General features: G+C 61.6%; 47 protein-coding genes, 1 tRNA gene and 1 pseudogene (1 of these 49 running past the window's edge). 17 read left to right on the plus strand and 32 right to left on the minus strand.

What is annotated here, in order from left to right:
- Positions 1-201: 201 nt before the first annotated feature.
- Positions 202-275, minus strand: a tRNA-Gly gene (locus tag GGR30_RS03590).
- Positions 276-767: 492 nt separating this feature from the next.
- Between GGR30_RS03590 and GGR30_RS03595 the strand changes: the two genes are divergently transcribed.
- The gene (locus GGR30_RS03595; protein WP_183482674.1) at positions 768-1,817 is read left to right on the plus strand and encodes a DUF475 domain-containing protein; all 1,050 of its coding nucleotides are present in this window, start codon (positions 768-770) and stop codon (positions 1,815-1,817) included.
- Positions 1,818-1,839: 22 nt separating this feature from the next.
- On the opposite strand, the gene GGR30_RS03600 is transcribed toward GGR30_RS03595, so the two are convergent.
- Entirely contained in the window at positions 1,840-5,343 is a 3,504-nt protein-coding gene (locus GGR30_RS03600; protein WP_183482676.1) for a PAS-domain containing protein, read from the minus strand.
- Positions 5,344-5,507: 164 nt separating this feature from the next.
- Here GGR30_RS03600 and GGR30_RS03605 point away from each other — a divergent pair, with 164 nt between their 5' ends.
- Positions 5,508-6,674 carry a pyridoxal phosphate-dependent aminotransferase gene (locus GGR30_RS03605; RefSeq protein WP_183482677.1) on the plus strand — a complete coding sequence of 389 codons (1,167 nt, stop codon included), beginning with the start codon at positions 5,508-5,510 and terminating at the stop codon, positions 6,672-6,674.
- A 232-nt stretch (positions 6,675-6,906) separates the two neighbouring features.
- Here the strand turns inward: GGR30_RS03605 and GGR30_RS03610 are convergent, their stop codons facing one another.
- Entirely contained in the window at positions 6,907-7,497 is a 591-nt protein-coding gene (locus GGR30_RS03610; RefSeq protein ID WP_183482679.1) for a TetR/AcrR family transcriptional regulator, read from the minus strand.
- A 159-nt stretch (positions 7,498-7,656) separates the two neighbouring features.
- Between GGR30_RS03610 and GGR30_RS03615 the strand changes: the two genes are divergently transcribed.
- Positions 7,657-8,832 (plus strand): HlyD family secretion protein, encoded by a 1,176-nt coding sequence (locus GGR30_RS03615; RefSeq protein ID WP_183482681.1) that lies wholly within the window; start codon positions 7,657-7,659, stop codon positions 8,830-8,832.
- Positions 8,825-10,369 (plus strand): DHA2 family efflux MFS transporter permease subunit, encoded by a 1,545-nt coding sequence (locus tag GGR30_RS03620; RefSeq protein ID WP_183482683.1) that lies wholly within the window; start codon positions 8,825-8,827, stop codon positions 10,367-10,369. The genes GGR30_RS03615 and GGR30_RS03620 overlap by 8 nt, the downstream gene beginning before the upstream one ends.
- Before the next feature lie 22 nt (positions 10,370-10,391).
- Here GGR30_RS03620 and galE read toward each other — a convergent pair whose 3' ends face one another.
- From galE to GGR30_RS03670, 10 genes are all read right to left on the minus strand, one after another.
- Entirely contained in the window at positions 10,392-11,384 is a 993-nt protein-coding gene (gene galE / locus GGR30_RS03625) for a UDP-glucose 4-epimerase GalE (RefSeq protein WP_183482685.1), read from the minus strand.
- A 50-nt stretch (positions 11,385-11,434) separates the two neighbouring features.
- Positions 11,435-14,458: a beta-galactosidase, LacZ type gene (gene lacZ, locus GGR30_RS03630; RefSeq protein ID WP_183482687.1), complete on the minus strand. Its 3,024-nt coding sequence runs from the start codon at positions 14,456-14,458 to the stop codon at positions 11,435-11,437.
- A 78-nt stretch (positions 14,459-14,536) separates the two neighbouring features.
- Positions 14,537-15,574, minus strand: coding sequence for a UDP-glucose--hexose-1-phosphate uridylyltransferase (locus tag GGR30_RS03635; RefSeq protein WP_183482689.1), 1,038 nt, complete (start codon positions 15,572-15,574; stop codon positions 14,537-14,539).
- A gap of 34 nt (positions 15,575-15,608) precedes the next feature.
- Positions 15,609-16,766 carry a galactokinase gene (locus tag GGR30_RS03640; protein WP_183482691.1) on the minus strand — a complete coding sequence of 386 codons (1,158 nt, stop codon included), beginning with the start codon at positions 16,764-16,766 and terminating at the stop codon, positions 15,609-15,611.
- A gap of 170 nt (positions 16,767-16,936) precedes the next feature.
- Entirely contained in the window at positions 16,937-18,196 is a 1,260-nt protein-coding gene (locus GGR30_RS03645) for an ABC transporter substrate-binding protein (protein ID WP_183482693.1), read from the minus strand.
- Between the two features lie 14 nt (positions 18,197-18,210).
- Positions 18,211-18,945, minus strand: coding sequence for a DUF624 domain-containing protein (locus GGR30_RS03650; protein ID WP_183482696.1), 735 nt, complete (start codon positions 18,943-18,945; stop codon positions 18,211-18,213).
- 36 nt (positions 18,946-18,981) lie between these two features.
- Positions 18,982-20,091 carry an ABC transporter ATP-binding protein gene (locus GGR30_RS03655; RefSeq protein WP_183482699.1) on the minus strand — a complete coding sequence of 370 codons (1,110 nt, stop codon included), beginning with the start codon at positions 20,089-20,091 and terminating at the stop codon, positions 18,982-18,984.
- Between the two features lie 30 nt (positions 20,092-20,121).
- Positions 20,122-21,297, minus strand: coding sequence for a glycoside hydrolase family 88 protein (locus tag GGR30_RS03660; protein WP_183482701.1), 1,176 nt, complete (start codon positions 21,295-21,297; stop codon positions 20,122-20,124).
- Between the two features lie 3 nt (positions 21,298-21,300).
- The gene (locus tag GGR30_RS03665) at positions 21,301-22,137 is read right to left on the minus strand and encodes a carbohydrate ABC transporter permease (RefSeq protein ID WP_183482703.1); all 837 of its coding nucleotides are present in this window, start codon (positions 22,135-22,137) and stop codon (positions 21,301-21,303) included.
- Between the two features lie 13 nt (positions 22,138-22,150).
- Positions 22,151-23,092, minus strand: a complete 942-nt coding sequence (locus GGR30_RS03670) for an ABC transporter permease subunit (protein WP_183482705.1) — start codon at positions 23,090-23,092, stop codon at positions 22,151-22,153.
- Between the two features lie 302 nt (positions 23,093-23,394).
- Here GGR30_RS03670 and GGR30_RS03675 point away from each other — a divergent pair, with 302 nt between their 5' ends.
- From GGR30_RS03675 to GGR30_RS03685, 3 genes are all read left to right on the plus strand, one after another.
- Positions 23,395-25,185, plus strand: a complete 1,791-nt coding sequence (locus GGR30_RS03675) for a heparinase II/III domain-containing protein (protein WP_183482707.1) — start codon at positions 23,395-23,397, stop codon at positions 25,183-25,185.
- A gap of 12 nt (positions 25,186-25,197) precedes the next feature.
- Positions 25,198-25,992 carry a DUF7402 domain-containing protein gene (locus GGR30_RS03680; protein ID WP_183482709.1) on the plus strand — a complete coding sequence of 265 codons (795 nt, stop codon included), beginning with the start codon at positions 25,198-25,200 and terminating at the stop codon, positions 25,990-25,992.
- Between the two features lie 182 nt (positions 25,993-26,174).
- Positions 26,175-26,936: a FadR/GntR family transcriptional regulator gene (locus GGR30_RS03685; RefSeq protein ID WP_183482711.1), complete on the plus strand. Its 762-nt coding sequence runs from the start codon at positions 26,175-26,177 to the stop codon at positions 26,934-26,936.
- 72 nt (positions 26,937-27,008) lie between these two features.
- Here the strand turns inward: GGR30_RS03685 and GGR30_RS03690 are convergent, their stop codons facing one another.
- Positions 27,009-28,889, minus strand: coding sequence for a DUF2264 domain-containing protein (locus GGR30_RS03690; protein ID WP_183482713.1), 1,881 nt, complete (start codon positions 28,887-28,889; stop codon positions 27,009-27,011).
- A 517-nt stretch (positions 28,890-29,406) separates the two neighbouring features.
- Here GGR30_RS03690 and sciP point away from each other — a divergent pair.
- Positions 29,407-29,682 (plus strand): CtrA inhibitor SciP, encoded by a 276-nt coding sequence (gene sciP / locus GGR30_RS03695; protein WP_138747586.1) that lies wholly within the window; start codon positions 29,407-29,409, stop codon positions 29,680-29,682.
- Positions 29,683-29,843: 161 nt separating this feature from the next.
- Here the strand turns inward: sciP and GGR30_RS03700 are convergent, their stop codons facing one another.
- Positions 29,844-30,194 (minus strand): flagellar export protein FliJ, encoded by a 351-nt coding sequence (locus tag GGR30_RS03700; RefSeq protein WP_183482715.1) that lies wholly within the window; start codon positions 30,192-30,194, stop codon positions 29,844-29,846.
- Between the two features lie 433 nt (positions 30,195-30,627).
- On the opposite strand from GGR30_RS03700, the gene ctrA reads away from it, so the two are divergent.
- A complete protein-coding gene (gene ctrA / locus GGR30_RS03705) occupies positions 30,628-31,329 on the plus strand; it encodes a response regulator transcription factor CtrA (RefSeq protein WP_138747588.1) in 702 nt (233 codons plus the stop codon).
- 70 nt (positions 31,330-31,399) lie between these two features.
- Here ctrA and GGR30_RS03710 read toward each other — a convergent pair whose 3' ends face one another.
- The 3 genes from GGR30_RS03710 to chpT form a co-directional block, all read right to left on the minus strand.
- Positions 31,400-32,794, minus strand: a complete 1,395-nt coding sequence (locus tag GGR30_RS03710; RefSeq protein ID WP_183482717.1) for a TolC family protein — start codon at positions 32,792-32,794, stop codon at positions 31,400-31,402.
- Positions 32,787-33,995, minus strand: coding sequence for an efflux RND transporter periplasmic adaptor subunit (locus GGR30_RS03715; protein ID WP_183482719.1), 1,209 nt, complete (start codon positions 33,993-33,995; stop codon positions 32,787-32,789). Before GGR30_RS03715 ends, GGR30_RS03710 begins: the two co-directional genes overlap by 8 nt.
- Positions 33,996-34,165: 170 nt before the next feature.
- Positions 34,166-34,807 (minus strand): histidine phosphotransferase ChpT, encoded by a 642-nt coding sequence (chpT, locus tag GGR30_RS03720; RefSeq protein ID WP_183482721.1) that lies wholly within the window; start codon positions 34,805-34,807, stop codon positions 34,166-34,168.
- 204 nt (positions 34,808-35,011) lie between these two features.
- Between chpT and GGR30_RS03725 the strand changes: the two genes are divergently transcribed.
- Together GGR30_RS03725 and GGR30_RS03730 are read left to right on the plus strand one after the other, a co-directional pair.
- Positions 35,012-35,632 (plus strand): DUF1134 domain-containing protein, encoded by a 621-nt coding sequence (locus tag GGR30_RS03725; protein ID WP_183482723.1) that lies wholly within the window; start codon positions 35,012-35,014, stop codon positions 35,630-35,632.
- Positions 35,633-35,645: 13 nt separating this feature from the next.
- A complete protein-coding gene (locus GGR30_RS03730) occupies positions 35,646-35,918 on the plus strand; it encodes a hypothetical protein (protein ID WP_183482725.1) in 273 nt (90 codons plus the stop codon).
- Between the two features lie 6 nt (positions 35,919-35,924).
- On the opposite strand, the gene GGR30_RS03735 is transcribed toward GGR30_RS03730, so the two are convergent.
- Both GGR30_RS03735 and GGR30_RS03740 read right to left on the minus strand, forming a co-directional pair.
- Positions 35,925-36,752, minus strand: a complete 828-nt coding sequence (locus GGR30_RS03735) for a TrmH family RNA methyltransferase (RefSeq protein WP_183482727.1) — start codon at positions 36,750-36,752, stop codon at positions 35,925-35,927.
- Positions 36,752-37,144 (minus strand): hypothetical protein, encoded by a 393-nt coding sequence (locus GGR30_RS03740; RefSeq protein WP_183482729.1) that lies wholly within the window; start codon positions 37,142-37,144, stop codon positions 36,752-36,754. The genes GGR30_RS03735 and GGR30_RS03740 overlap by 1 nt, the downstream gene beginning before the upstream one ends.
- 72 nt (positions 37,145-37,216) lie before the next feature.
- On the opposite strand from GGR30_RS03740, the gene GGR30_RS03745 reads away from it, so the two are divergent.
- From GGR30_RS03745 to recF, 3 genes are all read left to right on the plus strand, one after another.
- Entirely contained in the window at positions 37,217-38,239 is a 1,023-nt protein-coding gene (locus tag GGR30_RS03745) for an RluA family pseudouridine synthase (protein ID WP_183482731.1), read from the plus strand.
- 183 nt (positions 38,240-38,422) lie between these two features.
- Entirely contained in the window at positions 38,423-39,340 is a 918-nt protein-coding gene (gene rpoH, locus GGR30_RS03750) for an RNA polymerase sigma factor RpoH (RefSeq protein ID WP_183482733.1), read from the plus strand.
- Between the two features lie 197 nt (positions 39,341-39,537).
- A complete protein-coding gene (gene recF, locus GGR30_RS03755) occupies positions 39,538-40,662 on the plus strand; it encodes a DNA replication/repair protein RecF (protein WP_183482735.1) in 1,125 nt (374 codons plus the stop codon).
- An 8-nt stretch (positions 40,663-40,670) separates the two neighbouring features.
- On the opposite strand, the gene GGR30_RS03760 is transcribed toward recF, so the two are convergent.
- From GGR30_RS03760 to cyoA, 10 genes and pseudogenes are all read right to left on the minus strand, one after another.
- The gene (locus GGR30_RS03760; RefSeq protein WP_183482737.1) at positions 40,671-40,874 is read right to left on the minus strand and encodes a SlyX family protein; all 204 of its coding nucleotides are present in this window, start codon (positions 40,872-40,874) and stop codon (positions 40,671-40,673) included.
- A 142-nt stretch (positions 40,875-41,016) separates the two neighbouring features.
- Entirely contained in the window at positions 41,017-41,994 is a 978-nt protein-coding gene (nrdF, locus tag GGR30_RS03765; protein WP_183482739.1) for a class 1b ribonucleoside-diphosphate reductase subunit beta, read from the minus strand.
- Between the two features lie 17 nt (positions 41,995-42,011).
- A pseudogene (nrdE, locus tag GGR30_RS03770) lies at positions 42,012-44,120 on the minus strand (class 1b ribonucleoside-diphosphate reductase subunit alpha); the annotation flags it as partial.
- A 101-nt stretch (positions 44,121-44,221) separates the two neighbouring features.
- Positions 44,222-44,623, minus strand: a complete 402-nt coding sequence (nrdI, locus tag GGR30_RS03775; protein ID WP_183482741.1) for a class Ib ribonucleoside-diphosphate reductase assembly flavoprotein NrdI — start codon at positions 44,621-44,623, stop codon at positions 44,222-44,224.
- A gap of 125 nt (positions 44,624-44,748) precedes the next feature.
- Entirely contained in the window at positions 44,749-44,970 is a 222-nt protein-coding gene (nrdH, locus tag GGR30_RS03780; RefSeq protein WP_183482743.1) for a glutaredoxin-like protein NrdH, read from the minus strand.
- Positions 44,971-45,654: 684 nt separating this feature from the next.
- Positions 45,655-46,404 (minus strand): SURF1 family protein, encoded by a 750-nt coding sequence (locus GGR30_RS03785; protein WP_183482745.1) that lies wholly within the window; start codon positions 46,402-46,404, stop codon positions 45,655-45,657.
- A gap of 139 nt (positions 46,405-46,543) precedes the next feature.
- Positions 46,544-47,002 carry a cytochrome o ubiquinol oxidase subunit IV gene (gene cyoD, locus GGR30_RS03790; protein ID WP_183482747.1) on the minus strand — a complete coding sequence of 153 codons (459 nt, stop codon included), beginning with the start codon at positions 47,000-47,002 and terminating at the stop codon, positions 46,544-46,546.
- Entirely contained in the window at positions 46,999-47,607 is a 609-nt protein-coding gene (gene cyoC, locus GGR30_RS03795; RefSeq protein WP_183482749.1) for a cytochrome o ubiquinol oxidase subunit III, read from the minus strand. The genes cyoD and cyoC overlap by 4 nt, the downstream gene beginning before the upstream one ends.
- Positions 47,604-49,586 (minus strand): cytochrome o ubiquinol oxidase subunit I, encoded by a 1,983-nt coding sequence (gene cyoB / locus GGR30_RS03800; RefSeq protein ID WP_183482751.1) that lies wholly within the window; start codon positions 49,584-49,586, stop codon positions 47,604-47,606. The genes cyoC and cyoB overlap by 4 nt, the downstream gene beginning before the upstream one ends.
- Positions 49,586-50,692: a ubiquinol oxidase subunit II gene (gene cyoA / locus GGR30_RS03805; protein WP_343066463.1), complete on the minus strand. Its 1,107-nt coding sequence runs from the start codon at positions 50,690-50,692 to the stop codon at positions 49,586-49,588. Before cyoA ends, cyoB begins: the two co-directional genes overlap by 1 nt.
- A gap of 562 nt (positions 50,693-51,254) precedes the next feature.
- On the opposite strand from cyoA, the gene GGR30_RS03810 reads away from it, so the two are divergent.
- Positions 51,255-51,659: a hypothetical protein gene (locus tag GGR30_RS03810; RefSeq protein WP_183482753.1), complete on the plus strand. Its 405-nt coding sequence runs from the start codon at positions 51,255-51,257 to the stop codon at positions 51,657-51,659.
- 238 nt (positions 51,660-51,897) lie between these two features.
- Positions 51,898-53,523: a glucose-6-phosphate isomerase gene (gene pgi / locus GGR30_RS03815; RefSeq protein WP_183482755.1), complete on the plus strand. Its 1,626-nt coding sequence runs from the start codon at positions 51,898-51,900 to the stop codon at positions 53,521-53,523.
- A gap of 235 nt (positions 53,524-53,758) precedes the next feature.
- Here the strand turns inward: pgi and GGR30_RS03820 are convergent, their stop codons facing one another.
- Positions 53,759-55,705: an ICP22 family protein gene (locus tag GGR30_RS03820; protein WP_183482757.1), complete on the minus strand. Its 1,947-nt coding sequence runs from the start codon at positions 55,703-55,705 to the stop codon at positions 53,759-53,761.
- 51 nt (positions 55,706-55,756) lie between these two features.
- Positions 55,757-57,055, minus strand: coding sequence for an adenylosuccinate synthase (locus GGR30_RS03825; protein WP_183482759.1), 1,299 nt, complete (start codon positions 57,053-57,055; stop codon positions 55,757-55,759).
- Between the two features lie 218 nt (positions 57,056-57,273).
- Here GGR30_RS03825 and GGR30_RS03830 point away from each other — a divergent pair, with 218 nt between their 5' ends.
- Positions 57,274-57,671: the start of a DMT family transporter gene (locus tag GGR30_RS03830; RefSeq protein WP_183482761.1), read on the plus strand. It continues 493 nt past the right edge of the window; only the first 398 of its 891 coding nucleotides appear in the window; it begins with the start codon at positions 57,274-57,276; its stop codon lies off the right edge, out of view.

Here is a 57,671-nt window from a genome sequence, read left to right on the forward strand (position 1 = left end):
GAGGAACTTGACCACAACCGCAGATCCGAAACATACCTAGCAGGCGGGTCAATTCTAGGTGGAAACGCCGGGTCAGTTCTCAGTGGCAATCAACAGCCAGAAGAATCGCTGAAGCGAGAGTTAGCATACGGCTGCCAAAATCGGCCGAGTGAAACGCAGTGTAACGAGTGAAACGCTTCCAGAATAACTATTTGAAATCATTGGAGCGGGTAACGGGAATCGAACCCGTGCGTTCAGCTTGGGAAGCTGACAGGCTACCATTACATCATACCCGCGGATGGCCCGATGGCGATGAATACCACCGCCGCCGGCTTTCCGGCAAGCCGAAAAACGCGGCGGCGGGACAGGGCGCATCGGTCAGGATCCGCCTTATCGCCTCTTGGCTGCCGCGCCGACCGGGCGCCCTGCATCGGCGCATCGGCATGCCGACAAACAGGAAACCGCTTTTCCGCGCGAAGCACTGGGGGTTGACGGTTGGCGCCGCGTGGCTAAATCTGTGCCTGCCGATCGCAACCGGGCCGACCTGCAGGGCTGGCCATTGGCGCGTTTTCAGGGTGAAAGCTCTCACAAGACAGCCTGCGCGACGGCAAACCCGGTGCCGGGCCCCTCTGGCGAGAGTTTGACGGCGCTCTCGTGATGTCGGCACCGCCCGCAAATTAGCCGGCGGACATGTTCATCATGCTTCACATTTCCTGCGTCGGATCGCATGTGCAAGGCCCATGCGTATCCACCCGTTACCGTATTTCCGCGATGGCGGAGAGACGGTCATGATCTCCACCCTTTCCTATTTCAAATGGGCCTTCATCGTCACCGTCTTCGGGCTCCTGGGCAGCGCGGCCTATGGTTATTTCAGCTTTGGCCCGCGCGGCGCCGTGACCTTCCTGTTCATCACGGCCGTGCTTGCCGTTCTCGAAATCTCGCTTTCCTTTGACAATGCGGTCGTCAATGCCAACAAGCTGAAGGCGATGAGCCATGCCTGGCAGCGACGTTTCTTGACCTGGGGCATTCTGATCGCCGTCTTCGGCATGCGGCTCATCTTCCCGCTGGTCATCGTGGCGCTTGCCGCGAAGATCGGCCCGATCGATGCGGTTCACCTCGCCTTTGCCGAGCCGCGCGCCTATGCCGACATCATGCACCACGCACACCTGTCGATCGCCGCCTTTGGCGGCACCTTCCTTCTGATGGTCGGCCTCACCTATTTCTTCGATCGCGACAAGGACGTGCATTGGCTGCCCTGGCTGGAGGAGCCGATGGCGCGCTCGGCCTCCATCAAGGGCATCGAGATCGGCGTCGCGCTCATTCTGGTGCTGATCTTCTCCGGGCTTGTGGCGGAAGAGCGCTCGGAAGATTTCCTCTATCCCGCGCTTTACGGCCTGATCACCTTTCTCGGCGTCGAGATCCTCAGCGGTTTCCTTGATGCCAGCCAAGCGAAGGCGGCAAAGACCGCGGCTCAGGGCGGGCTCGGCGCCTTCGTCTATCTTGAGGTGCTGGACGCGAGCTTTTCCTTCGACGGCGTGGTCGGCGCCTTTGCACTCACCAAGAACCTTCTGGTGATCGCCATCGGTCTCGGCATCGGTGCCATGTATGTGCGCTCGCTGACGATCCTTCTCGTCGACCGGAAGACGCTGTCGCATTTCCGGTTTCTCGAACATGGCGCCTTCTATGCCATCCTGGTGCTGGCGGTTATCATGTTCGCCCAGACCCTTGTTCATATCCCGGAAGCCGTGACCGGCATGATCGGCGCAGGGCTGATCGGGCTCTCACTCTGGTCGTCGCTGCGTTGGCGCAAATCGGAGCGGATGAGACAGGCACACTGATCCTAAAGGAAAGCGGCGCCCCTCACTCGGCAGCGGCCTTGTGGAAGATCGCGATCTGGTTGAGAAAGGCGCGCAGCAAGGCCGGTTTCAATGGCTTGTGCTGGACGACGATATCCTCCTCCTCCGCCAGATCGCGCACATCCTGCGTGCGGTCGGCGGTCATGAGCAGGGCCGGAATATGGCGCTGGTAGTGTTCGCGCAGATCAACGACGGCACGCACGCCGCTTCCGCCATTGTCGAGATGATAGTCGGCGATGATGACGTCGGGCATGATATCGAGCGCGCCGGCGGCCTCGGCGCTGCGGGCAACATGCACATCCGCGCCCCAGCCGCCGAGAAGAACCCGCATGCCTTCCAGAATGGCCTCCTCATTGTCGATGCACAGCACCTTGAGACCGGCAATCGCGTGGCCGGGCAGACGGCTTGCCGGCTTCGCCGCCTGCGGCGCGGTCTCGCTCGCGGCGTCTGCCAGCGGCACGGTCAGCCGGAACACGGTGCCCTCGCCCGGCGCGGAGGACAGCGCGACGGGATGTTCCAGCATGCGGGCAAGCCGGTCAACGATCGACAGGCCGAGACCGAGCCCCTGAGCGGCGCGCGCGCCCTCGTCCAGCCGGGTGAACTCCTTGAACACGCTTTCCGCCTTCGAGGCAGGAATGCCGATCCCGGTATCATGCACCTCGATGACCGCCTGGTTGCCATGGCGGCGCACGCCGACCAGCACCTTACCGGTGATCGTGTACTTGATCGCGTTCGACACCAGGTTCTGCACCAGACGCCTGAGGGCGTGGGCATCCGAGCGCACCTTGAGCGACGATTTGACCACGGTGAAATCCAGCCCGCGCTCATCGGCAAGCGGACGGAAGTCGGTTTCGACCCGCTTCAGCATTTCGCCAAGGTTCACCGCGGCAAAATGCGGCTTCATCGCCCCTGCATCGAGCCGGGAGATATCGAGCACCGCGCCCAGAATATCTTCGACCGATTGCAGCGCGGAATCGATCTTCTCGGCAAAGGCGCGCTCCTCGCCATCGGCCGGCATGCGCTCGCCGAGCGCCGTCGCGTAAAGCCGCGCGGCATTGAGTGGCTGCAGGATGTCGTGGCCTGCGGCGGCGAAGAAGCGCGTCTTGCCGATATTGGCCTCGTCGGCGGCCGCGCGCGCAACGCGCAGCGCTTTGTTGACCTCGGTCAGTTCAGCCGTGCGTGCGGCGACGCGCTGTTCCAGCGTCTCGTTGGCCTGCTTGAGCGCGAGATCGGCCTCCACCCGCCGGGTGATGTCGGTGAAGGTGACGACCATGCCGGCTTCGGGCATGGCGCGCGACTGCACCTCGATGATCCGCCGCCCCTTGTCGAGCACCATCGGGAAGGCGCTTTCATGCGCCCGCAGCCGCCTGAGGGCCTCGCGCGCCTCGTCGCCGGTGAGATCGCCGCGCGAGGAAAGCCGGCCCATGATGTTGATCAACGGATAGCCCACCTGGCCGACCTCTTCCGGCAGGTCGAGCAGCGCGCGGAACCGTTTGTTCCAGACGGTGAGCCGGTTGGAGGCATCAAACACCGCAATGCCCTGATCGATCTGGGCGAGAGCGGTCTGCAGCAGGCCCTGATTATATTGCAGCGCCTCGCTTGCCTGATCGAGCAGGAAGGCGGCATCGCCGGAGGCGGCTTCGGCGCGCTGCAGCACCAGCGACAGGACGAGCCGTGCCGAGGACGAGCCGATGGCGCTGCCGAGCAATTGTTCGGAAAAGTGAATGAGCGCCATGTCCGCCTGCTCGTCATCGCCCATGCGCCGGCCGGCATTGCGCTCGAATGTGGCGAAGGAGCGCGCCGTGCGTTCCGTGCCGAGATAGCCGTTCAGCGTCTCGCGCAGCATACCGACGGAAACGCCCGTGCCGATACCGCGCGCGGTTGACTGCCAGCGGGCCTGGCGCTTGACGAAGATGCCGGACTGGATGCGCTCCAGCGGACGCGCCTGGCGGCTGAGCGAGCCGAGAACGAGGCCGGCGACATTGATCAGCAGCGATAGGCAGGTGACGTTCAGGAGAATATCGGCACCCGGGCCGACGAAGAGTCCGGTTCCCGGAATGATGAAGTTCATCACTTCGCCGGCGATCGCCGAATGGTCCGGCCCGCCAAGGCTCGGCACGAACAGCAGATAGACCCAGGTGAGAAAGCCGAGCGACAGGCCGAGAATGGCGCCGCGCGCATTGGCATTGCGCCAGACAAGCCCGATGAACAGCGCCGGCGCCACCTGGGCGATCGCAGCGAAGGCCAGAAGGCCGATGGAGAACAGGCCCCGATCGCTGTCGATATGGCGGTAATAGGCATAGCCGAGCAGCATGACGCCGAGGATCGAGGCGCGGCGGATATTGAGCAGCAGTGAATAGAAATCCTGGCGGTGGGTGCCGCCGGCAATCATCCGCCGCCTGAGCAGGATGGGGTTGACGATGTCGTTCGACAGCATGATCGCCAGCGCCACCGAGGCGACGATGACCATCGCCGTAGCCGCCGAAAAGCCGCCGAGGAAGGTGACGAGCGAAATCAACGGCTGGCCATGGGTAAGCGGCAGTTGCAGGACGTAGAGGTCCGGATCGACGCCGGGTCCGAGCGTCATCGCGCCGCCGATCGCGACCGGCAGCACCAGAAGGTTGATCGCGATCAGATAGGCGGGAAACAGGAAACGGGCGAGGCTGAGTTCGCCCTCGGTGCGGTTTTCAACAACGGTGACGTGAAACTGGCGCGGCAGAAGCAGGATGGCGAAGGCCGACAGCACGGTGAGCAGCACCCAGCGGCTCATCGGCGTCTCGTAGGTGAGCGCCGCCGCGGCCGCCGCATTTTCCCGGGCGGCGGCGAGAAGATCGGCCGGACCGTTATAGAGCGCGAACAGCACGAACAGGCCGACGGAACCGAAGGCCACCAGCTTGACCACCGATTCCATGGCAATCGCCAGGATCAGCCCGTCCTGATGCTCTGTCGCGTCCGTGTGGCGGGTGCCGAAGACGATGGCGAAGCTTGCGAGCGCCAATGTGACGGCAAGCGGCAGGCCGACGCCGAAGGCCGCGCCGACGGAGGGCGGATCGATCGTGCCGCCGACCATGACGGCAACCGAATCCGAAACCGCCTTCAATTGCAGCGCGATATAGGGAATGGCGGCGGCCAGCGAGATCAACGCAACGAGACCCGCGACCATCGGGTTCTTGCCATAGCGGGCGGCAAGGAAATCGGCCGCCGAGGTCAGCTTTTCCGATTTCGCCAGCGACACGATGCGCCGGACCACCGGCATGCCGATGGTGAAAACCAGAATGGGCCCGATATAGATGCCGAGGAACTCGAGCCCACGCGTCGCGGCAAGACCGACGCCGCCGAAATAGGTCCAGGAGGTGCAATAGACGGCAAGCGAGAGCGCATAGACGAAGTTGCGGCCGGAACGCGGCGCGAGCTCGCGCTTTGCCCGCCGGTCGCCATAGCTCGCCACGGCAAACAGCAGCATGATGTAAAGCAGCGCCGCCAACAAGATCAGCCAGCCCGGCAGCATGAAACGCCTCCCTTCGCGAGCTTCTCCACCATAGGCTATCGGCGACCGGTTTCAAATGCGACTGTCGCAGCAGATGCCATCACAAAAAACAATGATTTCGTTCCTGAATTTGATGGAATGCAGGCCGTTCTCCGCATTAAAACGGATTGAGCACGGAGAACCGCATGACACTCACGAAAAGCCTCAGCCTCAGGGCACAGGACGCGCCGGAAAGCGGCATTGTCGAAATCATCAATTACGGCCGCGACCGCGACAGGCTTCTGCCGCTCTGGGCGGGTGAAGGCGACCTGCCGACGCCGCAGTTCATCCGTGATGCGGCCAAGGCGGCGCTCGACAATGGCGAGACCTTCTATACCCATCAGCGCGGCATCCCGCCGCTGCGCGCCGCGATAGCCGACTACTACGCCCGCCATTTCGGCGCGAAGCTTTCGCCGGAACATGTCTATGTCACCGGCTCCGGCATGCATGCGATCAAGATCATGGTCGAGGCGATGACGGAGCCCGGCGACGAGGCAATCTATTTCACCCCCGCCTGGCCGAATATTGCCGCCGCGCTTGGCGTTTCCGGCGCGCAGAAGGTCGGCGTGCCGCTGGAATTTTCCGATGGCCGCTGGAACCTCGATCCGGCCCGCGTGGAAGCGGCGATCACCGACAAGACGCGGATGATCTTCGTCAACACGCCGGCCAATCCCACCGGCTGGACGGCGAGCCTTGAGGACCTCTCAGCGCTGCTTGATATCGCGCGCCGCCACGGCATCTGGATCCTCGCCGACGAGATCTACGCGCTCTATCACTTCGCCGGCGGTCGCGCGCCCTCCTTCCTCGATATCAGGCAAGACGGCGACCGGATCGTGTTCATCAATTCCTTTTCCAAGAACTGGTCGATGACCGGCTGGCGCGTGGGCTGGCTGGTCGCTCCGCCGGAACTCGGCGACACGATCGAAAATCTGGTGCAGTACACGACCTCGGGCGTTGCCCAGTTCATGCAGCAGGGCGCGCTGGCCGCGATCCGTGACGGCGACCATGTGATTGCCGAGAACTACGAGCGGGCGCGGGTCGGGCGCGATATTTTCTGCGATCGGCTGCTTGCCACCAACCGGGTGGAGACGCTGAAGCCCGACGGCGCGCTCTACGCCTTCCTCAAGGTCGACGGGCTGACCGACAGCCGCAAGGCCGCGCTCGACATCGTCGACAAGACCGGCGTCGGCCTCGCGCCCGGCTCCGCCTTCGGGCCGGGCGGCGAACCGTTCCTCCGGGCCTGTTTCCTGCGCAATGCCGGCCAGCTGGAAGACGCGGCCGAGCGTCTGGCGGATTATATCGGCAGGCTTTAGGGGCATTCTGGGCCGGAGAGGCCATGATAGTCTTGCCATCCTCCCAGCATTCTCCCCCCTTGAGGGGGAGAGGGGGGTGAAGCCAGCACGATAAGGACGCTGTGCCAGAGGCGAGGGTTCATACCCCCCTCTGTCGCTTTCGCGACATCTCCCCCTCAAGGGGGGAGATAAATTGGGGCGGAAACACGGGATACAAACCCCATACCTTCGTCGCCAGTCACACCCTCATCGCTCACCCACGATACCCGACCAGCGGCAGGAAAATCTCGTCGACCACCTCTTCGATCGCCTGTTCGCTGGCGGGTTCCAGCGTCATCATCATCTCATTGCGCAAAAGATCGACCGGCAGCGAGATGACGCGCGGGCGAAAGGCCCGGTCCTCGATCTCTCCGCGCGCGATCGCCCGGCTGAGCAGCACTTCCATGACGTGTTGCTCGCGTGAGACGATCTGCGTCTTGAGCTTGGCCGGACTTGAATTGGTCTCGCGAAAGAAATCGTTGAGCTCCACCGAGATCAACGCGCCGAGTCGCGTGCGCCTTTCGACGATATGGCGCAGGAGGCCCATCACATCTTCGCGCAGATTGCCGGTGTCAGGGATTTCCAGCGGATGGGCGGCGAGGTGATGGCGCATGGCGGCGACCGTCAGCTCGGCCGCATTGGGCCAGCGCCGGTAGAGGACAGGACGGCTGGTGCCGGCGCGCTTGGCCACGGCCTCCATGGTCATGCCCCCATAGCCGACCTCCACCAGCGTGTCGAAGGCGGCCTCGAGGATCGCTGATTCCAGCGCCTCGCCACGCCTGCGTTCGGATTTCTGACCTGTCATTTCAACCTCAATAAGAAACACACGTGAACCCTGTTGACAGGATGCGCCTCAAATATTAGATACATCAATGTATCCTAATTGACAATGTCGCCCAAGAGACATTTCAGCGGGACCACAATTTTCAGCCGCCCAGACGGCTTTTATTATCAGGAAAAAATCATGAGTAGTTCAACCGATCAGGATGTTTCGGTCGAGCCGTCCCCGACGGCCGCCGAAAATGATGTCACCATTGTTCCGCCGAAGCGCCGCCGGCCGGGCCGGTTTGTCCTGATGGCTTCCGTGCCGGTGTTGCTTGCCGCCGTCGGCGGCTATGTCTATGTCACCGGCGGCCGGGTCGTTTCCACCGAGAACGCCTATATCAGCCAGGATCAGGTCCGGATCGTGCCGCAGGTCAGCGGCGAAATCACCACGGTCGGCGCAGACGAGAACGACCGGATTGCCAGGGGCAGCCTTCTCTTTGCCATCGATGACACGACCTATGTGAACGCCGTCGACCAGGCAACGGCAGCCGTCGCCTCGGCAAGACTTGGCGTCGAGAAGCTGAAATCCGACTATCTGAAGGCCGAGGCCCAGCTTGATACCGCAAGAGAAGCGCGCGAGATCGCACGCACGCGCGAGACCCGCCAGAAGACGCTTCTCGGCCAGGGCGCCGTCAGCCAGACCGCGCTTGATGAGGCCGACCTGACGCTGAAGACCGCCGAGGGCGCCGTTGTCAGCGCCCGGCAGGACGTCGCCAGCGCCAAGGCCGCCCTCGGCGGCGATCCCGACATCGAAACCGACAGGCACCCGGATGTGATGGCGGCTCTTGCCCGCCTTTCGGCAGCGGAAATCAACCTCAAGCGCACAAGGGTCACCGCGCCCGCCGATGGCATCGTCACCCAGACGACCTCGCTGAGGCCGGGCCAGTATGTCTCCACCGCATCCAGCGTGCTCACCCTCGTCGAAACCGGCTCGACGGTGATCGAGGCGAATTTCAAGGAGACCGACCTGGCCCATATGCGGGCCGGACAGCCCGTCGAAATCACGATCGACGCCTATCCCGACGCCCCCATCAAGGGCACGGTCGAAAGCATTGGCGCGGGCACCGGCTCGGCCTTTTCGCTGATCCCGGCGCAGAATGCCAGCGGCAACTGGGTCAAGGTTGTCCAGCGCGTACCCGTTCGCATCGCCCTCGATATCAACGACCGAACGCCGCCGCTGCGCATCGGCATGAGCGCGACCGTCGGCGTTGATACCGGGCATGCCCGCGGCCTGCCGCGCTTCGTTTCAAACGGGCTTGCCGCAATCGGTTTCGGAGAGACGGCGATCGCCGCAGATGGTGAGCAAAATGAGTGACGCCACCGCCGAACCGGTGGACATGCTCAACATTCCCTACAAGGGACTGTTGTCGATCTCCATCATGCTGGCGACCATCATGCAGGTGCTGGACACCACGATCGCCAATGTCGCGCTGCCCTCCATGCGCGGCTCGCTCGGCGCGAGCCAGGACCAGATCACCTGGGTCCTGACCTCCTATATCGTCGCCTCGGCAATCATCACCCCGGTCACCGGCTGGCTCTCCGATCGCTTCGGCCTGAGGCAGATCTTCATCGTCTCGGCGGCGGGTTTCGTCGTTGCCTCCATGGCCTGCGGCATGGCCTCCAGCCTCAATGAAATGGTCGCCTTCCGCGTGTTGCAGGGCCTGTTCGGCGCCTGCCTCGTGCCGCTTTCGCAAACCGTACTGCTCGACATCAATCCGCGCGAACGCCACGGCCAGGCCATGGCCATCTGGGGCATGGGCGTCATGCTCGGCCCGATCATCGGCCCGACACTCGGCGGCTGGCTGACGGAAAACTGGGGCTGGCGCTATGTCTTCTACGTCAACCTGCCGGTCGGCATTCTCGCGATCATCGGCATGATAGCGTTCCTGCCGAAAACCCCGCCGAAGGTCCGCCGCTTCGATTTCTTTGGCTTTGCCATGCTGGCAATCGCCATCGGGGCGCTGCAGATGGTGCTCGACCGCGGCCAGGCGGAGAACTGGTTCCAGTCGACGGAGATCTGGATCGAGACCGGCCTGTTCATCTCCGGTCTCTGGGTATTCGGCATCCATATCCGCAACGCCCGCGACCCGTTCATCTCGCTTCACGTGCTGAAGGACAAGAACCTGCTGACGGCGCTTGCGCTCAGCGCGCTCGTCGGCGCCATGGTGCTCGGCGGCTCGGCGCTCCTGCCGGCGATGCTGCAGGACGTGCTCGGCTATACCGCCAGCCGCTCCGGCCTGATCATGGCCCCGCGCGGCTTCGGAACGATGGTCGCGATGATGATCTATGGCCGGCTTTCAAACCGGATCGACAGCCGCATCGCCATCCTGCTCGGCCTGTCGCTGACAGCCTGGTCCATGCACATGATGACGGGCTTTTCCGTCGACATGGGCGAGCAGCCGATCATCATGACGGGCATCATCCAGGGCTTTGGCCTTGGTCTGGTCTTCGTGCCGCTGTCGACGCTTGCCTATGCGACGCTTGAATCGCGCTTCCGCGCGGAAGCCGCCGGCGTCTTCAACCTCGTGCGCAATATCGGCTCCAGCGTCGGCATCTCGCTGCTTTCCACTGTGCTTGCCTGGAACATCGCCACCAACCGCACGGAGATGACGGCGAAACTCGTCGAGGACGGGCCCCGCCTTGCCGATATCGCGGAGAAGACAGGCTTCGGTCATCAGATCCTGGTCTTCCTGGTCAATTCGGAGATCAGCCTGCAGGCCGCGATGATCTCCTACCTGGACGACTTCAAGCTGATGATGATCGTAACCATCGCGCTGATGCCGTTGGTGCTTGTCATGCGCAAGCCGGGCGCCATGAAGGTTTCACCGCCACCTGCCGACGCCGGACACTGATGTCCGGCACCATTGCCAAAATCTAGAGCTTGACGCGGCCCTTCACCAGCTGGTCTTCCCAGGCGAGCGCATGGCGGACGATGGTTGTCAGGTCGTCATACTTCGGCTCCCAGCCGAGGATTTCGCGCACGCGGGCGGAATCGGCGACCAGTGCGGGCGGATCACCGGGACGGCGCTCGGCCATGTCGACGCGGAAATCGACGCCGGAGACCCGCTTGATCGCGTCAACCACTTCCAGCACCGAAAAGCCGTGGCCATAGCCGCAATTGGCAACGAAATTCTCGCCGCCGTTCAGAAGATGCATCAGCGCCTTCACATGGGCGTCGATCAGGTCGGTGACGTGGATATAGTCCCTGAGGCAGGTGCCGTCCGGCGTCGGATAATCCGTGCCAAAGATCTGCATGCGGTTGCGTCGCCCGGTCGCGGCCTGGGCGGCAATCTCGATCAGATGGGTCGCATGTTCGCGGGTCTCGCCGGTGCGGCCTTCGGGATCGGCGCCGGCGACATTGAAATAGCGCAGCGCCGCATATTTCAGGCCATAGGCGGCGGCACTGTCGCGCAGCATCACCTCGGTCATCAGCTTTGACCAGCCATAGGGCGAAACCGGCTGCAGGTTTTGCTCCTCATCCAACAGATCGACGCCGGGCTCGCCGTAAACGGCGGCCGTCGAGGAAAACAGGAAGGCCTCGACCTTGGAGGCGACCGCCGCCTCGATCAGGGCCCGCGATTTGACCGTGTTGTTTTCGTAATAGGTCAGCGGGTCCGAGACCGAGTCGGAGACCACGATGGAGCCGGCGAAATGGGCGATGGCGTTGATCTTCTCATCCGCGATCAGTTTCGAGACCAGCTTCCTGTCGGCAATATCGCCCTCGACCAGCTTGGCCTTCTCCGGGATCAGTTCGCGGTGGCCGGTCGACAGATCATCGATCACCACGACGTCTTCGCCACGGTCGACCAGCGCATGTGCCATGTGGCTACCGACATAGCCGGCGCCGCCTGTTACGAGTATTGCCATATCTTCAATCTCCTGTTCAGCACGCAAAGTGCCCCGAAATCATTGTTTGCCTAAAATCCGACCGGCGCGACAGAGAATGCAAGAGAAAGCGGCTGATTGGAAGGCACATGGTAGGGCTCGTGCACCGGCGAACCCCAGCTGTCATCCCCGCCGACGCCCATTTGCCGCGCCGCAATCGTCACCACCGTCTTGGTCACCGGCGGCAGATGCTCCGGCCGCTCGGCTGTTTCAAGCTCCATCGTGCCATGCGGCAGCGCATTGAATTCAAACGGCGCGCCTTCGGCAAGAAAGCGCAAGCCCCTGCCGTTGTCGTCCGTCACCTCGGCAAAGCGCGTGCCCATCCGGTTGCCGCATTCCTGCGGCACGGAATAGGGCGACAGATTGCCAATGACGGAGCGCTCGAAAATGCCGAGGCGGGCGCCGCGGCACCGGTCGGCATAGTTTTCCTCCGGCCCGAGCCCGTAATAGCGGAAGCGATCGAAGGCCGGCGGAAGCGTGAACTGGAGGCCGAAGATCGGCAGATCCGGCAACCCCTCGCCGCCGGGGAAATCGGCTTTCACATGGATCAGTCCATCGCGCCCGACCCGGTATGAAACCTCCGGCATGACCGGGACGCCCGGAAGCGGAAAGCGATACCGCACCACCGGCTCGTCGCCGTTCATATCAAAGTCGACAGGACCGCGTTTCGCATGGAGGCTCGCCGTTTGCCAGATCGCATGGTCAAAGCCGTGATTACGGCCGCGATCATTGTCGGTCATCGCCCGCCAGAAGGTGAGGCGCGGCGGACGATGCATCAGCTCGATGCCGCCGGCCTTCAGCGACGTCATGCCGCCGAAGATTTCTGAAAACAGCGCAAAATATCCCGGCGTCTCGACGCCGAGATGAAGATCGCCGCGTACCAACCTCAGCGGCACCGGTGCAGGCATGGCGGGCTCGCCTTCGATCATGAAGACATGTTCACCGAAAGCCATTTCGTGGCCGGCATCGGCCCATGCCGTCCTCTGCTTCAGGCAAAGCGAGGCCTGCACCGCATATTCGCCGGCGGCCAGGTCGCCGGGCAGTTCGAGCGGCAGCGTCGCCGTATCGCCGGCCGCAATCTCCGGCTCCATGGCGGTTGAGAAAACCTCGACGCCATCCTTCAGCAGCCGGATTTTGAGCAGAAGAGTGGCGGAGGAAACGAACAGGTTCCTGTTGCGGATGGTGACCGCATCGCGCGCCGGCGTGATGTCGAATGGCTGGTAAAGCGCCCGCACCTCCTGCACTTTCGGCGTTTCCTGCCGCCAGGCCGTGACGATGCCATCGGTGCAGAACGTATAGTCGGAGGGGCGATCATCGAAATCGCCGCCAAGGCCGAGCCGGCGATCGCTCACGCCGTCGCCGAGCGCCAGCGCCTGGTCGATATAGTCCCAGATGAAGCCGCCCTGATATTGCGGATAGCGGTCGACGAGATCGGTATAGAGATGCATGCCGCCGCAGGAATTGCCCATGGCGTGGGTGTATTCGCACAGAATAAACGGCTTTTGCGGGTCGTCCTTCAGCCATGCCTCGACATCCTGCGGCAGCGCGTACATGCGGCTTTCCATATCCGATGTGCCGTCAAAGCGCCGGTCGTGGAAAACGCCTTCGTAATGGACGAGCCGCGAGGGATCGCGGTCGCGAAACCAGTTCGACATGTCGAAGATGACGCTGCCGCCAAAACTTTCATTGCCGCAGGACCAGATCAGGATCGAGGCATGATTCTTGTCGCGCTCAAGCATGGAGCGGGCGCGGTCGATGACGGCGGCGCGCCAATTGGCCCGGTCGCCGGGCACGACCCAGCTCGGCTCCACAGCGCCATCCTTCTGCCAGGAGCCGTGGCTTTCCAGATTGGCCTCGTCAATGACGTAAAGTCCGTATTCGTCGCACAGCCGGTAGAAGGCCGACTGGTTAGGATAGTGGCTGGTCCGCACGGCATTGATGTTGTTGCGCTTGAAGAAGCGCACGTCGAAGAGCATGTCCTCATAGGTCACGGCCCGGCCCCGCAGCGGGTTGAATTCGTGCCGGTTGACGCCGTTGAAGACGATGCGCTTTCCGTTCAGATGCATGACGCGGTCGATGATCTCGAAGCGGCGGAAGCCGACGCGCTCGGGAATGAATTCGACGGTCTGGCCGTCTTCATCGATCAGGGTGATGGAGAGGTCATAGAGGTTCGGCGCTTCCGCGGTCCAGAGAAGCGGGTTCGCGATGTCGAAGACAAGGTCCATTCCCGATGTGGCGTCAAAACGCTGTGGTGCGACAACCGCTTGGCCATTCCCTCCGGAAAGCGCCACCTCGACTGCAGCGCCTTCCCCCTGAACGGCAAGCTTCATCCGCAACCTCAGCTTCGCCGAGGCATAATCATCGGCGAGATCGGTGGTGACGAACAGGTCTTCCAGATGGAGGCCGGGCTGCTGTTCCAGCCAGACATCGCGGAAAATGCCGGTCAGGCGCCAGAAGTCCTGGTCCTCGATCCAGCTGGCCGAGGAGCGCTGGAACACCTGCACCGCCAGTCGGTTTGCCCCCTCCTCCACAAGGTCGGTCACGTCAAAACGGGCCGGCGTGAAACTGTCTTCGCTATAGCCGAGAAACTGACCGTTGAACCAGACAAAGAAGGCCGTCTCGACCCCGTCGAAGGTGAGGACCACCCGGCCGGTTCCGGCGCGCTTTTCGAAGGTGAAATCCCGCAGATAGGAGCCGACCAGATTGGCCTCCGGCACTTGCGGCGGGCGCAGCGCCTCGATCCCGTCCCAGGGATATTGCGTATTCACATATTGGTTCTCGCCAAAGCCCTGAAGCTGCATGTATCCGGGCACGTCGATCCTGTCCCAGTCCGCAAAGTCGAAATCGCGGACGTGAAAGCCGTCCGGGCGGTCGGCAACGCATCCTGCCAGACTGAACGCCCAGCGGCCGGAAAGGCTCTGGCGAAATGGGTTTTCCTCGCCCTTCGCCGCCGTCTCCAAGGACGGCCAGGCAATGTGATCGGAAACGGGATCAAGGCGGTTGACCGCGAAGATTTCAGGATCGGAAAGCCAATCGATACGCGGCTTTATGGGCATTTTCGGTCTTTCTCGGTCTTCGCGCGTCATGGCCGGCGGCAAAGGTCGCCGGTTTCATTATCCTGGCTCTCCGGCCAATCAGTCTGCGAGATAGTGGATGTCGGGTAGGTCGCGCAGCCGGTCTGCCGCCTGCTCCGGCGTCAGGTCGCGCTGCGGCGAGCCGAGCAGTTCGAAGCCGACCATGAATTTCTTCACCGTGGCCGAGCGCAAGAGCGGTGGCAGGAAATGGGCATGCATCACCCATTCATCATGATCATCGCCGTCGGTCGGGCGCTGGTGGAAACCCATGGAATAGGGAAACGACGTCTTGAACAGATTGTCGTAGCGCACCGTGACCTTCGACAGCGCCTCGGCCAGCTCGTCGCGTTCCTTCTCCGTCATCTCCTCCATGGAGCGGATATGCCGCTTCGGCAGCACCATGGTCTCGAACGGCCAGACCGCCCAATAGGGCACCAGCACCACAAAGCCCTCATTTTCGAAGAGGATGCGTTCGCCGAGCGCCAGTTCCTGCTCGAGATACGCCATCAGAAGCGGCTTTCCATGCTTCTCGTAGTAAGCGCGCTGGTTCTCCGTCTCCTTTGCCGCCTCGTTCGGCAGGCTGCGGCTTGCCCAGATCTGGCCATGGGGGTGGGGATTGGAACAGCCCATCATCGCGCCGCGGTTTTCGAAGATCTGGACATGGCTGATATCAGGATGGATTCCGAGTTCCTCATATTGCGCGACCCAGGTATCGACCACCTTGGCGATATCGGCGACCGCCATGCGGGCCAGCGTCAGGTCGTGACGCGGCGAGAAGCAGATGACGCGGCAGATGCCGCATTCGCCCTCGGCGAGCAGGAGCCCGTCTTCGAAACGCTCCTTCGGGGCGTGCTCCGTCAGCGCGGCGAAATCATTGTCGAAGACGAAAGTGCCCGTATAGTCCGGGTTGGTCTCTCCGTTGACCCGGGTATTGCCGGGGCACAGATAGCACTCGGGATCATGGGCCGGCATCACTTCGGTCACCGCATCCTCGACCTGGCCCTGCCAGGGGCGCTTGGAGCGATGCGGCGAGACCAGGACCCATTCGCCGGAAAGCGGATTGTAGCGGCGATGCGGGTGATCGGAAAACGCGTTCATCGGTTCAACTCCTCTCATTCATCCGGCCTCTCATTCATCCGACAAGGGGACCGGCGCCATCCTGCGGTGCGCAGGCAAAGATGTCGGAGGTGTGGCCCGTGGCTTCAAAATAGGCCGCACGCACAGTTTCAATAAAGTCATCAACCGCCTCGACGGCGACCAGGCTGACCACGCAGCCGCCGAAACCGCCACCGGTCATGCGGGCGCCGAATACGCCCGGCTGCGACTGGGCGATCGCGACCAGCGTGTCGACCTCGGCGCAGGAAATCTCGTAATCATCGCGCATGGAGGCGTGCGAGGCGTTCATCAGTTGGCCGAAGGCCTTGAGGTCGCCGCGCTCCAGCACATCGGCAGCGGCCAGGACGCGCTCGTTCTCGGTGACGATGTGGCGGCAGCGGCGATAGGTGAGATCGGGCAGGAAATCGCGGTTCTCCTCAAGCGCATCGAAGCTCACGTCGCGCAGCGCCGTGATGTCGCCGAGCGCGGGCTGGAGCAGGCGCACCCCTTCCTCGCAGGAGTTCCGGCGCTTGTTGTACTCGCCGTCGGCAAGCGCATGATGGACCATGGAATTGGCAACCACGATCCGCGCCTTCGGGTCGATCGGCACCGGCTTGCGCTCCAGCGAACGGCAGTCGATCATCAGCGCATGGTCATGCACGCCGTTGCAGGAGATGAACTGGTCCATGATGCCGCAGCGCATGCCGACATACTCGTTCTCCGCCTTCTGGCAGAGCTTGGCGAGTTCGACGGTATCCACCGCGTGGCCGGAAAGCGAAAGCAGCGCATAGCCGGTGACAACCTCAAGCGCGGCGGAAGAGGACAGGCCGGAGCCGACCGGCACGGTTGACGACACCAGAATATCGGCGCCCTTGAGCGTCGTGCCGGCCTGTTCGATCATGACGGCGACGCCGAAGGCATAGTCCGTCCAGTCGCCGCGCGGCGCGTTCGCCGCCGCATCGAGATCGATTTCGGCGCTCTTGCCGTTGTTGAGGGAATGAATGCGGATGATGCGGTCGTCGCGGGCGGCGGCTGCGGCCTCTGCCTCGAATTCGAGCGCGGCCGGCATGACGAAACCGTCATTGTAATCGGTATGCTCGCCGATCAGGTTGACGCGTCCGGGCGCGCGGAAAAGCTGAGGGGTTCCGCCGAAACGCTCGGCGAAGGCCTCACGCAGATGAACGGTGTCGGACATTTTCCCTCCCTGAAAATAAGACGGGCGCATGTGATGATGAATGAGGTTTGGCGTCAACCAGACTTGTCAAGAAGACTGGCTTTTTCCGGGCGGAAGAGCAAAAAAAACAAGGTCAGGAATGAAAGCGCGCCCCGGCGGCTTTGCCGGGACGCGCTCTCGGTGCTCGGGACTTAGTTGTTCAGGATCTGCTGAACGCCTTCATCCATGTTCTTCAGGCCATCCTCGACCGAGATGTTGTCGGTCATGATGTTGTCGTGAGCCCGGTTGAGGACAACCTCGATATCGGCGGCCTTCAGGTTGACCGGCATTTCGAGATAGCTCTGGACCGTCTTCAACGCGCCCTTGCTGGTCTCATCCGTCGGGAAGCCTTCCTTCGACGTGATCGTGGCGAGCACCTCATCCGTCATCAGCGCCGGGAACGTGCCGGTTTCGGCAATCACCTTGGCGCCCTCGGGGCCGGCGATGAAGTTCGCGAACTTCATGGCGGCGTCCTTGTTCTCGGAGTTGGCCGCAACGCCGATCGACGTGACGGTTGCTGCCGTGGTGCCGGCCTCGACGCCTTCCATATGCGGATAGCGCGCTACGCCCCAGTTGGTGGCAAGCGATTCACCCGACGCGACCTTCTGGATCTGGGTGCCGATGAACCAGCTGCCCATCGGCAGCATGCCGATCGTACCGTTGTAGAACGGACCGGAATAATGCGTGCCGGACGTCTTCAACTGGGCATAGGACGGCACGGCGCCGTCTTCCTGAAGGCTCAGGACCCGTTCATAGCAGGACTGCAGGAAGCCGTAGTCGCCGCCGTCGAGCGTGTGTTCACCATCCATGATGCAGGGCAGCTGCACCGTGGAACGCCAGGTGTGGAACAGGCCGCCATATTTCTTGTTGGCGCCGAAGCCGGACGTCAGGGCGCGGGCCTTGTCGGCGAACTCGTCCCAGGTCATGTCATTGGTCGGGTATTCGACGCCGGCCTCGTCGAAGATGTCCTTGTTGTAGTAGAGGATCCAGACATCGGAACGGAACGGCAGGGCATAGACATTGCCGTCGACCGTCAGCGCCTCGATCAGGCCGCCATAGGCTTCTGTGTCGATGCCGTTCTCAGTGATATCGTCATTGAGCGAGGCCAGGAGATTGGCCTTGACCAGATTGGCATAGCCCGGAATGTCCTTGACCTGGACGACGTCGAGGTCGGAACCGCCGCCGGAAAGCTGGGTCATCAGCATGGTCGAGTAGTCGGCCGAGCCGAGGTCGGTATGTTCGACGGTGATATCGGGAAATTTGGCCTCGAAGGCGTCGATGATCGGCTGGTAGTAGGCCGTCGCATCCCAGTCCCAGAGCGCCCAGTTGATGGTCGTCTTGTCCTGTGCCTGAGCGGCAAGCGGCATCAGGCCGACCGTCGCCAGAAGGGTCAGTTTGAGCAGGTTTTTCATATTCACTCCTCCGTTTAGGCGCGCTTTTGCGCCGTTGCCATGGTTTTCGCGTCCGGACTATCCGCCCCCAAAATGCGGGAAAACGCGAAACCGGTTGCCTTGTGCGCCCCAAATGCCAGTGCGAGCGCGCCAAGGGAAAAGTTGAAGACCACCGGGGTGAACACGGTGACCGGATAGAAGACGATATGGATGAGCCAGAGCGCTGCGACGAAGGCGAGCCCGGCAAGCACCGGCAGCGGTCGCGCGATCGCCGCGAGAAGCGCCGTCTGCAGCAGTCGCGGGCCGGAAAGCTCGAACTGCGTCATTGCCGAAAACAGGCAGACGGCCACGATCGAGACAAAGGCGATGACGCAGACGCCGATCGCCGTCGGCAGAACATAGATGAGCGCGTGGCGGGCAAGCTGCCCGTAGATATAGACCGCATAGCCGGCAAGGCCGAGGATCAGCGCAGCGGCGAGCCCCCATGCCGTTGCCTGCAGGAAATGGCGGGCAAAGGCGCGGCGGAAGTCCCGCCAGAGCCAGATGTTTTCGTCCTCGATCATTACATTCGTGATGCGCATGCCGGCAGCAAGCGCCGCTGGCGCCGTGATCACGGGAATGGAGCAGACCAGCATCAGGATGTTGAGCTTGAACAGGTCCCAGGCCTCGCGGACGAGAATGAAGGCGAAGAGGGCAAGCCCCTTCTTCTTCGGCGCATTCTTGGGAATGCCCGGTCCTTCACGCATCATCCAGTTGGTCAGCCAGTTCATGTCAGAACGCCTCCCGCGCCCCTCAAATCCGAATTGCTAGAAGAGGATGGATTGCTCCGTTTCCTTGTCGAAAAGATGCGGATTGACGAGATCGGCAATCAGATCGATGGTCTCGCCGTCCTTTGCCGTGCAGCGCGGGGAAACGCGCGCGATCATGTCGTGTCCATGGGCCGTCATGTTGAGGTGGATCTCGGCGCCCATCGGCTCGGCCAGATCAACCAGCGCGGTAAACGGGCAGGTCAGTTCCGGCGCGATGTCATAAGGCTGGGATTCATGAAAATTCTCTGGCCGAAGCCCGAGAATGATTTCCTTGCCCTCATAGGCGGCAAGCCGCTCCGCCTTGTCGCCGACGATCAGCGGGAAGGCCGTTTCGTGGAACCGGCCGACCCAGTTCTCGCCGTCGCGCTCGACGGTCACAGTCATCATGTTCATCTGCGGCGCGCCGATGAAGCCGGCGACGAACATGTTGACCGGATTGTCGTAAAGCATCTGCGGCGTGTCGACCTGCTGGATATGGCCGTCCTTCATGACCACGATGCGGTCCGCCATGGTCATGGCTTCCACCTGGTCGTGGGTGACATAGATGAAGGTGCTGTCGAGCTGGCGGTGCAGCTTGGTGATCGCCGTGCGCATCGAGCCGCGCAGCTTGGCATCAAGGTTCGACAGCGGCTCATCGAGCAGGAACACTTCCGGATTGCGCACCATGGCGCGGCCGAGCGCCACGCGCTGGCGCTGACCGCCGGAAAGCGCTTTCGGCTTGCGGTTCAGCAGGTGTTCGATATCGAGAATCTTCGCCGTTTCGCGAACCTTCTGTTCGATCTCGGCTTCCGGCGCCTTTCTGAGTTGCAGACCGAAGGCCATGTTCTTGTAGACCGTCATATGCGGATAAAGTGCATAGTTCTGGAACACCATGGCGATATCGCGTTCCTTTGACGGTACGTCGTTGACGAGTTCGTCGCCGATATAGAGCTCGCCTGCCGACACCTCTTCCAGCCCCGCGATCATCCTCAGCGTCGTCGACTTGCCGCAGCCGGATGGCCCCACCAGAATGATGAATTCCTTGTCGGCGATTTCCAGATCGATGTCGTGAACGACCGTCAGCGCGCCGTATGTTTTTCTCAGTTTTCTCAGCGAGATACCGGACATAATCCCATCCTCTCAAAGCCGCCGCGGGCGTTACCAGTAGGAGGACCAGTTGCGCGAAAGCCGCGTCAACGCCTCGAGATAATAATAGTCGCCCCAGGACACGCACTCGTCGACGCCTTCCGGCGTGCAGGTGTTGTAGGGGGTTTTCTTCGAATAGGTGCCGTGCAGCACGAGCCCGTTGGAAACCGCCGGATCCTTCACCGCGTAGTTATCGGCCAGGCTTTTCACGAAACGCTTCGCGATATCGCGATACTCGCCGGCCTCCTCGCCACCGACGATCTCGGCCATTTCGAGCAGGCCGCAGGCGACGATCGCGGCAGACGAGCTATCGCGCGGTTCGTTATCGCCGTCTGAAAAGATCATGTCCCAATAGGGCACCATGTCGGCGGGAAGCCGCGTCATAAAGAAATCGAGCGCCTTCTTGAACATGGCCGCATATTCCGGCTTCGGGTCGTAGCGATAGGAAAGCGCGAGACCGTAGACCGACCAGGCCTGGCCGCGTGCCCAGTCGCTGTCGTCACGATAGCCCTGCACTGTGACGCCCTTCACCGGACCGCCGGTTTCCGGATCCATGAAGAAGGTGTGGTAGGTCGAACCATCCGCGCGGAAGGAATTGGAGAGCGTCGTTGCCGCATGAATGCGGGCGATGTCGCGGTATTTATCATCACCCGTCTCGCGGCTTGCCCAGTAGAGCAGCGGCAGGTTCAGCAGGCAGTCGATGATGTAGCGGTAGTTTTCCCGCGCCCCCATTGCGCCCCAGGCCTGAATGAAGCCGCCGACTTTGTGAAAACGCGCGATCAGCTGATCGGCGGCCAGGATCGCGGCCTTCCGCCCGTCTTCATCGCCCACCAGCTTCCAAGCGGCGACGCAGGTCGGCGAATAGAGGAAGCCCATATCGTGATGATCGACCTCGATCTTGTTTTCGATCCGGTTCAGAAAACTCTGCACCTGGATCTGGGCGGCGTGCTGAAACACCTTGTCGCCGGAAAGCTCATAGGCGAGCCAGATCTCGCCCGGCCAGAAACCGCAGGTCCACTGGTTGTTGTCGATCGCCGGATAGAAATTGTCGACGCTCGAATGGTTCTGCTGTCGATAGGTGAAGTCCGGCAGATTGCGGCGCACCTGGGCGACGGCGACGGCGATCGCGTCGGCGACCTCGGCGTCGGAAATCGGCTGAACCGCAAAGCCTTTTTCATGCTTGGTCATGCTTTACCCCTTGATCCCGGCATTGGCGACGCCTTCGACGAAGAAGCGCTGCAGCGCCAGGAAGACGGCGAGGACGGGAATGATGGCAACCACCGAGGCGGCCATGATCAGGCCGTATTCGGCCGAATATTGCGAGATGAACATGCGAAGGCCGATCTGGATGGTCTTCAGGTCGGTCTTGGTCAGGTAGATCATCGGACCGAGGAAGTCGTTCCAGGCGAAGACGAAGGTGAAGATCGTCAGCGTCGACAGCGCCGGCTTCGACAGCGGCAGCATGATCTTCCACCAGATCTGGTATTCATTCATGCCGTCAACGCGGGCCGCCTCGCAGAGTTCGTCCGGGATCGACATGTAGAACTGTTTCATCAGGAACACGCCGAAGGCGGTGAAGGCCTGCAGCGCGATCAGCGCCCAGTGGGTGTTATAAAGCCCGAACTCCCGCATCAGGATGAACTGCGGCACCATGTAGACCTGCCAGGGCATGGCGATGGTGGCGATGTAGCCGAGGAACAGCACGTCGCGATAGGGAAATTTCAGCTTGGCGAAGGCATAGGCCGCAAAGGACGAGGTGAAAAGCTGCAGCAGCGTCACCATGATCGTGATCTTGGCCGTATTGAAGACGAAGAGACCGAGCGGAATCTTGGTCCAAATCTGCACATAGTTCGACCAGCGCGGATTTTCCGGGATCCAGTGGATCGGGAATTCGAACACCTCGCGGTTGAACTTCAGCGACGCCGAGAGCATCCACGCGAATGGCAGCAGCATGATGATCGTGATGACGATGATCAGCGCGTAGAGGGCGATCGTGGAGAGTTTGATCTTGCGACCGAAAATTTGCATCTGACCCTTCCCCTTAATCGAGACTGCGCGAATAGCGGAACTGGATCAGCGTGACGGCCAGAACCAGGACGAAGAGGACAAGGGCGACCATGCTCGAATAGCCGAGATCCCAGGAGATGAAGGCCTCGTTGTAGATGTGGTAGACCAGCACCAGCGTCGAGGTTCCGGGTCCGCCCTGCGTGATCATGTAGACCTGGTCGAACACCTTGAAGGAGTTGATGGTCAGCATGACCGAGACAAAGAAGGTGGTCGGCGCCAACTGCGGCAGCGTCACGTTCCAGAATTTCTGCCAGGCGTTCGCCCCGTCGAGATCGGCCGCCTCGTAGAGTTCGCGGTTCACGCCCTGAAGGCCGGCCAGATAGATCACCATGAAATAGCCGGCCTGCTTCCAGATGCCGAACAGGATGATGGTGACCATCGCCCAGTCCTTGTCGGCGGCCCAGCCGGGTAGGTTCTTGGGATCAATGCCCATCGTGTAGAGGATCATGTTAACCGGACCCATTTCCGGGTTGAACAGCATGTTCCAGACGACGGCGGCGGCCACCAGCGAGGCGACATAGGGAAAGAACATCGCGGCGCGGAAGAAATCGCGCCCGAAGATCTTCTTGTTCAAGAGCATGGCAAGGCCGAGCGAGCAGGCCATGGTCAGCGGCACGGAAAACACCGTGTAGATGATCGTGTTCCAGAAGGCAGCCTGGAAGGCCCTGTCGCGGAAAAGCTCGAAGAAATTGGCAAGACCGGCAAACTCGATCGGGTTCGATCCATCCCAGTGCATGAAGGCAAGGGCGAAGGCGAAGATGATCGGACCGAGTGTAAAGACGGCAAAACCGAGGAAGTTCGGCGCGATGAAGGAGAAGGCGACGAGGTTTGCCCGCCGCTTCTGCTGACGCTTTGTCAGCACACGGCGCTTCGTCCTCTTCTCCCCGGTCGCTAGTCCTAAGCCGGTGGCAGCCACGTGATCCTCCCATCCTGCGGACCGCCGCAGGGCGACAGACCGGGAAAGCCTTTTACGGACGCCATGGCGGACGTCCGTGATTTTGGCTCATCCTATCGTCGGAAAACATATAATACAAGTAGCCAAAAATGTATTTTTCTGACTAAAACTTATCCGACATATGTGCTAGAGCATAGCGAAATCCATGCCTCCCTCCGTAGACAGAGGGCCTCGCGGCCCGAGGGCAGGCACGGAAAAAGAACAAGTTCATGCCGCGCCGTCACCCGTCCGCACACGGGACCGGCCGGATACGGGAGGACGGAATGTTTCGCGAGCGCCTTCAGGCCCTGCCAGATGCCTTCGAGCCTTTTTCGCCGGGCTGGCCTGCCGCCGACCGTGACAAATGGTCATCCCTGCCAGAGGAATACGCCGCCCGGCTGACCAAGGCCGCCGAAAACTGCCCCGCCGCATGGCCGGCGCTTTCCGCGAACGCCTATCTCGCCTTTTCCCGCAATGGCGACCGCATCGGCTACGAGACTCCCTACATGCAGCGCCGGCGCATGCTGAACGCGCTGGCGCTCGGCGAGTGCATTGCCGGCGACGGGCGTTATCTCGACCGGATCATCGACGGCGCGATGCTGATTGCCGAGGAGAGCGGCTGGCAGCTGCCGGCCCACAATGTCTATATCCGCGACGCGAAGGTTCTGCCGCTGCCCGATCCGCGTCGCCCGGTCGTCGACCTTTTCGCGGCGGAAACCGGCGCCGAGCTTGCCGTGCTTACGAGCCTGTTCGAAGCGGAATTGAACGCAGTGACGCCCATGATCGTGGCCCGGCTTGACTGCGAGGTCAGCCGCCGCGTCATCCGCCCCTACCTGGAAGAGCATTTCTGGTGGATGGGCCGGGGCGAAGAACCGATGAACAACTGGACGGCTTGGTGCACGCAGAATGTGTTGCTGGCCGCCTTCTCCCGCCCCTTCGATCATCAGACGCGCCTGAGCGTGGTCCAGAAAGCCGCCGCCAGTCTCGATTTCTTCCTCAAGGACTACGGCGATGACGGGGCCTGCGAGGAGGGCGTGCTCTACTATCGCCATGCCGGGCTCTGCCTGTTCAACGCCCTCAATATCCTCGCCACGGTCGCGCCCGACGCCTTTGCCCCGCTCTTTCGCGAACAGAAGATCCGCAACATGGCGGAATTCATCGCATCCATGCATGTCGGCGACGACCGCTATTTCAATTTCGCCGATTCCTCTGCGCGGGCGGGCTTTTGCGGCGCGCGCGAATATCTCTTCGGCAAGGCCGTCGGCTCGACCCTGCTTGCCGATTTCGCCGCCGCCGACTGGAAGGCTTCGCCCGAGCCCGACGCCCCGGAAGAGATCAACCTGTTCTACCGCCTCCAGGGCGCGATGACCGCCTCGGAACTGGCCGCGCATCAGGCGCCGCGTCCGACGCCCGAAGACTGTTTCTTCCCGAGCATCGGGCTGATGGTGGCGCGCAACGAACGCTATGCGCTTGCGGTGAAGGCCGGCGACAACGGTGACAGTCACAATCACAACGATACCGGCAGTTTCACGCTCTACAAGGACGGAAAACCCTTCCTTATCGATGTCGGCGTGGAGACTTATACCGCTAGGACCTTCTCCCCCCGCCGCTATGAAATCTGGACCATGCAGTCCGCCTATCACAACCTGCCAAGCTTCGGCGGGGTGATGCAGCAGGACGGAGAAACCTTTGCGGCACGCGACGTCAGGGTTTCGCTTTCAAACGAAGCCGCACGCATCTCCATGGACCTGGCCGGGGCCTACCCTAGGGAGGCGGGTGTGAAAACCTACTGTCGCACGGTGACCTTCACCAAGGACCGGGGCATCGACATCACGGACATATGCGACGCGGAAAAGCCCGCCACGCTCTCGCTGATGGTCGCGATAAAACCCGAGCTCGTCGAAGGACGGATCACCCTCGCCGGTCTCGGAGAGATCGCCGTCGAAGGCGGCGGCATGCCTGAAGTCGAGGCCATCGCCATCACCGATCAGCGCCTGAGAGCCGCCTGGCCCGACACGCTCTATCGCATACAAATACCCCTGGGCGCAAAGACGCTCAGGCTTCTCATCAACTGACGGGAGACACCCATGGAGATCACGCTTTCCGTTCTGGACAAGGCCGGCGAGGTGCGCGCCCGCAAGACCGGAACCGAGGCCGTTTCACTGTTTTTCAGGGAGCGCTATGAAGCCGGCGACCGCATCACCATCGAGACAGACAGCCCCGGACGCTTCGTGACGCTTGCAATCGACAGCGCGCTCGCGCCGGCGATCATACTGCTGAGGGAAGGGAGCTTCAGCTTTCCCGTCCCCTTCGGCGACGCGAAAACCATCTACGCGCCGACGGCTTTCGCGGGCGACGGCCACAGAATTTCGGCGCATGCCACGGGCGCGGACGCGCTTTCCGGCATCCGCAACCTGGCGCTCAACCCCGCCGATCACGGGAAAAGCCGCGCGACCTACCCGCATGCCTTCGCCAGCGTCGAGACCCGCGGCGAGGCGGCCTTTGCCGCGCGCAATGCCATCGACGGCGAGATCGCCAGCGACGACCACGGCTTCTGGCCCTATACAAGCTGGGGCATCAATTGCGATCCGGAAGCAACAATGACCGTTGATTTCGGCCGCAAGGTCATCGCCCAATCGGTGGTGCTCTATACCAGAGCCGATTTCCCGCATGACGCCTGGTGGACCTCGGCGCGACTCGCCTTCAGCGACGGACATTCAATCGACGTGCCGCTTGAAAAGACCGGAGCGGCGCAGCGCCTCGCCTTTGACGAACGCGAGACGGAATGGGTGCGGCTTGAAAAGCTGGTGAAGGCCGACGACCCCTCCCCCTTTCCGGCGCTGACCCAGATCGAGGTCTGGGGCCGGGAGGCGAAAGCCTGACCGCCCCTTCCACTCGTCTTTCCCCAAGGCAGTGTTGTATTGCATTTTGCCTTAACTTATCATACAATTTCTGACGAAAGGGCCGATTCCGTCCTCGACGAGCTTGGCCTCACAACCGAGAGACCGCCGGTCCGGTCCAGAGGGCGCGATTTTGAACGGCCCTGTCTCAAAGGGGATGAACTTTGGCAACGCAAACCGCCGCCCGGAACGGAACTCTGGTCCACAAGGTCAGCGAAGCCTTGCGGAAATCCATTCTTGACGGCGCGTTCCAGCCCGGAGACAAGTTGCCGAGCGAGGCCCGGCTAACACAGGAGCACGGCGTTTCGCGCACTGTCGTGCGCGAGGCGGTGGCCGCGCTCAGATCCGACGGGCTTGTCGAGCCGCGCCAGGGCGCGGGCGTGTTCGTGCTCGATCCGATCTCCTTTGCCTTCAAGCGCACCAATCCGATGGTCGATTCGGAGCGGATCTATACTTCTCTGGAAATCCTCGAGGCCCGCACTCCGCTGGAGATCGAGGCCGCAGGCCTTGCCGCGCTCAGGCGCTCTCCTGCGCAGGAGGAGGAAATCTTCGAGCAGCATGCCGCTGGCATTGCCGGGCGCAACGACGGCAAGGCCTGGAGCGAGGCCGATATCGGCCTGCATCTCGCCATCGCCAAGGCCACCAACAATCCGCTTTTCGCGACGTTCCTGGAAATGCAGGGCAAGGCGATCATTCCCCAGACGGGCCAGGTGATCGAAACCGACGAGGGCGGCGAAGTCGCCTACCGAAACCTGCTGATCAAGGAACATGAACGGATCATCTTCGCCATTTCCAGCGGCGACGAGCAGGGCGCGCGCGATGCGATGCGCGAACACCTGAAAGGCAGCCTCGGGCGCTACCGCAATCTTCTGCGGGAAGAGCGGGTGCGCCACATGGCAAGGCTCCAGCAGGACAGCGAAGCCTGAAGAGCTTCAGCCGGGCAAGAGCGCCGGCGGCCGAAGGATGCCGATCGCCCCCTCAAAGCCCGGATAGAAACCTCAGACCGTCACGCCGTTTTCCGCGCAGAATGCCCTGACCATCTCCGGCACATCGACCGGCGGCAGGGTCTTCAGATGGCGGGTAGCGCCGAAGGCTGCGGTAGCGATGAAATGCTCGCCAGCCGGCAACTCGCCGAACAGCCGCGGGTAAAGCGTTCTCGGAAAGCGAATGTTGGTATTGGGCGCCGCGCGGATGATCTCGCCTTCTCGCGCGCCGGAAAGATCGGCTAGCGCGCTGGTGTGCGTCGGCGTCGCGATTGATGCCTGGCCGGCGGAAGCGGAAAGCCCCCCGGCAAAGGCCGGATCACGCTCGCCGGTGCGGTCAACGGCAAATCCGCTTTCGCTGACGAACAGCCGGTCCTCGGTTCTGATGCGATGCAGGCGAATATGCCAGCCTTCGCCAGCGAAATCCAGCCAGCTATCGATCCGCAACCGGTCGTCCGGCTGCCATGCGCCCCAGACCATGCCGCGGTCGACGCCCTCTTCGGTGATCACCGCGCGCGGGATATAGTTCAGCCCGTCGCGCGAGATGGAAAGACCGCAATCGACCGCGCTGCGGTCGGGATGATCCGGCAGGGTCACATCGCACTTCACCGAAAACCCGAAGGCGGAGGAATAGGCAAAACGGGCGTATTTGGCGTCATGGGCGCGATGTTCCCGCCCGTCCTGCCCGCCCGTCAGCATCACGGCGTCGCCCGGCCCGCGCCTCAGAATAAAACCGGCCGCCGGCGAAAATACGCGCCCGCCGGGCAGCGCTTCCGGCGGCTCTTCCTCCGCCGCCCAGAACGGATGGTCCTCATCGAGCGCCAGAACAAGGAATGTCTTGAGCGCCCAGTAGGGCGAGCCCGGCGCGTTGTAGGATTCAGACATCAGGAGGTTGGGATAGGCATAGCCGATGGTCATCACGCCGTCCCGATCGGCAATCGGCATTTCCGACCACCAGCGAAGATGCCGCAGGAGCAGACCCTTTATTCGGCTCCAAGGCAGCACCTCCTCATCGGCAAAGGCGCAGGCCGCCCAGAAGGCGCCTTCGGCGAAACGGTAGGTCAGCGAGCGGCCATAGGGCACGGCCGAGCCATCATCGGCAAACCAGTGCTGGAAGTCCCCTGCGAACGCCCGCGCGCGCTCCCGGTAGCGCCCGGCATGGTCGGGAAAGATATCGCCGGCATATTTGGCGACCATCAAACCGTAGAAATGTAGCGCCATCGGCAGGTAGTAATCGCGGTGCCCCCATTTGCCGTCCCGGTAATAGCCATCTCCGAGATAATAGGTCTCGATGCGGTCGAGCGCGGCGCGCACCGCATCCTCAGACCACTGGCGGCCGACATTCCTCAGACCGAGATTGACGAGAACGCGGAAAAACAACCAGTTATTGTCCGGCACGTCGCGTTCATTGATCTTCAGCAGCCACCGTTCGGCCTTGTCCTTGGCAGGCTCGGACATCGGACGCCAGAAATCCTCGGGTGCGACGAGCAGCGCAAGAGCGATGCCTGCGGTTTCGACCAGGCGCTGGTCAAAATCGGCGGGCTCACCCCAGAACTCCTCGTGGTTGACGTCCATCCCATGGGAAAACCCTTCGACGAAGCGCCAGCCATCCTCGAAATCAAACCCGCCGGCCACCAGCGGCACAATGCCCCAGAGCGGACGGATGAACGCCTCCATCTCAGCCGCGTCGTCGTCATAATGGGCCGAACCGGCAGAAAGGCGCAGACGCGCGTTGCCGGGCGAATACCACGGCACGAGCGGCGCATAAAAACTGGTCATGGCGGCCTGGAGATCTGCCTTGGTCTTCAGCGGGTTGCCGGCCATGGGATTACAGCCCGCCATCCGCCGCACGAGCGGCTGGCGATCCCATCTGGAAAACGACTGTCCGGAAACCATGCCTCTGAACTCCTCGTATATTTCCTGCCTCATCCCTCTGGGGCACATCTACCGCGATGCAGCGACAATTAAAAGGTCGCCCCCCGAAATCCGGCCACCGCGAGCGCGCCCACCGGCTCGGATTCCCCTGCGTGACAGGCCGCACGGCAAAGCTGGCCCTGCACGATAGACAATATTCTCAACGTAAGAAATAGCTAACTCAAACGATTTGAAACTTTCGCTCCCCGGCCTCCGCCCGAACGCGCTGCCGCGTTCCAGGTCCTGAAGCCACGCAAAAGGCCTCCTTGCACGCGTCCACGCTCCCGAACCGTCGCCCTGGTCTCTTGCTGATCGAATGGCCTGCCTCGTACGCACGCTTGGCCGTGTCCTGCGCGTGCCATCCATATTCGGTTCCGGAGCGCCAAGCGGCTGGGAGACAGGCATTCTGGTTACCAGAGGGTTACCCCGCCCTTAGGCAAATTTTAAAAGTACCGCGCTAGCTTGACGCCATAGGTTGTGAGTTTGTGTAGAGAGTACGATGACCGAATTAGCCCGCGTTCGCGCAAAATACGTCATAGGCCCGGACGGCAGTCCGTTGACCGTGGCAGACCTGCCGCCCTCCAACACAAGACGCTGGGTGATCCGGCGCAAGGCCGAAGTGGTCGCTGCCGTGCGCGGCGGGCTTTTGAGCCTGGAAGAGGCCTGCGAGCGCTATTGCCTGACGGTCGAGGAATTCCTCTCCTGGCAGTCGTCGATCGATGATCACGGCCTTGCCGGTCTCCGGACGACCCGTATCCAGCAATACCGCAACTGAGGCGACGCGGAGGACTCGCCCCCCGGGCGTGGTTCAACCGACAAGAAGACGGCGCTCTCGTCCGCAAGGACGGCAGCGCCTTTTTTGTTTCTGCCCCCCAAAGCGAAAAGCCGCACCCTTTTGGGATGCGGCCTTGATGCGTTCCTCGCGGCTGCGAAGGGTCAGGCGCGTTTGCGGTTCGGCCCCTCGCGCATTTCCAGCGCCGCGGCGCGCTCGTAATCGACTTCCATCTGGACCAGTTCGGCTTCTGCGACCGCCTGCTGCTGGCGCAGGTCTGCCACGGAAACGGCCAGATTGTCGGCTCGCTGGCGAGCGGACTTCGCGAATGTGGAATAGGCGAAATGGGCGGGATCGGAAATCCCGGAACGCTTTTCTTCCGCCGCGATCTGCTGCATGAGTTCGTCCGACATGCGCGCGAACTCATCCATCATCAGTTGCAGTTGCTGTAACTGCCGCTTCTTTTCCTTCACCTGAAACGCCTTCAGACGCAACAGACTGTTTCGTGCCTTCATACGCAAAACTCCCCGGCTGACGAACGCATTGCCGAAAGGCGCCCCCCTTCATGATTTCTGATTCGTTCTCTAGTCCCTGGGAATTGATTAACGAATTCGAAATCCCGGTAACCTTTCATTTACAGTCATCAATGATCATAGGACGCATCACTTAAGGGTCGGTAAACCGAAAGCGGCAAAAAAACCAAAACTTGCGAGTCGAATGAGTCACTTAGGAAGTTTGGTTAATCTTTTTTATCGGACCTGATGACCGAAAAAACATAATGATTTCAATGATATTGAAATGTTCATTAATGAATTATGTCCGTATTGCCAAAATGAATCAGAATTTGTTAACCATTCAATGGCAGCTTCTAAATCAGGTCATCACTGAGTCCGTATCGCGTCGGGGCGACACCAGACCTTTCAATTGCGGCGGTTCAAGGGGAAAGACATGCGGGTTCTTTTAATCGAAGACGACAGCGCCACGGCTCAGAGCATCGAGCTGATGCTGAAGAGCGAGAATTTCAACGTCTATACGACGGATCTCGGGGAAGAAGGCGTCGACCTCGGCAAGATCTACGACTACGACATCATCCTTCTCGATCTCAACCTTCCCGATATGTCGGGCTATGAAGTGCTGAAGGCGCTCAGGGTTTCGAAGATCGCCACGCCCATCCTCATTCTCTCCGGCATGTCCGGCACCGACGACAAGGTGCGCGGCTTCGGCTCCGGCGCGGATGATTATCTGACCAAGCCGTTCCACAAGGAAGAGCTGGTCGCGCGCATCCACGCCATTGTCCGCCGTTCCAAGGGCCACGCCCAGTCGATCATCACCACCGGCGATCTTTCGGTGAACGTCGATGCCAAGACCGTCGAGGTCGACGGCCAGCGCGTTCATCTGACGGGCAAGGAATACCAGATGCTCGAGCTTCTTTCGCTCCGGAAAGGCACGACGCTGACCAAGGAAATGTTCCTGAACCACCTTTACGGCGGCATGGACGAACCGGAGCTGAAGATCATCGACGTGTTCATCTGCAAGCTCCGGAAGAAGCTCGCCAATGCCGCCGGCGGCACCAATTTCATCGAGACCGTCTGGGGACGCGGCTATGTGTTGCGCGATCCCGACCAGCAGGAAATGCAGAAGCGGGCCTGAGCCGCCTGCCATTCACCTCTTTGAAAAACGCGGCGCCCGGCGCCGCTTTTTTTTGTGCCCTGGTCGAGGCCTATTCGCTCGCGGCCTCCGCCACATCGTCCCGCCTTTCGTCCGGCGGCGCGCAGAGCAGCCTGAGATCGGCCTTCAGCCGCTCGATCTTGTAGCGGGCCGCGCTGACGGCGGCACGGGCCTTTTCCACGTCATTTGCCGCCGTGCAGCGCTCCAGCGGATCGGCGCTTTCCAGCAGCGTTTCGGCGCGGGCCAGCACGGAACTGGCCGCAGCCAGCTCGCTTTCGGCCCCCGCAATCCCCAGCTTCAGCGAATCGAAATCGCTCATGAAGGCGCGCCGGTTGTCACGCGCCGTCAGGATCGTGTCGAGCAACGTCAGACGCGCGCCCTGGGCCATACGCAGCGCATCGCCCTCGTCGATGATCGGCAAGACGTAGGAGATCAGGAACTGAAGATTGAAGCCGCCGGTCTGGGTCATGAAGCTCGGGATCGACGTCGTCAGCCTTGTGAAGCGCGACTGGCGCGCAATCTCGAGCTGGGCGGCGGCGGCCTCGACAAGCAGGTCTTCCAGCCGCTTCTTGCCGGAACGGGCAAAACAGGCCTCGGCGTTCTCGCTGGTCGCCGGCGGGTAATCGGCAAGCGCCGCCGTCAGGGAACGGCCGGGGGCAACCTCGTAGCCCCCCTCGGCAAGTCCGGAAAGGCCGAGCAACTCGTCCCGCTTCGAGGCCAGCGAGCGGGAGACCGCCATCGCCTCCCGACGGGCGGCGTCGATCTCGTCCTTCAGGGTTTCGAACTCCATGGCGCTCGAATTCCCGAGCGCGACCTCCACCTCCAGATCATCCACCCGGCATTGCAGTCCCTCTCGCTTCAGCGCAACATTCTCGCGCTGAAAATCGAGCGCTGTGTAGTCGTTATAGGTGTCGAGCAGTTCGCGCGTGGCATTACGCTGGGCCACTTGGTACTGCACCGGAATGAGGCGGCCGGCGACCTTCACGGTCTTGCGGTCCAGCCTCAGAAGGGCGCGCGAGATATCCCAGTTCACCCCGAGCACGATGTTGGAAACGCTGTCGATCGCCTCGAAATCACCGTTGAACGTGGATATCTGGCGGGCCTCTGCGCTGACGCGCGGATAGCGGGCGGATTTGACCTTGTCGAGATCGAGCACGGCGCGGGCGCGGGCAATGCGCGCGCGCATGAAATCCTTGCCCCTGGCATTGGCGCTCGTCAGAAGTTCGGAGGGCCCGAGCGCCTTGCCGTCATCGGGCGGGTCGGGCGGCGGGGCGTCGAGCTCCGCCTCCATCACATCGATCCGCTGCACCGTTTCCTTCAGCTGGCTCGAGGCGCAGCCGGAAAGGGCAGCGACCCCCAGCAGGGCGACGCCGGCAAGAGCGGTTCGGCGACGGAAAGGCGTGCTCGCACACTTCCGTCTCGAAAGGGTCTTTGCGCGCTCAATCAAGGACGAAATCACCCGGATTGAGCCCCGAAAGCACGCGGATATAGTCATCGGAGATATCGCCAAGCTCGACCCTGATCAGTTCCGGTTCCTCCCCTTCATCCTTGCGCACGAAGGTCTGGTCGTCCTTGATCACCACTGCGGAGACCGGCACTGCGGGCTCCTCACGCACGCTCGGTTTGGTAAAGCGGCAGGTTGCCGACTGGTTCAAAAGCGCGGGCCCGGCCGGATCGCGAAAGGCGACCTCCACCTCGGTCGAAAGCGCGCCCCGGGCCCGCTCCGCCGGATTTTCCAGCGGACGAAAGGCGGATATTTCGGCGGAACGCGGCTTGCCGTCGACCTCCGGGGTGACGGTGACATCGGCATTGCGCACCAGACGCATCTCGGCATCGTTGAACTGAAGCCGCGCGCCGAGCTGCCCGGGATCGACCAGGAGCGCGAGCCGGTCGCCTTCATCGACCGTCAGCTTGCCGTCCGCGGCCGTCGTGGTTTCGACGTCGACCAACCGGCCTGCGCCCTGCGCCCGAACGACGGCCTTGTCGAGCTTGGCCTCCACCTCGGCGAGCGCATTCTCGCGTTTCCTGACATCATGAGTCAGGCGAATGACCTCAAGGCCAGATTCCTGGCGCGCAAGCGCGTTCTCTCGCCGCTCCCGCTCAAGCGCGGCATCGGCCTCGTCCAGCTTGCGCTGGGCTTCCTGGTAGCGGCCGAGCGCGAGCCGGCCCTGGCCGTAAAGCCGCTTCATCTCGGCAAACTGGGCAGCAAGATAGTCGCGCGTCGCCGCCTTTTCTGCTTCGTCGAGACTCTGGATGGCGCGGGTGTTTTCCTGATAGGCGCCCGTCCGGTAATCGAGCCGCGCCTTCACATAATCCAGATCGAGCCGGGTTTCCTCGGCCCGTCGCTCCAGCGCGTCCGTATCGTAACGCGCGATCACATCGCCCGCCTTCACGGATCGCCCGTCGGCGACATCAAGCGTCAGACGCCCGGAAACCGGCGCGACCACCGCCATCGGTCGGCCGTAACCGATTTTGCAGCTGCGAAGGATTTCCTCCGGAAAGGGCCGCAACTCCACCGGCACGCGTCGGGCCTTTCGGGCCGGATCGGCAACGGCGATCTCAAAGGTCTGGTCTGCAAGGGCAAGGCCCGGCAGGACGACGAAAAGCGCGCCCGCTGACATTTTCAGCGAAGCTTTGGCAAAAGACACGGCAGGACTCCCTCAGAAACTGACGGGAATTGGATGATCTCGATTTTCTGCTGAAACGCCGAAGCGACGATTTTGTTTCGGCGTTTCCTCGTCCTCACCACAATGAAGGCAAAGCGTGACGAAAATTGGATCACCTGCTGCGATGCGGAAGATTGGCAGGTTCGCGGAGATCAAACCGCCGGCTTGGCTTCGAATACGACCTCGCCGTCATTGACGACGAACTCGACCGCCATGCCGGATTCCTCAGCAAGAAGCGCCGTGTAATAGGGCTGCACGTTGTGCGAGGTGATTGGGTCTTCCATCACCCCGCCATAGATGCGGGCGAAGTCGGTCGGCATCTGCACGTAAGGGCCGCGAGCGCGGATGATGAAGGCGAAGATGTCGCCGGCAGAATCAAGCCCGACATCGATCGTGCCGCCGCGCGGAATGGTCGACTGCGCGACGAGAAAGAGGTTCAGCAGCAGTTTCACCCGGTCCTTGGGCGCATTGAGGCGCGGGCCGGTCCAGTTCAGCGTCACCCGCTTTCCGAGCCCGATCAGGTCGCGCGCCGCCGTTTCGGCCTCGCCGGTATCGAGCGGGGATTGCAGCGTGCCCGATGCGCCGAAGGCGATCCGGGCGAATTTCAGGTGCACGGTGGCGCTCAGCGTGCTCTGTCGGATGAGGTGCAGCGCTTCCTCGTCCATGCCGCCCTCATCGAGAAGTTCCAGGCCATTTCCGGCAGCACCGATCGGATTGACCACGTCATGGCAGATGCGGCTTGCCAGAAGCGCCGCCAGATCGGCACCGCTCAGCGTCAGATTGGGATTTTTCATCGGTTCAGACTTCCTTCCGATTGGACCGCGCCAGGCCATCTGCCCCTGAATGAGGCATTCAGGGAAAATCGCCACATTTGGTAAATCCATTGTTAAGAGGTCTCCCCCTAAAATGGCGGCGGGCTCCACGCTTGCCATATTCACAGAAAAAGGCAATGGCAGAGCGCCCAGGTCATGCCAGAAAGCAACAGGAATGGAACCGCCATGCTTGCCAGAACAGTTCTGAGGCCCGTCTTGGTCCTCTTGCCCGCCCTGCTCTTGCTGACGGGAATTTGGACCCTGCAGGCGCATGCCCAGACCCAGCCGCAGCAGCCTCCGGCCGTCGTCCAGCCGCAGCAGAATGGCGGCTTCACCGCCGACGAGGTGCTTGATGCCGGCAATAATTTCTTCGGTTCGGCCAGTTCCGGCCTTGCCACGGCGCTGCAGAATGCTTTTTCCAAATACGGCCTGCCGAACGGCTATATTCTCGGCTCGGAAGGCTCCGGCGCCTTCATTGCCGGCCTCACCTATGGCGAGGGCCAGCTCAACACCAAGAATGCAGGCATGCACAAGGTCTTCTGGCAGGGCCCCTCGCTCGGCATCGATTATGGCGGCGACGGCTCGCGGGTGATGATGCTGGTCTATAACCTGCCTTCGATCCCCGATCTTTACCGCCGCTATGGCGGCGTCTCGGGCTCGGCCTATGTGATTGCCGGCTTCTCCATGCAGGTCTATACCAACCGCAACATCGTGATCGTGCCCGTGCGCTCCGGCGTCGGCGCCCGTCTCGGCGTCAATGTCGGCTATCTGAAACTGACCCAGAAGCCCACCTGGAACCCTTTCTGAGCGGAGATGCGGCTTGGCGGTCGAGCCCGAAACACGAAAGCGCGAAATCGAGGCGCGCTACGCCGCGCTTTGCGCGCGGGTGGAAGCGGCCGCCGGCGCGCCGCATGAGGACGCGGCGCTGAGGGAAGCCTTTGCCGAACTCGCGGCGATGATGATTGCCTATGCCCATGATACCGGCGCCCAGAAGGCCATCCTGGAAGCCCTTTCGCGCGACGACCAGGGCACCGGCAACGACCGGCTGAGCCTTGCCGCCCGGGCGCTGCAACTGATTGAAAAGGACGGCTGACGCCGATCAGCCGATGCGGCCGGTCGAAAGCGCGAGCTGATAGAGCGCGATACCGGCGGCGGTCGCGACATTGAGACTGTCGAGGCCCGGCGATTGCGGGATGCGCACCGGCCGGAACGCTTCAAGGATCGGCGCCGGCAGCCCCTCACCCTCCGTACCCAGCACGAGCGCCGTGCGCTTTGCCGGCGGCAGCGCGTTAAGCGCCGTGCCGCCGGATGGTGAAAGCGTAACCACCTGGAAACCGGCCGCACCCAGCGCAGTCAGAAGTTCTTCGGCGCTGCCGCCGCGGCTCCAGGGCATTTTCAGAACCGAACCGACCGAGACCCTAAGCGCCTTTCTGTAGAGCGGATCGCAGGAGGTCGCGTCAAGCAACACGGCATCGGCGGCGAAGGCCGTGGCGTTGCGGAAGAGCGCGCCGGCATTGTCATGATTGGAAAGGCCGATGGCGACGGCGACAAGCGCGGTTTCGCCAAGCCCCGCGATCAGCTGCGAAGCGGCCGGACTTTCCGCCACGCGCCCGAGCGCCAGCACGCCGCGATGCATGTCGAAACCGGCGATCGCGTTCATCACAGCCGCCTCGCAGACATAGACCGGAACATCCTCGGGAAAGGCCGACAACACATCGGCAATGCCTGCGAGCCGGTTTTCCAGCACCAGAATGCGATCGGCAACGAAACGATCCTTGGCATGCGCTTCGGCCAGCACCCGCAGAACCACCGTGCCCTCGGCGATGAATAACCCGCGGCGGCCGACCAGATCCTTCTCCCTTATGGCGCGGAAGGGCGCGATGCGCGCATCTTCGGCATCCCGGATCGTGATCGGGCTTGCCGCCATCAGTCGAAACGGATCTCGACATCGGCGGCCATGCGGCCGGAATTGAGATCGAAAAGATAGAAGGTCTGCTCGCCGTTTTCCTTCTGGCCGTAGATCAGCGCCTGGCCGTTGCCATAGCTGATGTCGGCGATCGTAAAGCCGCGCGGCAGCGTCGCGGTCAGCGCCCGCGGCGCATCCGCCGGCACGATCGCGCCCGACGATGCCGATGCGGTCTGCTCCTCCGGGGCCTCTCCGAAGACCTTGTAAAGCACGGCGCCGAAAACGGCCATCAACGAGACGATCATGATCAGCGCGGAGATGATCTGCAGCCGCAGCATGCGCCGGCGCACCAGTTCAACGGCCGGATCAAGCGGCTGTTCTTCTTCCTGGTCTTCGTTACGATGTTGCGACATTGTCCATTGCTCCGCGGGATTGTTTGGCATAAAAGCGCCACTCTCGCACCTGTGCTTTCAAAAAACATCCAGATGACAGACGACCCCTTTAAACAAACCGAGGCCAATAGAAAAGTCCTTCTCGTTCCCGACGGCACGAAAGAACGCCTCGATGCCTTTGTCGCCCGGCAGATGGGCGACGGCGTGTCGCGCACGCGCATCAAGGCGCTGATCGGCAAGGGGGCCGTCACCATCGACGGAGAACCGGCAACCGAGCCAAGCCGCAAGGTGACGCCCGGAACGAAGATCACCGTCATCGTGCCGGAAGCCGAAGAGGCCGAGCCGGAAGGCGAGGACATTCCGCTCGACATCCTCTTCGAGGACGACGACATCATCGTCATCAACAAGCAGGCCGGCCTCGTCGTCCATCCGGGCGCCGGCAACTGGACTGGAACCTTGGTCAACGCGCTGATCTTTCATTGCGGCGACACGCTGTCCGGCATTGGCGGGGTCAAGCGGCCGGGCATCGTCCACCGGCTCGACAAGGATACGACCGGCGTGATGATCGTGGCCAAGAACGACGCCGCCCACCAGGCGCTCGCCGCGCAATTTGCCGATCACGGCCGCACCGGGCCGCTCCAGCGCGCCTATAAGGCCTTGATTTGGGGGCGGCCGCGCAGCCTGCACGGTACGATCGACGCGCCGCTCGGCCGGGCCTCCGACCGCATCCGCCGCGCGGTCAAATCGGCAGACAGCGCGGATGCCGATTTCGCCATTACCCATTACAATGTCGAGCGGCGCTTTGGCGAAAAGCCGGACGGCACGGCGCTTGCCAGCCTCGTTGAATGCCGGCTTGAAACAGGGCGAACGCACCAGATCCGCGTCCATATGGCCCATATCGGCCATCCGCTGATCGGCGATAATCTTTACGGTTCCGGCTTCAAGACCAAGGCCAATCTTCTCGAGGAACCAGCACAGTCGCTGGTGCGCGGCTTCTCCCGTCAGGCGCTGCACGCAGCACTTCTGGTGATCGAGCACCCGAAAACGGGAGAGGCGATGCGCTTCGAGGCTCCCATCCCCGAAGACATGGAAACGCTCTGCGAGGCTTTCGGCTGAATTCGATCGGGAACATTCCAGTGAATGGAGTGTTTACCATTCGAATACCTTGAAACACGAGATTGCCATAATTAAATCCCGGTTTCCCTTCATGACATCATTGTCCGGTTTGCGGGGTGAAAGCCCCGGACAAACCGGCATGTCTCTTCCAGGAAGGGGTCAGTTACCTAAGGGGGTAGAGCAGTGGCCAATACATTACCCAGCATTCGAGCCGGAGAAAACGGTCTCAACCGGTATCTTGAGGAAATCCGCAAGTTCCCGATGCTGGAGCCGCAGGAAGAATACATGCTCGCCAAGCGCTTTCAGGAGCATGACGACCGGAACGCCGCCCACAAGCTTGTGACGAGCCATTTGCGCCTCGTCGCCAAGATCGCCATGGGCTATCGCGGCTACGGTCTGCCGATCGGCGAAGTTGTCTCGGAAGGCAATGTCGGCCTGATGCAGGCAGTGAAGAAATTCGATCCCGAACGCGGGTTCCGGCTTGCCACCTATGCCATGTGGTGGATCAAGGCTTCGATCCAGGAGTATATCCTTCGCTCGTGGTCACTCGTCAAAATGGGCACGACCGCCAACCAGAAGCGCCTGTTCTTCAACCTGCGCCGGTTGAAGGGCAAGATCCAGGCGATCGAGGATGGGGATCTCAATCCCGATCAGGTCAGCGAAATCGCCACCAAGCTGAAAGTCAGCGAGGAAGAGGTCGTTTCGATGAACCGGCGCCTGTCCGGCGATGCTTCGCTCAACGCGCCGATCCGCGCAACCGAAGGCGAGAGCGGGCAGTGGCAGGACTGGCTGGTCGACGAGAACGACAGCCAGGAAGACATCCTGATGAATCAGGATGAGCTGGAAAACCGTCGCGATATGCTGTCTTCGGCGATGAACGTGCTGAACGACCGCGAGAAGCGGATCTTCGTCGCCCGCAGGCTTTCCGAAGACCCGGAAACGCTGGAATCGCTTTCCGGCGAGTTCAATATCTCGCGCGAGCGCGTGCGCCAGATCGAGGTGCGCGCCTTCGAGAAGGTGCAAGACGCCGTGCAGAAACAGGTAGCCGCCAATGCCCGTGCCGTGCGTGCCGTGCGCGACGGCGACGATGCTTCGGAATAGAACGGCTCCGTCGCGGCAGGCAAGAGAAGGCCGTGATCGCGTCCTGTCGGTTTTAGACAACCCCGCCCGGAACACACATATCCGGGCGGGTCCGCTTTTCTCCAGAGAGGCCGGCAGGGCGCGCAAAAACGCCAACGGCCTTTTGTCGTGACGGCTTTTGCCTCATAAGAGGCGAACTGATTTGAACAGAAGCCGCCATGCTGCCCTTGATCTTCCTCACAGCGCTGAAACTCACCGATTTCCGCAACTATGCGCACGCCTCGCTGGCGCTCGACGGCCGACACGTGGTGCTGGCGGGAAACAACGGCTCGGGCAAGACCAATCTACTGGAAGCCGTTTCATTCCTTTCGCCCGGGCGCGGCATGCGGCGCGCATCCTATGCGCAGGTCGTTCGAAAGGGAGCCATCGCCGGTTTCTCTGTGTTTTCAGAGCTTGAAGGCATGGCGGGAAGCGTCGGCATCGGCACGGGCACGGATGGCGCCGAAGGAACAGGCCGGAAGGTGCGCATCAACGGCACGCAGGCGGCCTCCGGCGACGAGCTCCTCGATCATGCCCGCGTGATCTGGCTGACGCCGGCCATGGACGGGCTTTTCACCGGGCCGGCGGGCGATCGCCGCCGGTTTCTCGACCGGATGGTGCTGTCGATCGATCCGGCGCATGGCCGCCGCGTCGCCGATTTCGAGCGGGCCATGCGCTCGCGCAATCGTCTTCTGTCCGAACGTCGGATGGAGCCTGCCTGGCTTTCCGGGCTCGAGGAGCAGATGGCGGGGCTCGGCGTCGCCATGGTGCTCGCCAGGCGTGAACTGCTTTCGCTCCTGACCGGGTTGATCGCCGAAAACGAGGCCGGCTCGCCCTTTCCCGCACCCGATATCGCGATTGCCGGTTTCTTCGCTGACGAGGCCGAGGCGCCTGCGATCGATCTTGAGGACCGTTACAGGGCGATGCTGGAGGAGGAGCGCTACCGCGATGCCGCAGCCGGCCGCACATTGGAGGGGCCGCACCGCAGCGAAATGGCGGTGCGTCATGCCCAGAAGGACATGGATGCCGCGCTCTGTTCAACCGGCGAACAGAAGGCACTGCTGCTCGGCCTCGTTCTGGCGCATGCGCGGCTTACCCGGCGCATCAGCGGCCATCCGCCGATCATGCTGTTTGATGAGGTCGCCGCCCATCTGGACGAGGGACGGCGCGCCGCCCTTTTCGATCGAATCGCCGAAATCGGCGGCCAGTCATTCATGACCGGAACCGACCGGTCGTTGTTTGAGGCGCTCGGCGATGACGGCCAGTTCTTCAATGTGTCGGACGGCACGATCCGCGCGGATTGAGCCGTTTGTCAGTAATGCGGCGGCTTGGTGATGGCCGGGCGTTCGCCGGCTGTTTCCTCAAGCTCAAGAAAGCGGTCGGTCAGAAGCTCGAACTTCTTTTCCAGGCTTTCGATCTTCTTCCATTGCTGCGCCACCTGATCGGACAGTTCGTCAATGGTCTTGGTCTGGTAGGCGACGGTTTCTTCAAGACGGACAATACGCTCTTCAGTCATATCAGCCTCCATGTTTTTCAGGTGAGCGCCGCTTGTCTCCGGCGCCTGCCTTGCGAGGTAGGAATGTTTGCCGCCCCTGTCAACAAAGCAAAGGCGGCTCCATGCGGAACCGCCTCTGGTCATGCGGATGGTCTGCAAGCGATCAGAAATCCCAGTCGTCATCCTCTGTGGCGACCGCCTTGCCGATGACGTAGGACGAGCCGGAGCCGGAGAAGAAGTCGTGGTTTTCGTCGGCATTCGGCGAAAGGGCCGACAGGATCGCCGGGTTGACCTTGCAGGCTTCCGCCGGGAACAGCGCCTCATAGCCGAGATTCATCAGCGCCTTGTTGGCGTTGTAGTGCAGGAAGGCCTTCACGTCCTCGGTCAGGCCGACGCTGTCATAAAGCGCTTCGGTATATTTCGATTCGATCTCGTAAAGCTCGAACAGAAGGCCGAAGGCGAAATCCTTGATCGCCTGCCGCTCGTCCTCGGAGACCTTCTTCAGTCCCTGCTGGAACTTGTAGCCGATATAATAGCCGTGGACCGCCTCGTCGCGAATGATCAACCGGATCAGATCGGCGGTGTTGGTCAGCTTGGCGCGGCTCGACCAGTACATCGGCAGATAGAAGCCCGAATAGAACTGGAAGCTCTCGAGGAAAACGCTGGCAACCTTTTTTCGCAGCGGGTCGGTCGCGCGGTATTCGTGCAGGATCAGGCGTGATTTTTCCTGGAGAAACGCATTTTCCTCCGACCAGCGGTAGGCGTCGTCAACCTCGGCCATCGAGCACAGCGTCGAGAAGATCGACGAATAGGAGCGGGCGTGGACGGCCTCCATGAAGGAGATGTTCGACAGCACCGCCTCTTCATGCGGCGTTACCGCATCCGGCATCAGGCTGATGGAGCCGATCGTGTTCTGGATCGTGTCGAGCAGCGTCAGGCCGGTGAAGACGCGGATCGTCAGCTGCTGCTCGTTTTCCTTCAGCGTCGACCAGGACGGAATGTCGTTCGACAGCGGCACTTTTTCCGGCAGCCAGAAATTGCCGGTCAAACGGTTCCAGACTTCGAGATCCTTCTCATCGACAATACGGTTCCAGTTGACGGCGCGCGGCACGGCGATGGCGGGTTTGGTCTGTATGTTCATGGTTTTCTTGCCCTTCATCACAGGCTGCAGGAGACGCAGCCTTCGACTTCGGTGCCCGAAAGCGCCATCTGCCGAAGACGGATGTAGTAGATGGTCTTGATGCCCTTGCGCCAAGCGTAGATCTGCGCCTTGTTGACATCGCGGGTGGTCGCCGTGTCACGGAAAAACAGCGTCAGCGACAGGCCCTGGTCGACATGCTGGGTGGCAGCCGCATAGGTGTCGATGATCTTTTCCGGCCCGATTTCGTAGGCATCCTGGTAATATTCGAGATTGTCGTTCGACATGAACGGCGCCGGATAATAGACGCGGCCGATCTTGCCTTCCTTGCGGATCTCGATCTTGGAGACGATCGGATGGATCGAGGCCGTGGCATTGTTGATGTAGGAGATCGAACCGGTCGGCGGCACGGCTTGCAGGTTACGGTTATAGAGACCGCCCTTCATCACCGCTTCCTTCAGTTCAAGCCAGTCTTCCTTGGTCGGCAGGTCGATCCCGGCCTTTTCGAACAGTTCGCGCACGCGCTCGGTCGCAGGCGCCCATTCCTGCTCGGTATATTTGTCGAAATATTCGCCGCTGGCATATTTCGAGTTCTCGAAATCCGCGAAGGAGACGCCGCGTTCGACGGCGATCCGGTTCGAGGCCTTCAGCGCGTGATAGGTCACGGCGTAGAAATACATATTGGTGAAATCAACGCCTTCCTCCGAGCCGTAGAAGATGCGTTCGCGGGCGAGATAGCCGTGCAGGTTCATCTGGCCAAGGCCGATGGCGTGGCTCTCGTCATTGCCCTTCTCGACGGAGGGAACGGAGGAGATGTGGCTCATGTCGGAAACGGCCGTCAGCGCGCGGATCGCGGTATCGACGGTGCGGCCGAAATCGGCCGAATCCATCGCCATGGCAATGTTCATCGAGCCGAGATTGCAGGAGATGTCCTTGCCCATGTGCTTGTAGGACAGGTCCTCGTCGAACTCGCTCGCTTCCGAGACCTGCAGGATTTCCGAGCAGAGATTGCTCATCGAGATGCGGCCGGCGACCGGGTTGGCGCGGTTTGCCGTATCCTCGAACAGGATATAGGGATAGCCGCTTTCGAACTGCAGCTCGGCCAGCGTCTGGAAGAAGGCGCGGGCGTTGATCTTCTTTTTGCGGATTTCCGGGTTGTCGACCATTTCCCGGTAATGCTTGGAAATCTCCACCTCGGTCATCGCCTTGCCGTAGACGCGCTCGACGTCATAGGGCGAGAACAGGTACATGTCCTCATTGTTGCGGGCGAGTTCGAAGGTGATGTCCGGGATCACCACGCCGAGCGACAGCGTCTTGATACGGATTTTTTCGTCGGCATTCTCGCGCTTGGTGTCGAGGAAGCGCATGATGTCGGGGTGATGGGCGTTGAGATAGACCGCGCCCGCGCCCTGGCGCGCGCCGAGCTGGTTGGCGTAGGAGAAGCTATCTTCCAGAAGCTTCATCACTGGGATGACGCCGGAGGACTGGTTCTCGATCTTCTTGATCGGCGCGCCGTGCTCGCGGATATTGGTGAGCGAAAGCGCCACGCCGCCGCCGCGCTTGGAAAGCTGCAGCGCCGAATTGATCGAGCGGCCGATGGACTCCATGTTGTCTTCGACACGCAGCAGAAAGCAGGAGACGAGCTCGCCGCGGCTCTTCTTGCCGGCGTTGAGGAAGGTCGGCGTCGCCGGCTGGAAACGCCCGGCGATGATTTCATCGACCAGCGCGGTCGCAAGCTGCTCGTCGCCCTTGGCCAGCGCCAGCGCGACCATGCAGACGCGGTCCTCATAGCGCTCGAGGTAGCGCTTGCCGTCAAACGTCTTCAGCGTATAGGCGGTGTAATATTTGAAGGCGCCGAGGAAGGTCTGGAAGCGGAACTTCTTGTCGAAGGCGTGGTCCCAGAGATCGCGCACGAAATTGAAGGAATACTGGTCGAGCACTTCCTGCTCGTAATAGCCTTCGTCGACCAGATAATCGAGCTTTTCCCTGAGGTTATGGAAAAACACGGTGTTCTGGTTCACATGCTGCAGGAAATACTGCTTCGCCGCCATCCGGTCGGCATCGAACTGGATGTGCCCGTTCTCATCATAGAGATTAAGCATCGCGTTCAGCGCGTGATAGTCGAGCGCCGCCGCCTTGGTCTTGACGGAGGTTTTCTCAGCGCCCTTTTCGGCGCTCTTTTCGCTGACCGTTTCCTGAACGGTTTCGTCCTCGGCGCTTGCGGCCATCCTCAGTTCTGCCGTTTCCAAAACTCTTCCAGTCCCTGTCTGACGTTGATGACATCCTCTTCCGTCCCGAGCAGTTCGAAGCGGTAGAGGTACGGTACCTTGCATTTGGCCGAGATGATGTCGCCGGCAATGCCGTAGGTATCTCCGAAATTCGTGTTTCCGGAAGCAATGACGCCGCGGATCAGCGCCCTGTTTTCCGGATTGTTGAGGAAGCGGATAACCGGTTTCGGCACAGCGCCGCGCCCGTCGCCGCCGGCATAGGTCGGCACGACGAGAACATAAGGCTCATCAACCGTTTCCGTGTCCCCCTGGGGCCCGAGACGCCGGGCCGCAAGCCCGGTCTTGGATACGAAACGATGGGTATTGCCCGTGGCGCTGGAATAATAGACGAGCATGCCCGTCATCTGCTTCCCTCTTCACCATTACGGCGCGCCCGAATGACGCGCCGTCTTGTCTTTGCCGCGCCCGCCGCGTCAAACCGCGCGGACGCCCAGTCAATGAGGTCCGGCCGGCGGCCGGAACAGAAAGATCAGGCGAGGGTGCCGATCATGTCCGGGCGGAAGCCGGACCAGTGCTGTTCGCCGGCAACGACGACGGGCACCTGGCGATAGCCCATGCCGACGACATGGTCATAGGCTTCGTTGTCCACCGACACGTCGACGATTTCGTAGTCGAGGCCCTTGCGCTCGAGCGCGCGGGTCGTCGCATTGCACTGCACGCAAGCCGGTTTGGAATAGACAGTGATCTTCATCGTTATCCTCGCATAATCATTGTTTTTCAAAAGCGCCGATCATATCGCCGGCGCTTTCCCGCGCATCTTGCGGAGCCGGCCATGTTGATCATCAACAGGATCCGCTCCGGACCGCTGCCGGCTGAAAGCCGGGGAAGGCGCGGCGGTTGCAAGACGTCACCGCCATCCTTTCTCAACAGTCCCCTCGAACGCATTGACCGGACTGGCATTTTTCATCCTCCAGAAGTCGGCATGGCGCGCGCTGTCCACGGGGAACATCACTTCGACACATGCTTATGAGGACTCAAAACCTTGAAGACCGGACGCCGCTGACGCATCAGCTTGATTCGATAGAATCATCATAACACAATATCTGCGAACTGAAATGCCCGAACTCACCATATATAGTGTTTCATACAGGTGAATTCCATATTCACAGTTAACGCAATATGACAGGGGAAAGAAAAAGGGCTGATCCGCCGTGCCCCGTTGGCGGGGAAAGCGGGCCGGGCGAATCGATTTCGCCAAAATGCCGATGTCGCAGAGGATGACTGCTCGCCACGGGTATCGGCTACCAATCAGAGGTTGAACCCGCATGCGCGCGCGATTTCTTCGGCCCTATCCACAGGCCACAAAAAAACTGGTGATAGTCAAGAAGGACCGCGCCGGCCGTGCCGCAGAGAGGCAAGGTCGAGCGGCAAACGCCTATTCGTCGTCGTCTTCCGGCGGGCGGCGCGTGCCCCATACGCCCTCATAGCGCAGCACCAGCGCATAGAGCGCCAGAGTGCCGAGCGCCATGGCGAACCATGTCAGGGCATAGCTCAGATGTGCGTTGCGGAATTTAACCACCGTCAGCCCGCCGATCGGATAGCTGCCGGGATTGACCGTGCTGTCTGCGTCAATGAAATAGGGCGCAAATGGTCGGAGCCCCTTGGTCGCCATGATCGAGGCTACGTCGCGGCGATACCAATTGCCGTCTTCCGGGTCATTGGCGCGCGAGAACAGCCAGCCCTTGTCTTCCGACATGCGCAAAAGCCCGGTGATCGTCACCTCGCCCTCCGGCGCCTCGCGGGTCGAAGGGGCCCGCTTTTGCTCCGGCACAAAGCCGCGATTGATCAGGACGTAGCTGCCGTCGGGCCGCAAAAGCGGCGTCATCACGAAATAGCCTGGGCCGAGTTCGGTCGGGTAATAGATCTGCACTTCCTGGCTGTTGAGCAGTTTGCCGGTGACCGTAACATGGCGGTAGGCATCGTTCTCACGGGTGACCTCCTGCCATTCGGATGGACCCGGCGCGGGCACGGCCGGCGCCTCGACCCTGGCTTCGACGGCTGCGATCAGATCGAGCTTCCATTGCAGCCGGTAGACCTGCCAGATGCCGAGCGCGACGAAGCCGGCGAAGATCACGGCGGCGATGGCGGTGATGGCGATCAGACGATTTCGGGAAGAAGCGGCCATGGGGAAATAACCTTCGTCGTGGACGGGAGCAGCTAGCTGGCTCTAAACGCCCGAATGGACGTCTCGTCAATGAATATCGAAACAAAAACGCCTCCCCGCGGGACCCGTGGGGAGGCGAAAAAGTCGGCAGGGCGAGGGCTTACTGCTGGCCCTGGACGATGATGTTGCCGGTCACGCCGGCATCGCGCAGCTGCTGGGCTATCTCGGGCGTGGCGCAGACGATCGTGCCGTCGTCGAGATAGGTGTAGCCGCTTTCCGGCAGAGGCATCATGTACTTGTTCATGTTGTGCATGACCCAGAGCGAGCCGGCGAGCACGATCAGAAGCAGGATGAGGGCCAGAAGCGAGGACGCCATGGTCCAGCCTTCTTCCTGCTGGCTGCTGAGCAACAGGAAATACTTCAAATGCACCAGGATCTGGGCCGCGGCGCAGATCATGATCACGGCCAGAAGGAAACCCTTGCTCGAAATCGCGTCGGCCATCACCAGTCCGAAGGGGATGATGGTGAGAACGGCCGCCAGGACGAAACCGGTCATCAGCGACTTGAAGCTGCCGTGACCATGGTTTTCGTGGGATGCATGTTCGTTGGCTGAGCTCATAGAACCACTCCCGTAAGATAGACAAGCGAGAACACGCCGATCCAGACCAGATCGAGGAAGTGCCAGAACATCGACAGGGTCGCCGTGCGCCGGCGGGTCGATTCTGTCAGGCCCTTGCGCGAGAGCTGGACCAGCAGCACGATCAGCCAGATCGTGCCGAAGGTGACGTGCAGGCCGTGCGTTCCGACCAGGGTGAAATAGGCCGACAGGAAGGCCGAACGGTCCGGTGTGGCGCCCAGTTCGATGAAGTGATGGAATTCATAGATTTCCATCGCCAGGAAGCCGATGGCGAAAAGGCCGGCAACGATGAGCCACTTCATCAGGCCCGCCTTGTCGCCCTTGTCCATCCGCAGCATGCCCATGCCGAAAGTGACCGAAGAGAACAACAGCAGCGCCGTCTCGATCAGCGCGAAATTGAGCTCGAACAGGTCCGCCGGCGAGGGGCCACCCGCATAGGAGCGGCCGAGCACGGCGTAGGTCGCAAAGAGCGTGCCGAAGATCAGGCAGTCGCTCATGAGGTAGATCCAGAAGCCGAGCTGTGTCGGACTGCTGTGATGGGCGTGGTCGTCGTGATGCGTATCGCCCGTCTGATCAGCGATCGTCATGCATAAGCCTCCTTGGCCTTTTCCTCGTCGCGGGCGACCTCTTCGGCCGGAATGTAGTAATCGCGATCAAAGTCGAAGGTGTGATAGATGATCGTGCCGATGGCGGCGAGGAAGCTGACGATGGCCAGCCACCAGATGTGCCAGACAAGCGCGAAGCCGAGCGCCAGCGCGAAGAAGGCGGGCACGATGCCGGCCCAGGTGTTCTTCGGCATATGGATCGGCTGATAGTCCGTCGACCACTTGAAGCCCTGCTTTTTCATGTGCCACCAGGCGTCGCGGCTCGTGACCGTGATATCCTGCGGGAAGTTGTAGGGCGGGATCGGCGAAGCCGTTGCCCATTCCAGCGTACGGCCGTTCCACGGATCAGGACCGCAGCGCAGCTTGTCGCGGTTCTTGATCGAGACGACGAGCTGGATGACGGTGCAGGCGATGCCGGCGCCGATCATCAGCATGCCGATGCAGGCGATGACGAAATAGATCTGCCAGCCCACATCAGTGTAGCTCTGCAGGCGACGCGTCACACCCATCAGGCCGAGAATATAGAGCGGCATGAAGGCAACGTAGAAGCCGATGCACCAGCCCCAAAACGAACGGCGGCCCCATTTGTCGTCGAGCTTGAAGCCGAAGACCTTCGGCCACCAGTAGGTGTAGCCGGCCATCAGCCCGAAGACCACGCCGCCGATAATGACGTTGTGGAAATGGGCAATCAGGAACAGCGAATTGTGGAGCTGGAAATCGGCCGGAGGAACGGCGAGCATGACGCCCGACATACCGCCGATGGTGAAGGTGATCAGGAAACCGACCGTCCAGTACATCGGCGTCTCGAACCGAATCCGCCCGCGATACATGGTGAAAAGCCAGTTGAAGATCTTGGCCCCCGTCGGCACCGCGATGATCATCGTGGCAATGCCGAAGAAGGTGTTGACGCTGGCGCCCGAGCCCATGGTGAAAAAGTGGTGCAGCCAGACGACGAAGGACAGGACCAGAATGCAGGCCGTCGCATAGACCATCGAGCGATAGCCGAACAGCGGCTTGCCCGAGAAGGTGGCGACCACTTCAGAGAAGATGCCGAAACAGGGCAGGATCAGGATATAGACTTCCGGGTGACCCCAGATCCAGATCAGGTTCACGTAGAGCATGGGGTTGCCGCCCATGTCATTGGTGAAGAAGTGCATGCCGAGATAACGGTCGAGCGCCAGCATGGCGAGCGTTGCCGTCAGCACCGGGAAGGCGGCGACGATCAGCACGTTGGCGGCAAGCGTGGTCCAGGTGAAGACCGGCATGCGCATCATCGTCATGCCCGGCGCGCGCATCTTCAGGATGGTGGCGATCATGTTGACGCCCGATAGCGTCGTGCCTATCCCCGCGATCTGCAGTGACCATATATAGTAATCCACCCCCACATCGGGCGAGTATGCAATCCCCGAAAGCGGCGGCATGGCGAGCCAGCCGGTGCGGCCGAGAAGGCCGATGAACAGCGATACGTTGAGCAGGATCGCGCCCGACACCGTCATCCAGAACGAGAAGTTGTTCAGCCACGGAAAGGCAACGTCGCGCGCGCCGATCTGCAGCGGCATGGCGACATTCATCACCCCGACCAGGAAGGCCATGGCGAAGAAGAAGATCATGACCGTGCCGTGGGCGGTGAATATCTGGTCAAAATGGTGCGGCGGCAGGTAGCCCTGGGCCCCTCCGGCGGCGATCGCCTGCTGGGTGCGCATCATGAAGGCGTCGGTGAAGCCGCGGAACAGCATCACAAGCGCCAGCACGATATACATGATGCCGATCTTCTTGTGGTCGACCGAGGTGAACCACTCGCTCCACAGATAGCCCCATTTGCGGTGATAGGTGATCAGCCCGAAAACGGCCAGCGCCGCGATGACGACGGCAGCGAAGGTGACATCGAGAATGAGAACGTCATAGGGGATGTCATCCCACGACAGCTTGCCGAAAATAATGTTCCAGATTTCAGATCTCATTACTGCCTCACGGGTTCAGAAGCGTTCGACGCGCTGTCGCCGCCGGGAATATGGGTCACGGTCTGATCGGGGTTCTTGACGTTGACCGGGCCGCTTCTCGGCTCGTCGGGATTGGCATGAAGCACTTCGTCGAATTGATGCTGGTCGAAGCCTTCTCCCGGCGGGAATTCATCATAGACATAGCTGTCCTTGGTCTTGACGCCCTGAAGGCCGCCGCCGCCCATCATGTCCTGCATCATCATCTCGCCGATGCAGACCTTGCCCTGCTCGACGCAGAGCCCGACGATCCTGTCGAAGAGGTTGTCCGAGACGCCATTGTAATAGGAGACGCTGTCAGCGACCGTCGGCTTGGAAAGCTGGAGATAGGTTTCGTCGCTCATCGTGTTGGAGGAGGACTTGACGGTGTTGACCCAGTTGGAAAACTCGTCCTCGGAAACGGCGAAGGTCTCGAAGTCCATATGGGCGTAGCCGGGACCGGAATAATTCGCCGAGCGACCGTAATACTGCCCGGCCTCTTCGGCCACCAGGTGCAGCTTGGTCTCCATGCCTGCCATGGTGTAGATCATGCCGGCGAGGGCGGGAACGGAGAACGTGTTCATCACCGAGCTCGAGGTGAGCTTCATGTTGATGGGGCGGTCCGTCGGGATGACCAATTGGTTGACCACGGCCATGTCCTGTTCGGGATAGATGAACAGCCATTTCCAGTCGAGCGAGACGACATCGATCTCCAGCGGCTCGCCAGCAATGTGGTCGAGCGGCTTGTAGGGGTCGAGCCTGTGGGTATAGATCCAGGTCAGCGCGCCGAGCGCGATGATGATCAGAACCGGAACGCCCCAGATGAACGCCTCGAACAGCGAGGAATGCTCGAATTCCGGGTCGTAGTCATTGGTGGTCTTGCGGCTGTCGCGGTAGCGCCAGGGAATATAGACCGCCAGAACCAGCACCGGAACGATGATGACGAGCATCAGAACCGTCGATGCGATCAGGAGGTCGCGTTCCTGATTGGCGACCCAGCCCGCCGGGTCGAGAAGAATGAGCTGACAGCCCGACAAGAGAAGCGCAAGCGGCAAAAGCAGCGCCAGTTTCAATAGCTTGTAAAGGTTCACAATCGCCTTCATTCTCTACAATGACGCCGGATTGCGCGGATAATCCGGACTTGATTGTCGATGACATGCCTGCCGGCCCTGGTCCAACGTCCCCGCGGCGACCGAACGCGTATTGCAGGCATTTCCTAAAGACAGCCCCCTGCCTGACCAGACGGCGGCGTCATCCTGGCGGTCTCATAATCATATTTAGACCAGAAATGAAGCATCAGCGTCCTGTGGCATTTTGGCACAAGGCCGCATTGCCGTCACCTTGCCGCCACGATTTTTGCGCGCGCTGCGTGAAAAATGCCACGAAAATTGGCAATTGATAACTTTATCGACGGCTGCGCGAGCCTGAGACCGGCTTTCATTGATCTCGCTCAACCTTCGTGCGGCTCTTTCTCGACGCGGTTTTTCACCGCGATGCAACACGACACCTTCCCCCGCGTGTCCATCCGCTTTTGCGTCCTTCGGAAAAACTGGAACAAGCCAGCGTTTTCTTGAGTTGCATGAAGACGACAATCTATGCGACAATACGCCACATGTGACAAACTGCGCACAACCGTTTCGAGGAGGAGACGAGATGTCAGGCCTGTTTTTCTTTCCCTATGTGACGAGCGCCATCGGCGTATTGCTTGGGGTTTACCTTACCAATGAACTGCGGGAATATGACCGCCGGGACTATTTCCTGCGCGCCTGCTTCATCTTCGTGATCAATCTGGTGATTTCCTATCTTCTGGAATACGCCTTCCCGCGCGAGGCGATCGGCGCCAATGGCATGGCGCTCTCGACCGCCTATTACATGGGCCTGTCGATCTATGCCGTGGTTCCGGGGCTTGCCTTCGGTCGGTTCACCGCGTTTCGCGCCCGCAATATGGGCCACGACAAGTCGGTCGCCTATTGGAGCGCGATCCCCTTCGTGTTCATCTATTTCATGGTGGTCGCCCACAAGCGCGAGCATCATGCCACGCCGCGCACCGCCGGCTGAACACGCCAGAATACCTTGATCTGCCAACCGCGCGCCAACCGGCGCGCGGTTTTGTTTTACGCCAAGGCGGGCGGGCTCCCTGCCCACAATGCAGTTCGGCGCTTGATTTTCGCGCCGCAGATGCCTTCAATGTCAAAAAAGCGTTCGACTTCGCCGGCATGATTGAACAGAATCATATTCAATCGTTTTAAAAGGCGCTATAAGCGCGAAACCCAAGCATTTTCAGGGAGCCATCGACATGAATGCCCTCATCACGTCCCTCAAGGAAACCGCGACGCGCACCGACGCCACGGATTTGCGCGCGGCCTTTGCCGCCGATGCGGCCCGGTTTGACAGGTTCAGCCTGCGGTTCGAAGACCTGCTCATGGATTTCTCCAAGATCGCCGTCAATGACGAGGTCCTGTCCGGGCTCGTCAAGCTTGCCGGGGAGAAGGGCGTAGCCGAAAAACGCGCGGCAATGTTTGCCGGTGAGAAGATCAACATCACCGAAGACCGCGCCGTCCTGCACACGGCATTGCGCAACCGCGCCAACACGCCGGTGATGGTGGACGGCGAGGATGTGATGCCCGCCGTCAACCAGGTGCTGGAAGCGATGGGCGAGTTCTCCGAGGGCATACGCTCGGGAAGCATCAAGGGCGCCACCGGCAAGGCCTTCACCGATGTGGTCAATATCGGCATCGGCGGATCGGACCTCGGTCCGGCCATGACCACGCTCGCGCTTGCGCCCTATCATGACGGCCCGCGGCTTCACTACGTCTCCAACATCGACGGCGCCCATATCGCCGATACGATTGCCGGGCTCGATCCGGAAACGACGCTGTTCATCGTCGCCTCCAAGACGTTTACCACGATCGAGACCATGACCAACGCCAAGACGGCGCGCAAGTTCATTGCCGGCGCGCTCGGCGAAGAGGCTGTCGGCCACCATTTCTGCGCGGTCTCCACCGCCCTCGACAAGGTTGACGATTTCGGTATCGATCAGTCTCGCGTCTTCGGCTTCTGGGACTGGGTCGGCGGGCGCTACTCGATCTGGTCGGCAATCGGCCTGCCGCTGATGATCGCGATCGGGCAGAAGAATTTCGGGGCGTTTCTCGACGGCGCCCATGCGATGGACAATCATTTCCGGGAAGCGCCGGTCACCGAGAACCTGCCCTTCATGCTCGGCCTCATCGGCTATTACCAGCGCGTCGTCCTCGGCTACCCGTCGCGCGCCGTCATCCCCTACGACCAGCGCATGTCGCGCTTTGCAGCCTATCTGCAGCAGCTTGACATGGAGAGCAACGGCAAGTCGGTCACCATTGAATCCGAGGATGTCACCGCGCCGACCGGACCGATCGTCTGGGGCGAGCCCGGCACCAATGGCCAGCATGCCTTCTTCCAGCTTCTCCATCAGGGCACCAATGTGATCCCGATCGAATTCATGATCGCCGCGAATGGTCATGAGAAGGATTTGCGCCACCAGCACCAGCTTCTGATGGCGAATTGCCTCGCCCAGTCGGAAGCCCTGATGAAGGGCCGCACGCTCGAGGAGGCAAAGGCCCAGCTTCTCGACAAGGGCATGGAAGCAGAAAAGGCGGAGCAGATCGCGCCGCACCGGGTCTTTACCGGAAACCGGCCGTCGATCACCTTCGTCTATGATGTGCTGACGCCCTACGCTCTTGGCCGGATGATCGCACTTTACGAGCATCGCGTCTTCGTCGAGGGCGTTCTGTTCGGCATCAACTCCTTCGACCAATGGGGCGTGGAGCTTGGCAAGGAGCTTGCGACAGGTCTACTGCCCGTCGTCTCGGGCGACGAGAGCGCCGAGGGCCACGACTCCTCGACCAGGGGGCTCGTTGCAGCCCTTCTTGCTGCCGCCAACTGAGTTGGCGCGCGTCCGGCGATCGGGACTGGCCGCCTGACCACAAGCCGGCCTTGTTCAATGGCGATGCGGGTGAGCCGCAATGTCTATCGATAGAAAAAGCCGCGGCGGATAAACCGGCCGCGGCTTTTCGTTTGTTTGCTTCTGCGCCAGGATTGATCGAGAAAAGCCGACACGACTGCCGGCCCCTGCTTTTCGCCCGACACTCCGGAGCGCTTCCGGGAAAAGCGGAGACGCTTTAATTCCCGCTGTTAATGTCGCCAAGCGCCCGCCATTCCTGAATGGCGCGGTCGAAGATCGCCATGCCGGTCGTGCCCTTTTCAAGCGTCAGCAGCGCCCGGCGACCATTGCGGTAGGTGACCGGAATATCGATCCAGTTTCGATCGCCAAGTAGCGCAAGGTTCTGCGCGCGCGCCTGGTCGAAATCGTTGAGCGCCAGCATGTAGAGGTCATCGGTGATCTTCGCGGAGACGGCGATCAACGGGTCGCCTCGCGCGGCCTCGGTGCCTTTCATCGAAATCCGCTGGACATTGTCGATCGCGCCGCCTTCGAAATTATCATCGAGTGTGAAGGCGATATCGATCAGATGGCTTGCCGGCAGCGATGGATCGTCGTTGCGCCGGAAGGTCAGCACCCCCGAAAGGCCGGCATCGGGCACGCTGATGACGCCCTCGACCACCGGTTCGGAGACGGCCGTGCCGGTGTTTTCCTGCTTGAGCTCCCATTCGACAGTGCCCTGGAAGGCCGATGGCACGGATTGGCCGAGCTGCTCCTCGTAGAGATACATTTTCTGTGCAGCACCCACCGGCGGCGCCGGATCGGCGGTCTGAGCGGTGGACGCCGTTTCCGGCGCGGTCGAGGCAGAAGTCTGATTGGCGACAGAGCGCGCCGGGCCGGAGGCGGCGCCTTCGGCAGGAAGCCCCTCATCGACCTCGGTTCCATCAGGCAGGAGCCTTTGCGTATAGGGCTTGGCGTTGTCCGCCACTTCCGCCTCTTCCGGCTCAGCCGTCTGCTCAACGGTTGTTGCGGGCGGCTGCTCGGTTTCGGCCGTGGTCGGCTGCTGATCGGCGGGCGAAATCGCCGCGACAATGCTGTCCCGGTTGATCCAGGCGAAAATGCCGCCGACAACCAGAACAAGCGCGACAACAACCGCTCCGGCTATCAGAACGATCCGGCGACGCCCGTCAGTCTCTGCGTCTTCGAAGCCTCCCTGGGCCGGGTTTCCGCTCAATTCGTCGTAGTCGTCAAAGCCCTCGCCGGGCTCCTCCGGCTCAAGCCCGAGCAGGCTGTCGACATGCGCCCAGTCCTTTTCCGGCACCGAACGGCGCGGCGGCGGCGGCGCTGCCTCGAAACCGCCGGCCTTCGCCGTGGTGGCCTCGAACTGCCAATCGTCTTCGGGCTCGCGTCTTGCATCGTCCCAGGTCCCGGCGTCCTCGTCAGGCTCGACGACAACGGTCCCGGCCTCGGTTTCGAGCGGCTCGTCGGTTACATCATAGCTGTAGGCCTCTTCATCTTCGCCCTCTTCCTCATATTCGACACGGTCAGGCGTGTGGACGAGTTCGAAGGTCGCGCCATGCAGCATGTTGCGCGGTCCGGCTTCCGCTGCCTCTGGGCGCGTATCGTCTTCCACCCAACCGTCGGCAACGGTTTCATGGGCGTAATCCGGCCTTTCCGGCTCGCCATGGACGTGGTCTTCGTCGACCGGCTCTTCGGCGTAGGACTGACCATGAACACCGGCGGCGTCCGGCTCTTCTTCGGGATAGGAGGCATCGGAGGCGCCTCGATCGTCAGCGGGCTCGCCATCATGCGAGGCCGCGTCGTCCTGCCATGCAGATCGAGTTTCATCGGGCCCAGGCGCCGGCTGATCTTCGTGTTCTGGGGCAGGCTCTTCAGCCGGAACACCCTCAGGCGGGGCTTCCGTGCGTTCCTCAGCAACAGGCTCTTCGGCGGGCGTCTCGTCGCCCGGCGGCAGGGCTTCGGCGAATTCGCTCTCGACCTCGGCGATTGCCGCGTCGATCTTGTCGATCTGCCGTTTTATCAGCGCTTCCGGCGGGGGCGGAGACATGTTCTCCATCTGCCGGATGACGGCGGAGCGCGCCTTCTCGTAAACGCGCGCGCGCAACTCCGGAGATTGTTCCGGAAGGCCCTCGACGGCACGTCGAATGACTGCTGTGAAATCCGCCATTTATTACCCCTATTGTGCGGGTTATTCCCGCAACAATACTATGATTTTTGCTTAATCCTCAAACGGATCGGTCACAAGAATGGTGTCCTCGCGCTCAGGACTTGTGGATAGAAGCGCGATTGGTGCGCCAATCAGCTCCTCAACCTGGCGTACATATTTGACGGCCTGCGCGGGAAGGTCGGCCCATTTGCGCGCGCCGACGGTTGATTCCTTCCAGCCCTCGAGCGTGATGTAGACCGGCTTGACGCGCGCCTGCGCGCCCTGGCTGGCCGGCAGCGCCTCGATCCGCTCGCCGTCAAGCTCATAGGCTACGCAGATCTTCAGCTCATCGAGACCATCCAGAACATCGAGCTTGGTCAGCGCGATGCCGGTGATGCCGTTGGTGGCGACGGCCTGGCGCACCAGCACGGCGTCGAACCAGCCGCAGCGGCGCTGACGCCCTGTGACCGTGCCGAATTCATGGCCGCGCTCGCCGAGAAACTGACCGACCTCGTCGAAAAGCTCGGTCGGGAAAGGGCCCTCGCCGACGCGCGTGGTGTAGGCCTTGGTGATGCCGAGCACATATTCGAGCGCGCCCGGCCCCATGCCGGACCCGGCAGCCGCCTGGCCGGCGACCGTGTTGGAGGAGGTGACGAAAGGATAGGTGCCGTGGTCGATGTCGAGCAGCGTACCCTGCGCGCCTTCGAACAGGATGCGCGCGCCGGCGCGGCGCTTCTTGTCCAGAAGCAGCCAGACGGTCTCGCGGAAGGGCAGAACCTTGTCGGCGATCGAGGTCAGTTCGTCCATGATCGCGGCATGTTCGATTTCGGCCACGCCGAAACCGCGCCTCAGAGCATTGTGATGGGTGAGAAGACGGTCGACCTTCGCCGGCAGGGTCTCAAGGTTTGCCAGATCCATCAGGCGGATCGCCCGGCGGCCGACCTTGTCCTCATAGGCCGGGCCGATGCCGCGCCGCGTGGTGCCGATCTTGGTGCCGGAATTGGAGGCAGCGTCCTCGCGCATGCCGTCAAGCTCGCGATGCAGCGACAGGATCAGGGTCGCATTGTCGGCGATGCGAAGATTTTCGGTGGTGATCGAGACGCCCTGCGCTTCCAGACGGCCGATCTCGGCGATCAGCGCATGCGGGTCAACGACGACGCCATTGCCGATGACGGCGAGCTTGCCTTCGCGCACCACGCCGGAGGGCAGAAGCGACAGCTTGTAGCTGACGCCGTCAATCACCAGGGTGTGGCCGGCATTGTGGCCGCCCTGATAGCGCACCACGATATCCGCGCGCTCGGACAGCCAGTCGACGATCTTGCCCTTCCCTTCATCGCCCCATTGCGAGCCGACCACTACAACATTTGTCATTTTACCTACCTAGAAACGAAGCCTTGCCTGCGGCTGAACCGCAGCATCTATAACCACCCACGACCTATATTGCGATCCCCTCGGCCCGCAAGCCCGCAAAATTTTCGCGTGACAGCGGCAGCGGCGCCGGATTAAGGCGGGAGCGCCTAAAAAAACGCCATCCCCTTTTCCTTCGTGAAACATGAACCAGGGATGAGCCAATAACAGGGACTGTGGCCATGCAATGGCGAGCCTACATGCTTTTGACGATTACCACGCTTTTTTGGGGCGGCAACGTGACGGTGGGCAAGCTTGCGGTCGGCCATGTCTCGCCAATGGTGATGAATTCGATGCGCTGGGGCATTGCCTTTGTGGTGATCTCGGCCTTTGCCATGCCGCAGTTCCGCCGTGACTGGCCGGTGATCCGCAAGAACTGGCCGCTGCTCTTCGCCTATGGCGCCGTCGGTTTTGCCGCCTTCAACGCCTTCCTCTATTCCGGGCTCCGCTTCACCTCCGCCATTAACGGCGCGATCGACCAGGCGGCCATTCCGTTCCTGATCTTCGTGCTCAACTTCCTGTTCTTCCGCGTGCGCGCCTCCGCAGCCCAGCTCGTCGGCTTTGCTCTGACGCTTGCGGG

The organism is Martelella radicis, assembly GCF_014196625.1.
Taxonomy (GTDB): Bacteria; Pseudomonadota; Alphaproteobacteria; order Rhizobiales; family Rhizobiaceae; genus Martelella; species Martelella radicis.

Excerpts from the sequence above, each read along its gene's own strand:
- GGR30_RS03810 (WP_183482753.1), top strand. The coding sequence starts at position 51,255 with ATGTCAGGCCTGTTTTTCTTTCCCTATGTGACGAGCGCCATCGGCGTA.
- GGR30_RS03760 (WP_183482737.1), bottom strand. The coding sequence starts at position 40,874 with ATGACTGAAGAGCGTATTGTCCGTCTTGAAGAAACCGTCGCCTACCAG.
- ctrA (WP_138747588.1), top strand. The coding sequence starts at position 30,628 with ATGCGGGTTCTTTTAATCGAAGACGACAGCGCCACGGCTCAGAGCATC.
- pgi (WP_183482755.1), top strand. The coding sequence starts at position 51,898 with ATGAATGCCCTCATCACGTCCCTCAAGGAAACCGCGACGCGCACCGAC.
- recF (WP_183482735.1), top strand. The coding sequence starts at position 39,538 with ATGCTGCCCTTGATCTTCCTCACAGCGCTGAAACTCACCGATTTCCGC.
- GGR30_RS03820 (WP_183482757.1), bottom strand. The coding sequence starts at position 55,705 with ATGGCGGATTTCACAGCAGTCATTCGACGTGCCGTCGAGGGCCTTCCG.
- lacZ (WP_183482687.1), bottom strand. The coding sequence starts at position 14,458 with ATGCCCATAAAGCCGCGTATCGATTGGCTTTCCGATCCTGAAATCTTC.
- GGR30_RS03650 (WP_183482696.1), bottom strand. The coding sequence starts at position 18,945 with ATGAACTGGCTGACCAACTGGATGATGCGTGAAGGACCGGGCATTCCC.
- GGR30_RS03725 (WP_183482723.1), top strand. The coding sequence starts at position 35,012 with ATGCTTGCCAGAACAGTTCTGAGGCCCGTCTTGGTCCTCTTGCCCGCC.
- sciP (WP_138747586.1), top strand. The coding sequence starts at position 29,407 with ATGACCGAATTAGCCCGCGTTCGCGCAAAATACGTCATAGGCCCGGAC.
- GGR30_RS03690 (WP_183482713.1), bottom strand. The coding sequence starts at position 28,889 with ATGGTTTCCGGACAGTCGTTTTCCAGATGGGATCGCCAGCCGCTCGTG.
- nrdF (WP_183482739.1), bottom strand. The coding sequence starts at position 41,994 with ATGAACATACAGACCAAACCCGCCATCGCCGTGCCGCGCGCCGTCAAC.
- GGR30_RS03620 (WP_183482683.1), top strand. The coding sequence starts at position 8,825 with ATGAGTGACGCCACCGCCGAACCGGTGGACATGCTCAACATTCCCTAC.
- GGR30_RS03610 (WP_183482679.1), bottom strand. The coding sequence starts at position 7,497 with ATGACAGGTCAGAAATCCGAACGCAGGCGTGGCGAGGCGCTGGAATCA.
- GGR30_RS03745 (WP_183482731.1), top strand. The coding sequence starts at position 37,217 with ATGACAGACGACCCCTTTAAACAAACCGAGGCCAATAGAAAAGTCCTT.
- nrdH (WP_183482743.1), bottom strand. The coding sequence starts at position 44,970 with ATGAAGATCACTGTCTATTCCAAACCGGCTTGCGTGCAGTGCAATGCG.
- GGR30_RS03605 (WP_183482677.1), top strand. The coding sequence starts at position 5,508 with ATGACACTCACGAAAAGCCTCAGCCTCAGGGCACAGGACGCGCCGGAA.
- GGR30_RS03665 (WP_183482703.1), bottom strand. The coding sequence starts at position 22,137 with ATGCAAATTTTCGGTCGCAAGATCAAACTCTCCACGATCGCCCTCTAC.
- GGR30_RS03640 (WP_183482691.1), bottom strand. The coding sequence starts at position 16,766 with ATGTCCGACACCGTTCATCTGCGTGAGGCCTTCGCCGAGCGTTTCGGC.
- GGR30_RS03645 (WP_183482693.1), bottom strand. The coding sequence starts at position 18,196 with ATGAAAAACCTGCTCAAACTGACCCTTCTGGCGACGGTCGGCCTGATG.
- GGR30_RS03600 (WP_183482676.1), bottom strand. The coding sequence starts at position 5,343 with ATGCTGCCGGGCTGGCTGATCTTGTTGGCGGCGCTGCTTTACATCATG.
- nrdI (WP_183482741.1), bottom strand. The coding sequence starts at position 44,623 with ATGACGGGCATGCTCGTCTATTATTCCAGCGCCACGGGCAATACCCAT.
- GGR30_RS03740 (WP_183482729.1), bottom strand. The coding sequence starts at position 37,144 with ATGTCGCAACATCGTAACGAAGACCAGGAAGAAGAACAGCCGCTTGAT.
- GGR30_RS03680 (WP_183482709.1), top strand. The coding sequence starts at position 25,198 with ATGGAGATCACGCTTTCCGTTCTGGACAAGGCCGGCGAGGTGCGCGCC.
- GGR30_RS03785 (WP_183482745.1), bottom strand. The coding sequence starts at position 46,404 with ATGGCCGCTTCTTCCCGAAATCGTCTGATCGCCATCACCGCCATCGCC.
- chpT (WP_183482721.1), bottom strand. The coding sequence starts at position 34,807 with ATGAAAAATCCCAATCTGACGCTGAGCGGTGCCGATCTGGCGGCGCTT.
- GGR30_RS03660 (WP_183482701.1), bottom strand. The coding sequence starts at position 21,297 with ATGACCAAGCATGAAAAAGGCTTTGCGGTTCAGCCGATTTCCGACGCC.
- GGR30_RS03825 (WP_183482759.1), bottom strand. The coding sequence starts at position 57,055 with ATGACAAATGTTGTAGTGGTCGGCTCGCAATGGGGCGATGAAGGGAAG.
- GGR30_RS03700 (WP_183482715.1), bottom strand. The coding sequence starts at position 30,194 with ATGAAGGCACGAAACAGTCTGTTGCGTCTGAAGGCGTTTCAGGTGAAG.
- GGR30_RS03635 (WP_183482689.1), bottom strand. The coding sequence starts at position 15,574 with ATGAACGCGTTTTCCGATCACCCGCATCGCCGCTACAATCCGCTTTCC.
- GGR30_RS03675 (WP_183482707.1), top strand. The coding sequence starts at position 23,395 with ATGTTTCGCGAGCGCCTTCAGGCCCTGCCAGATGCCTTCGAGCCTTTT.
- GGR30_RS03595 (WP_183482674.1), top strand. The coding sequence starts at position 768 with ATGATCTCCACCCTTTCCTATTTCAAATGGGCCTTCATCGTCACCGTC.
- cyoC (WP_183482749.1), bottom strand. The coding sequence starts at position 47,607 with ATGACGATCGCTGATCAGACGGGCGATACGCATCACGACGACCACGCC.
- GGR30_RS03615 (WP_183482681.1), top strand. The coding sequence starts at position 7,657 with ATGAGTAGTTCAACCGATCAGGATGTTTCGGTCGAGCCGTCCCCGACG.
- GGR30_RS03735 (WP_183482727.1), bottom strand. The coding sequence starts at position 36,752 with ATGGCGGCAAGCCCGATCACGATCCGGGATGCCGAAGATGCGCGCATC.
- cyoB (WP_183482751.1), bottom strand. The coding sequence starts at position 49,586 with ATGAGATCTGAAATCTGGAACATTATTTTCGGCAAGCTGTCGTGGGAT.
- cyoD (WP_183482747.1), bottom strand. The coding sequence starts at position 47,002 with ATGAGCTCAGCCAACGAACATGCATCCCACGAAAACCATGGTCACGGC.
- GGR30_RS03655 (WP_183482699.1), bottom strand. The coding sequence starts at position 20,091 with ATGTCCGGTATCTCGCTGAGAAAACTGAGAAAAACATACGGCGCGCTG.
- galE (WP_183482685.1), bottom strand. The coding sequence starts at position 11,384 with ATGGCAATACTCGTAACAGGCGGCGCCGGCTATGTCGGTAGCCACATG.